The sequence below is a fragment of the Ruegeria sp. CDSC068 genome, from assembly GCF_059610545.1.
Genome location: NZ_JBXWNV010000002.1, coordinates 115343 through 173013 on the forward strand (window position 1 = coordinate 115343; position 57671 = coordinate 173013).

The 57671-nt window shown below is 56.4% G+C and carries 47 protein-coding genes and 1 tRNA gene (2 of these 48 running past the window's edge); 26 read left to right on the top strand and 22 right to left on the bottom strand.

The annotated features are described in order from the left end of the window. From AC2FID_RS05295 to AC2FID_RS05320, 6 genes are all read right to left on the bottom strand, one after another. Nucleotides 1-1288: the 5' portion of a sulfatase-like hydrolase/transferase gene (locus AC2FID_RS05295; RefSeq protein WP_496835758.1), read on the bottom strand. 380 nt of this gene lie to the left of the window's left edge; the window shows 1288 of its 1668 coding nt (coding positions 1-1288); the start codon lies at nucleotides 1286-1288; its stop codon lies beyond the left edge, outside the window. A gap of 254 nt (nucleotides 1289-1542) precedes the next feature. Then, the gene (locus tag AC2FID_RS05300; RefSeq protein ID WP_496835760.1) at nucleotides 1543-2502 is read right to left on the bottom strand and encodes a glutaminase; all 960 of its coding nucleotides are present in this window, start codon (nucleotides 2500-2502) and stop codon (nucleotides 1543-1545) included. Next, entirely contained in the window at nucleotides 2480-3919 is a 1440-nt protein-coding gene (locus AC2FID_RS05305; protein WP_496757407.1) for an alanine/glycine:cation symporter family protein, read from the bottom strand. The genes AC2FID_RS05300 and AC2FID_RS05305 overlap by 23 nt, the downstream gene beginning before the upstream one ends. Before the next feature lie 304 nt (nucleotides 3920-4223). Further along, nucleotides 4224-5300, bottom strand: a complete 1077-nt coding sequence (locus tag AC2FID_RS05310; protein WP_496725528.1) for a PLP-dependent cysteine synthase family protein — start codon at nucleotides 5298-5300, stop codon at nucleotides 4224-4226. A 66-nt stretch (nucleotides 5301-5366) separates the two neighbouring features. After that, the gene (locus tag AC2FID_RS05315; RefSeq protein WP_496835762.1) at nucleotides 5367-6428 is read right to left on the bottom strand and encodes a glutathione S-transferase C-terminal domain-containing protein; all 1062 of its coding nucleotides are present in this window, start codon (nucleotides 6426-6428) and stop codon (nucleotides 5367-5369) included. Between the two features lie 8 nt (nucleotides 6429-6436). Further along, nucleotides 6437-7003 (bottom strand): hemerythrin domain-containing protein, encoded by a 567-nt coding sequence (locus AC2FID_RS05320; protein ID WP_282118908.1) that lies wholly within the window; start codon nucleotides 7001-7003, stop codon nucleotides 6437-6439. A 352-nt stretch (nucleotides 7004-7355) separates the two neighbouring features. Here AC2FID_RS05320 and AC2FID_RS05325 point away from each other — a divergent pair, with 352 nt between their 5' ends. Then, entirely contained in the window at nucleotides 7356-8390 is a 1035-nt protein-coding gene (locus tag AC2FID_RS05325; RefSeq protein ID WP_496835765.1) for an AraC family transcriptional regulator, read from the top strand. Between the two features lie 729 nt (nucleotides 8391-9119). Here AC2FID_RS05325 and AC2FID_RS05330 read toward each other — a convergent pair. Then, the gene (locus tag AC2FID_RS05330) at nucleotides 9120-12320 is read right to left on the bottom strand and encodes a DUF8508 domain-containing protein (protein ID WP_496835766.1); all 3201 of its coding nucleotides are present in this window, start codon (nucleotides 12318-12320) and stop codon (nucleotides 9120-9122) included. Nucleotides 12321-12882: 562 nt separating this feature from the next. Next, nucleotides 12883-13896 (bottom strand): helix-turn-helix transcriptional regulator, encoded by a 1014-nt coding sequence (locus AC2FID_RS05335; RefSeq protein WP_496761212.1) that lies wholly within the window; start codon nucleotides 13894-13896, stop codon nucleotides 12883-12885. A 112-nt stretch (nucleotides 13897-14008) separates the two neighbouring features. On the opposite strand from AC2FID_RS05335, the gene AC2FID_RS05340 reads away from it, so the two are divergent. From AC2FID_RS05340 to AC2FID_RS05355, 4 genes are all read left to right on the top strand, one after another. Beyond that, nucleotides 14009-15082, top strand: coding sequence for an alpha/beta hydrolase (locus AC2FID_RS05340; RefSeq protein ID WP_496835768.1), 1074 nt, complete (start codon nucleotides 14009-14011; stop codon nucleotides 15080-15082). Between the two features lie 6 nt (nucleotides 15083-15088). Then, nucleotides 15089-15934, top strand: coding sequence for an efflux RND transporter periplasmic adaptor subunit (locus tag AC2FID_RS05345; protein ID WP_496835770.1), 846 nt, complete (start codon nucleotides 15089-15091; stop codon nucleotides 15932-15934). Nucleotides 15935-15989: 55 nt separating this feature from the next. Continuing rightward, entirely contained in the window at nucleotides 15990-17252 is a 1263-nt protein-coding gene (locus AC2FID_RS05350; protein WP_496835771.1) for an MFS transporter, read from the top strand. 125 nt (nucleotides 17253-17377) lie between these two features. After that, complete coding sequence (locus AC2FID_RS05355) at nucleotides 17378-18379, top strand: calcium:cation antiporter (protein WP_496835773.1); 1002 nt, start codon at nucleotides 17378-17380, stop codon at nucleotides 18377-18379. A gap of 221 nt (nucleotides 18380-18600) precedes the next feature. Here AC2FID_RS05355 and AC2FID_RS05360 read toward each other — a convergent pair whose 3' ends face one another. After that, entirely contained in the window at nucleotides 18601-19254 is a 654-nt protein-coding gene (locus AC2FID_RS05360) for a GntR family transcriptional regulator (protein ID WP_170385853.1), read from the bottom strand. Between AC2FID_RS05360 and AC2FID_RS05365 the strand changes: the two genes are divergently transcribed. From AC2FID_RS05365 to AC2FID_RS05425, 13 genes are all read left to right on the top strand, one after another. Continuing rightward, entirely contained in the window at nucleotides 19253-20554 is a 1302-nt protein-coding gene (locus tag AC2FID_RS05365) for a Gfo/Idh/MocA family protein (protein WP_496835774.1), read from the top strand. The genes AC2FID_RS05360 and AC2FID_RS05365 overlap by 2 nt on opposite strands. Before the next feature lie 91 nt (nucleotides 20555-20645). Further along, nucleotides 20646-21656, top strand: a complete 1011-nt coding sequence (gene dctP / locus AC2FID_RS05370) for a TRAP transporter substrate-binding protein DctP (RefSeq protein WP_282169022.1) — start codon at nucleotides 20646-20648, stop codon at nucleotides 21654-21656. A gap of 30 nt (nucleotides 21657-21686) precedes the next feature. Continuing rightward, nucleotides 21687-22262: a TRAP transporter small permease gene (locus tag AC2FID_RS05375; protein WP_170429693.1), complete on the top strand. Its 576-nt coding sequence runs from the start codon at nucleotides 21687-21689 to the stop codon at nucleotides 22260-22262. Further along, complete coding sequence (locus tag AC2FID_RS05380; RefSeq protein WP_496835777.1) at nucleotides 22259-23554, top strand: TRAP transporter large permease; 1296 nt, start codon at nucleotides 22259-22261, stop codon at nucleotides 23552-23554. Before AC2FID_RS05375 ends, AC2FID_RS05380 begins: the two co-directional genes overlap by 4 nt. Then, entirely contained in the window at nucleotides 23554-25440 is a 1887-nt protein-coding gene (locus AC2FID_RS05385) for a bifunctional sugar phosphate isomerase/epimerase/4-hydroxyphenylpyruvate dioxygenase family protein (protein ID WP_496835778.1), read from the top strand. Before AC2FID_RS05380 ends, AC2FID_RS05385 begins: the two co-directional genes overlap by 1 nt. A 1-nt stretch (nucleotide 25441) precedes the next feature. Then, nucleotides 25442-26314: a shikimate dehydrogenase gene (locus AC2FID_RS05390; protein ID WP_496835780.1), complete on the top strand. Its 873-nt coding sequence runs from the start codon at nucleotides 25442-25444 to the stop codon at nucleotides 26312-26314. Continuing rightward, nucleotides 26311-27126 (top strand): citryl-CoA lyase, encoded by an 816-nt coding sequence (locus tag AC2FID_RS05395; protein WP_496835781.1) that lies wholly within the window; start codon nucleotides 26311-26313, stop codon nucleotides 27124-27126. Before AC2FID_RS05390 ends, AC2FID_RS05395 begins: the two co-directional genes overlap by 4 nt. Beyond that, nucleotides 27116-28303, top strand: a complete 1188-nt coding sequence (locus tag AC2FID_RS05400; RefSeq protein WP_496835783.1) for a Gfo/Idh/MocA family protein — start codon at nucleotides 27116-27118, stop codon at nucleotides 28301-28303. The genes AC2FID_RS05395 and AC2FID_RS05400 overlap by 11 nt, the downstream gene beginning before the upstream one ends. Then, complete coding sequence (locus AC2FID_RS05405; protein WP_496835655.1) at nucleotides 28293-28967, top strand: hypothetical protein; 675 nt, start codon at nucleotides 28293-28295, stop codon at nucleotides 28965-28967. The genes AC2FID_RS05400 and AC2FID_RS05405 overlap by 11 nt, the downstream gene beginning before the upstream one ends. Then, a complete protein-coding gene (locus AC2FID_RS05410) occupies nucleotides 28960-30150 on the top strand; it encodes a Gfo/Idh/MocA family protein (RefSeq protein WP_496835785.1) in 1191 nt (396 codons plus the stop codon). The genes AC2FID_RS05405 and AC2FID_RS05410 overlap by 8 nt, the downstream gene beginning before the upstream one ends. A gap of 154 nt (nucleotides 30151-30304) precedes the next feature. Next, nucleotides 30305-31219: a sugar phosphate isomerase/epimerase family protein gene (locus AC2FID_RS05415; RefSeq protein WP_496835787.1), complete on the top strand. Its 915-nt coding sequence runs from the start codon at nucleotides 30305-30307 to the stop codon at nucleotides 31217-31219. Further along, nucleotides 31200-32609 (top strand): aldehyde dehydrogenase family protein, encoded by a 1410-nt coding sequence (locus tag AC2FID_RS05420; RefSeq protein ID WP_496835789.1) that lies wholly within the window; start codon nucleotides 31200-31202, stop codon nucleotides 32607-32609. The genes AC2FID_RS05415 and AC2FID_RS05420 overlap by 20 nt, the downstream gene beginning before the upstream one ends. Continuing rightward, complete coding sequence (locus AC2FID_RS05425; protein ID WP_496835790.1) at nucleotides 32609-34390, top strand: thiamine pyrophosphate-binding protein; 1782 nt, start codon at nucleotides 32609-32611, stop codon at nucleotides 34388-34390. Before AC2FID_RS05420 ends, AC2FID_RS05425 begins: the two co-directional genes overlap by 1 nt. Nucleotides 34391-34497: 107 nt before the next feature. Here the strand turns inward: AC2FID_RS05425 and AC2FID_RS05430 are convergent, their stop codons facing one another. Further along, nucleotides 34498-35214, bottom strand: coding sequence for a hypothetical protein (locus AC2FID_RS05430; protein WP_496757461.1), 717 nt, complete (start codon nucleotides 35212-35214; stop codon nucleotides 34498-34500). Between the two features lie 128 nt (nucleotides 35215-35342). Continuing rightward, a tRNA-Gln gene (locus AC2FID_RS05435) sits at nucleotides 35343-35417 on the bottom strand. A 305-nt stretch (nucleotides 35418-35722) separates the two neighbouring features. On the opposite strand from AC2FID_RS05435, the gene AC2FID_RS05440 reads away from it, so the two are divergent. Continuing rightward, nucleotides 35723-36640 (top strand): haloalkane dehalogenase, encoded by a 918-nt coding sequence (locus AC2FID_RS05440; RefSeq protein ID WP_472723092.1) that lies wholly within the window; start codon nucleotides 35723-35725, stop codon nucleotides 36638-36640. 1 nt (nucleotide 36641) lies between these two features. Here AC2FID_RS05440 and AC2FID_RS05445 read toward each other — a convergent pair whose 3' ends face one another. Next, nucleotides 36642-37103: an SH3 domain-containing protein gene (locus tag AC2FID_RS05445; protein WP_234416571.1), complete on the bottom strand. Its 462-nt coding sequence runs from the start codon at nucleotides 37101-37103 to the stop codon at nucleotides 36642-36644. Nucleotides 37104-37301: 198 nt separating this feature from the next. On the opposite strand from AC2FID_RS05445, the gene AC2FID_RS05450 reads away from it, so the two are divergent. The 5 genes from AC2FID_RS05450 to AC2FID_RS05470 all read left to right on the top strand — a co-directional run bounded on the left by AC2FID_RS05450 (nucleotide 37302) and on the right by AC2FID_RS05470 (nucleotide 45573). Continuing rightward, nucleotides 37302-38288 carry a 2-hydroxyacid dehydrogenase gene (locus AC2FID_RS05450; protein ID WP_282169011.1) on the top strand — a complete coding sequence of 329 codons (987 nt, stop codon included), beginning with the start codon at nucleotides 37302-37304 and terminating at the stop codon, nucleotides 38286-38288. A 67-nt stretch (nucleotides 38289-38355) separates the two neighbouring features. Beyond that, entirely contained in the window at nucleotides 38356-40149 is a 1794-nt protein-coding gene (ggt, locus tag AC2FID_RS05455; RefSeq protein ID WP_496835792.1) for a gamma-glutamyltransferase, read from the top strand. A gap of 24 nt (nucleotides 40150-40173) precedes the next feature. After that, a complete protein-coding gene (locus AC2FID_RS05460) occupies nucleotides 40174-41580 on the top strand; it encodes an FAD-binding oxidoreductase (RefSeq protein WP_496835794.1) in 1407 nt (468 codons plus the stop codon). Between the two features lie 100 nt (nucleotides 41581-41680). Further along, nucleotides 41681-42928, top strand: coding sequence for a hypothetical protein (locus AC2FID_RS05465; RefSeq protein WP_496835796.1), 1248 nt, complete (start codon nucleotides 41681-41683; stop codon nucleotides 42926-42928). Nucleotides 42929-43065: 137 nt separating this feature from the next. Beyond that, the gene (locus tag AC2FID_RS05470) at nucleotides 43066-45573 is read left to right on the top strand and encodes a GcvT family protein (RefSeq protein ID WP_496835798.1); all 2508 of its coding nucleotides are present in this window, start codon (nucleotides 43066-43068) and stop codon (nucleotides 45571-45573) included. A 36-nt stretch (nucleotides 45574-45609) separates the two neighbouring features. Here AC2FID_RS05470 and AC2FID_RS05475 read toward each other — a convergent pair whose 3' ends face one another. The 3 genes from AC2FID_RS05475 to AC2FID_RS05485 all read right to left on the bottom strand — a co-directional run bounded on the left by AC2FID_RS05475 (nucleotide 45610) and on the right by AC2FID_RS05485 (nucleotide 47731). Then, nucleotides 45610-45945, bottom strand: a complete 336-nt coding sequence (locus AC2FID_RS05475; protein ID WP_058275472.1) for a carboxymuconolactone decarboxylase family protein — start codon at nucleotides 45943-45945, stop codon at nucleotides 45610-45612. A 68-nt stretch (nucleotides 45946-46013) separates the two neighbouring features. Further along, on the bottom strand, nucleotides 46014-46667 hold the full coding sequence (locus AC2FID_RS05480) for a DUF938 domain-containing protein (RefSeq protein ID WP_496835800.1): 654 nt from the start codon (nucleotides 46665-46667) through the stop codon (nucleotides 46014-46016). Then, nucleotides 46664-47731, bottom strand: a complete 1068-nt coding sequence (locus AC2FID_RS05485; RefSeq protein ID WP_496835802.1) for an NAD(P)/FAD-dependent oxidoreductase — start codon at nucleotides 47729-47731, stop codon at nucleotides 46664-46666. The genes AC2FID_RS05480 and AC2FID_RS05485 overlap by 4 nt, the downstream gene beginning before the upstream one ends. A 180-nt stretch (nucleotides 47732-47911) precedes the next feature. Between AC2FID_RS05485 and AC2FID_RS05490 the strand changes: the two genes are divergently transcribed. Continuing rightward, entirely contained in the window at nucleotides 47912-48316 is a 405-nt protein-coding gene (locus AC2FID_RS05490) for a hypothetical protein (RefSeq protein WP_370246295.1), read from the top strand. A gap of 3 nt (nucleotides 48317-48319) precedes the next feature. Further along, a complete protein-coding gene (locus tag AC2FID_RS05495; RefSeq protein ID WP_282118935.1) occupies nucleotides 48320-49552 on the top strand; it encodes an HlyD family secretion protein in 1233 nt (410 codons plus the stop codon). A gap of 42 nt (nucleotides 49553-49594) precedes the next feature. Here the strand turns inward: AC2FID_RS05495 and AC2FID_RS05500 are convergent, their stop codons facing one another. The 7 genes from AC2FID_RS05500 to xdhB form a co-directional block, all read right to left on the bottom strand. Next, nucleotides 49595-50914: an MFS transporter gene (locus tag AC2FID_RS05500; RefSeq protein WP_496835805.1), complete on the bottom strand. Its 1320-nt coding sequence runs from the start codon at nucleotides 50912-50914 to the stop codon at nucleotides 49595-49597. A 214-nt stretch (nucleotides 50915-51128) separates the two neighbouring features. Then, nucleotides 51129-52202, bottom strand: a complete 1074-nt coding sequence (locus tag AC2FID_RS05505) for a BMP family ABC transporter substrate-binding protein (RefSeq protein ID WP_496835671.1) — start codon at nucleotides 52200-52202, stop codon at nucleotides 51129-51131. A gap of 35 nt (nucleotides 52203-52237) precedes the next feature. Further along, nucleotides 52238-53158: an ABC transporter permease gene (locus AC2FID_RS05510; protein ID WP_108859238.1), complete on the bottom strand. Its 921-nt coding sequence runs from the start codon at nucleotides 53156-53158 to the stop codon at nucleotides 52238-52240. Between the two features lie 3 nt (nucleotides 53159-53161). Further along, a complete protein-coding gene (locus AC2FID_RS05515; RefSeq protein WP_496835806.1) occupies nucleotides 53162-54244 on the bottom strand; it encodes an ABC transporter permease in 1083 nt (360 codons plus the stop codon). A 63-nt stretch (nucleotides 54245-54307) separates the two neighbouring features. Beyond that, complete coding sequence (locus AC2FID_RS05520; protein ID WP_058275481.1) at nucleotides 54308-55825, bottom strand: ABC transporter ATP-binding protein; 1518 nt, start codon at nucleotides 55823-55825, stop codon at nucleotides 54308-54310. Next, on the bottom strand, nucleotides 55822-56757 hold the full coding sequence (xdhC, locus tag AC2FID_RS05525) for a xanthine dehydrogenase accessory protein XdhC (protein ID WP_496835808.1): 936 nt from the start codon (nucleotides 56755-56757) through the stop codon (nucleotides 55822-55824). The genes AC2FID_RS05520 and xdhC overlap by 4 nt, the downstream gene beginning before the upstream one ends. Then, nucleotides 56757-57671, bottom strand: the 3' portion of a protein-coding gene (gene xdhB / locus AC2FID_RS05530; protein ID WP_496835810.1) for a xanthine dehydrogenase molybdopterin binding subunit. It continues 1488 nt past the right edge of the window; 915 of the gene's 2403 nt are visible here — the last part of the coding sequence; its start codon lies off the right edge, out of view; it ends in the stop codon at nucleotides 56757-56759. Before xdhB ends, xdhC begins: the two co-directional genes overlap by 1 nt.

Sequence of the window (57671 nt, forward strand, 5' to 3'; positions counted from 1 at the left end):
GATCCACTCCGTCAATCAGGCGGTCGCGCGGTATGAACTCATCAGCACCGGCAAAGCGCGACAAGGTGGTATAAAGGTCCGAGACGTGGATGATACTGTTGAGCAGCCCGTCCGCTTCGATCATGCCGGGCCATCGGATAAAGGCGTCAACTCGTACGCCACCTTCAGTGGTGTCGGCCTTGCCGCCACGGAAGATCATCGGTGTGAACCCAGATTGCGGTGAATATTTGGTAAAATGGCCGTTGTCGCCCATTACAATAACGATGGTGTTCTCAGCCAATCCAAGCTCGTCAATCTTGGCAAAGAGATCTCCAAGCCATTGGTCAAGTAGCTGCATTTTGTCGACATAAAGGCCGCCATTTGCGCTTTTTGGTCCGGTCCGGCCGGTCCGTGTGTTGTCCAGTGGGATCATCGGCCAGTATTGCAGGAAGAACTGATCCTCGCCACCAGCCAAGCGCTCTAGTTCTTCCATGGTCTTGTCTTGGAAGGCTTGGTTCATCTCGTCATACTTGGCCGCGTTCCAACGTTCGCCGGGTTTCATCCTAATTTCGCGGATGGGACCCCCGGCCACGCCTTCAATCACGGTCATCATGGCCGAGGCGTCGGGGCGGAACCACTTGTCGACAGTATACTTGTCGTCATAATCGTTGATGGCTACGGAAACCTGCTCCTTAATCGCGTCATCGTGGAATATGGTTAACTGCCCCTGCTGATGAATCGCATGCTGGGCATAGTCAAACCCCTGATTCATTGCCCAGCTTTCTGAAATGTCACCCATATGCCATTTGCCAACATGACTCGTGGAGTAGCCGGCCTGCTTAAGCACTTCAGCGAGTGTAATTTCGCCACCCGGCAGGCCTTCTCCGGCAATATCAACTTGTGTGTTCCCCATACCCATACGGACAGGCAGGCGTCCGGTCATTTGTGCCACGCGCGTCGGCGTGCACGATGGTTCGGTGTACATCCGAACCATCCGCATGGCCTGATCCGAGAAGTCATTAATGTTCGGTGTTTCATACCCGCGTACTGCATTCAGCTCTGGGATGCCCATATCCCCAAAGCCCAAGTCATCGATCAGCACACTGACGATATTTGGAGGGTTTCCACCGTTACCTTCCCGAAACGCAGCTAATGCTTGGTCAACGGCTGCGTCATCTTGGGCCCATTGCGATCCAAGCTGTGCTTGAAGGATATAGAATTCCGCATCGTGTTGAATTGGGTTTTCCTGCGCTTCCGCCGATAAGGCAGCAAAGCCCATCGACAACACAAAAACACACTGCAATTTCATTCCAATCTCCCCTTCAGAATACCGACTCCACGGCGCAGGCTGTTTGTCATATTGAAACATTATTATATTTGCTGTTGAAACGCTACGCTGCAAAAGCCGGATGGAGGTAACCTCTAGATTTCTTGGGAAAGTCAGTCACACGCCGGCCGGATGCCACGTGTCTTAGCGGCTGACAGGAGGAACCCCAGAAGGTTGCGCAAAACCACGCGAAATATTCGAGAGAAGCGGCGTGAGTGAACTGTGTGTTTCGGCAGTCAAACACTTGGCCCGAACACCGACCATCCGGTCGCGCGGACCAGTTCCTGAAATGCAATGCTAGCCAAATGAGAGTTGCCTTTTGCGTCCAGTCCCGGGCTCCATGCTGTGACCGCTGCGATGCCTGGTACGATACACAGGATGCCACCGCCGACACCGCTTTTGGCAGGAAGTCCAACGCGGAATGCAAACTCGCCCGAGGCGTCATAAGATCCGCACATCATCATCAGCGCAGTCACTCTGCGGGCGCGTTGCGCGGACAGAACGGTTGAAGCATCTGCCGGGTTCTGCCCCGCGGCGGCCAGATATCGGCCCGCAACCGCCAATTGACGGCACGACATGGCGATGCTGCATTGGCGGAAATACAGCGACAGAACATCTTCGACTGGCGCTTTTAGGTTTCCCTCGGCTTTCATGAAATGCGCAAGTGCCCTGTTTCTGGACCCTGTCCGCATCTCGGAGTCTGCAACGGCTTTATCCACTTGAATGGACGCATCCTCTGCGAGCGTCCGGCAAAGGTTCAGTACATCATTGACCGCCTCATCAGAGCTTCGGTCTTCTAGCAGAACGTCGGCCACGACGATGGCGCCGGGGTTAATAAACGGGTTTCTGGGAATTCCACGTTCATGTTCGAGCTGGACGATTGAATTAAACGGATCGCCGGAAGGTTCGCGCCCCACACGTTGCCAAAGGGTCGCGCCCACATGTTGCAGGGCCTCTGTCAGCGAAAAAACCTTGGAAATGCTTTGAATGGAAAACAGCGTGTCCGCATTTCCGGCCGAAACAGGCGCGCCGTCAATGGGTGCGACAGCGATGCCGAACTGGTTCAGGTCAACACTGGCAAGTTCGGGAATATATTGGGCGACCTTCCCGCGTTCCGACATGCCGGCAACGCGATCGGCGATGTCATCCAGAATGACCTGCAATTCACCGGTTTCAATCACGCTGGGGCTCGGCATATGCCTCCTCCGTCCAGACCGAGTGATCTACACCTTTGTCAAATTCAGGGAATTTGCTTGCCACAAAGCGGGGCTCAAGATTCTGTCTGCGCTGTGTGAAATAGTCCACGGTCAGTTTGTACACCGTGCCCGACAGCAGCACGATGGCGACCAGGTTGATGGTTGCCATTACGCCCATGGCTGCATCTGCAAAATTGAACACTGTGCTGACCGCCTGCACCGCGCCCCAGACGACCATGGCAAGACAACCCAGGCGCAAGATGTAGATAGGCACTTTGCCTTCCAGCTTCAGAAACGTCATGGCGTTTTCTGCGTATGAGTAATTGCCCAATATCGACGTAAAGCCAAAAAACACGATTGCGATTGCGATAAAATGGCGGCCGATCTCACCCAGATGGACCGCTGCCGCATCCTGAGTTAACCGCATACCGGTGGCTCCGTCCGGTTCGATGGCTCCAGACAGCAGGATCAGCAATGCGGTCGCGGTGGCGACCAGTATCGTATCCACGAAACAGCCAAACGCCTGCACCAAACCCTGGCTCGACGGGTGGTGCGGAGCCGGTGTGGCAACAGCCGCGATATTGGGGGCCGAGCCCATGCCAGCTTCGTTTGAAAACAACCCGCGCTTGATACCATTGAGCGCTGCTGCCATCACGCCACCTGTGACGCCGCCTGCGGCTTCCTGAAGGCCAAAGGCCCCTGCAACGATAGACCACAGCATTGCAGGCACCTGTGGCAGGTTCAGGACAACGACAACACAGGCCAGCAACAGGTAAAGCCCGGCCATGAGCGGCACGACGATTTCGGCAAATCGCGCAATGGTTCGGATGCCGCCAAAGATGACCACAGCAGCGGCAGCCGCCAGCGCCAGACCAGCAATCAATTTGTTCAACCCGAACGCGCCTTCGAACGCCTCAGCGATTGAGTTGGATTGGACGGCGACAAAAACCAGGCCGAAACTGACGATCAGGCAGATCGAAAAGATCACCCCGGCCCAGGGCGCGTTCAAGGCATTGGCCATGTAAAAAGCAGGACCGCCACGGAACCGCCCGTTCGAAGACGTGACCTTGTAAAGTTGCGCCAGTGTGCTTTCAGAATAGGCCGTGGCCATCCCGACCAAGGCTACGATCCACATCCAGAAAATTGCGCCGGGGCCACCCAGGGTCAAAGCCACGGCGACACCGGCCAGGTTTCCGGTGCCAACGCGTGACGCCAGACTAACGGTCAGTGCCTGAAACGGTGTAATTCCGCGTTTGTCAGTGGATTTGGACGAGGTAAGGACGCGGATCATCTCGCCGAAATGTAGAAACTGCAGCGCACCCAGACGAATGGTGAAAAATATGCCGACGCCGAGCAACCCGTAGATCAGGACGTAGTTCCAAAGAATAGAGTTAATGCCGTTAACAATTGCTTCCATCGTCCGCCTCCTGAGAACTTAGACCGTTCGAAAAAGCAGCTAAAATACGATGCTTATTCGTCCATCATGCACGAAGGGAGGGTTGTCGAGTCAAGCTTCAAACCCGAAAATCGGCGAAACGTCCCGACATATACAATTGATTTAACGATGAGAATTCATTCGGATGACGTCTTTTTGCGCGGCTTCAACTACAGACTGACCTGCGTGTTCCGAAGGTTGTGAGCGCGCTGCGAAAAGCGCATTCGGGGCGCAGACCGTCCCGAATGCCATAGTCATAGAAGCGTCCAGATGAAGTGTGCTTTGCCTATTCAGCGGCCATCTGTGCCGAAGGTGTCGACATCGAAATCACGCGCTCGTCTTCGGTCATATCTTCTTCGATCCCGTCGAAAAGTGGTGTGGAGAGATAGCGCTCGCCCGTGTCTGGCAACATCACCAGAAAAACGGATCCCTGTGGCGCTTGCTCGGCCACTTTCATAGCAACAGCAAGCGTCGAGCCACCAGATATTCCCGTAAAAATCCCTTCTTCCGACGCCAGCCGTCTGGACCATTCAATCCCCTCGGCACCGGGGACAGGGATCAATTCATCATAGTAATCCTTGTCGATCGCCTCTTGCAGAACCCATGGGATAAAGTCTGGGGTCCAGCCTTGGATGGGGTGAGGTTCAAAATTCGGATGGCTTTCCGTGGGTTGGTGGCCCTCGTTGCGGGTGTTTGTATAACCCGATGACACAATCGCCGCGTTGGCGGGTTCTGTCAGGATGATTTTCGTGCCGGGGCGCTCTGCGCGAAGAACGCGTGCGACACCGGAAACGGTCCCGCCGGTGCCATAGCCGGTGACCCAGTAGTCCAGCCGCTCACCTTCGAAATCTGCCATGATTTCTCGGGCAGTGGTGTTCTCGTGAATATCGGCATTTGCCGACGTCTCGAACTGGCTGGCCAGAAACCATCCATTTTGTTCGGCTAGTTCCTTGGCTTTGACATACATGCCAAAGCCCTTTTGCGCGCGCGGCGTCAGCACGACCTTTGCCCCCAGAAAGCGCATCAGCTTGCGGCGCTCGACCGAAAAGCTGTCGGCCATGGTCAACACCAGGGGATACCCTTTGGCAGCACACACCATCGCAAGGCCGATCCCGGTGTTGCCGGATGTGGCCTCGACCACAGTCTGGCCGGGCTTCAGCCGCCCGTCACGTTCCGCCGCCTCGATAATGTTCAGCGCTAAACGATCCTTGACCGAAGCTGCAGGATTGAAAGCCTCGAATTTCACATAGACCGTCACATGCGACGGCGCGATCTTGTTGATCCGAATGCAGGGCGTGTCACCTACGGTATCGAGAACACTGTCATAAAGCCGTTTGCGTCCCTCAGTCTGCCGAATTCCCATGGCAATATCCCTCTCTTGGTTGGAAAAATTCGTGCCAGTTTATACCAAGTTCGCTGCTTTGGCGCTTTAAACATTTGTCTTGGGAATGACCGACGAAGTCCCGTGCTGAACCGCCAGTTCAGGATGCCCATAAGCTTTTGGGTACATCATCGGCACGAATGGGCCTGCGGGAATGACACCATTCCAGCTTCGACCAAAGTACCCTTGCCGACAGTGATCCAGCGAACTGCTGTTTGCCACACCGGGCAAATCATGGACGCGACAAAGCCAACGCCATAGGTGCGGGTAATCAAGGATCTTGGCGCCGTTCAGCTTCATGCGCAGGTAGTAAACCGGGTCGTGGCGGTAGAGCGTCGGAAAAAGGCGCAGATCGGCTTCTGTAAATCGGTCTCCGGTCAGAAAAGGTCTGCCATCGCTGGCCAAGCGGCCTTCCAACTGCGCCAATGTTTTGAAGTATGTCCCGAAACTGGCGACATAGACGTTTTGATCAGACGAGAACCCGGCCTTGTATGCCCCGTTGTTGATGGCGACGTAGATTTGCATGTTCAGTTCGTCAATTTCAGCTCGGATCGCAGGATCATCCGGGTATAGGTTGGGCCGGTTGGCTTCATTGCAGGAGCTACCCAGCAGCGCCGCATTGCCATTCAGCATTCGAATGATCTCGGCGCTTTCATTGTTGACGATACGGCCGGCTATTTTGTCATACAGGATCGGAACTGAACGTTCTTCTGAGCCTTCAGCCCGGTAGATTTCGCGAACCAACCTGAAACCTTGTCCCGTTGCGGTTTCCAAGGTGCATTCAGGCAACGTCGCCCCAGTTGCCGAAGCAACAAGCTCGGGCGCGAACTGCCAGTTGTTCGGACCCTCTGGGTCGTCTTCTGTGGTGCGATTGGGAAAGGCCACATCCATCGAAATGCTGTCCTGCAAACCCAACACATTGCGCGCCAGCGTCACCCGATGACACCATGGGCAATTCAGCGCAACAAACAGGTGATAGCGCCCAGGTTCAGCCGGGAACTCTGGATCGCCGATAGCATGTCGAAATCTACTGACGCCGCGCACGAACTCTCCTCGTGCGCGGCGTTCTGAGGCATGGGCCTGATCTTCCTGTTTGGAATGGTCGGTCATGCGTGGCCTTATCCTCTTAGGCGGTGGTGCAGGATGATTGGAACCGCAAGGTCTTCCTCATCGCTCAGGTGGCGTTTCAGAAAGGCCTCGATGGCCTCTGAGGTGTCGCGCAGAGATCCGACTTCGGATCGGGCCTGAGCCTCATCCAATTGAATGAGCTTGATCACACGATTGGCCGTCCGTGTGTATTGGTCAAGGACCAGATCGAGGTCGGCATGGTCCTTTTCCAAAACCTTCAGTCCGGCGTCAAAGCGGGAATCCGCGGCAGAAAGCTCGGGGAAGTAGCTATGATCTTCCCAACCGTGATGGCCGTGCAAGTTTCCAACAAGCGCGTTTCCATAATAGGACAGGCGCGCGGCGTACTCTTCGGGGGACAGGTCCTTTTCAAGATAGCTTTCTGCATCAGAGCGAACCAGCCGGGCAAGGCGCCGAAACATCAGATGGGCACCCAGCCAATGGCGGGTTTTCTCGGTGAAGCCGGGGTGTGCTTCCCAGCTGTCGCGTGGATATTGTTCGAGCAAGATCTGCATCTCGCCCGGCATATCGGCGGTGCGAATGTCGTATGTATCAAGCATGCGCTTACTCCTTTCCGCAGACATGTGTGTGCTGAAAACTCGCACCGTTAGGCTCAAAGATGCACAGTTGGTGTCTATCTCTGCACATCGTCAAAAGTTGTGTCGATCAAATCGGCTATCTTGCATGGCGCGTTCAATCTTAAGATTGTCACGTCGGCGGGTGCCAATGGAGCGAAGGTGACCCCGGTGGCGCAAGGCCGCAAGATTATGCGGCAGTAGACATTTGTTTGCCTGCCCTTCTAGCGGCAACCAAACGATTGCTTGGCATAGCTTTTGCAGCCTGTCTATTATCGCCCAAAACACAAAGCGCCTAGGTTAAATGGGGCGTTTCAGTCTCGGGCGGTATGGCAACATGAGTGAGAACAAATTGAATTCTGATAGCGAAACTTGGAATGTTCCAGGTTTTGGCGTGCATCACATTGCCAAGCTTCTGGAAAACCGTGGTTCGGATATTGTTACGCTTCTGAGATCGGCCAACCTACCCGTTGATCTCCACGAAACACCACCGGATTTTGTTGATGTCCGGAATGAGCTTCGCCTCCTAGAGCTTGCCATTGAAGAGACCGGGGACCCCCTATTTGCAATCTCAGCAGGAAGAACATTTAACCCCCGAAAAACGACACTTCTCAGCTACGTCGTTTTGAACTCTCCGACCGCTGGCGACGCAATTGAGAAGGCAGTGACCTACGCGCGCCTGGCGCGGGGTTTCGCCAAATTGTCGTTTTATGAAGAAGAGCGTGGCATGTTCTTGGAGATAGATTCCATCGCTGAACTAATGCGTTCTGACGGAGCTCATAATGAGTTTCGAATATCCGCTTTCTTGACCAGTATTCAGATTGCAGCTGAAGCGCCCTTACCAGTCCTTGAGATACGTTTTCCGCATGAATTGACCGAAGAAAGGCAATCCGAAATCTCCGGTGCTTTAGCGGTCAATATCAAACAGAGTCAAAGGGTTCCGGGTATCCTGTTTGACCAGACAGTGATGGATATTCCGATCAAAGATACAGACCCCGCATTGCTTCTGCATCTTGAAAAACATGTGCAAACTTTGATGAAGGATTTGCCGCCCGCAATCGGCGAAACAAGTTCTTTGGTGCAAAGCGAGATTACGTCGCGACTGTCTTTTAACGCTCCTACACAAGATGAAATCGCGAAGACGCTGGGGATGAGCATCAGTACACTCGGACGCAAACTTGCCAAAGAAGGCACAACCTACAAACAACTGCTCAAAGACATTCGCGCAAGGCTGGCAGAACAGTATCTTGATGACCCCAAGCTAAGTCTTTCCGATATTGCTTTTGCGCTCGGTTACTCTGATCAGGCTGCGTTTACCAATGCCTACAAGACCTGGACGGGCCAATCTCCGGGTAGTGTTCGAACAGTTTAGGTTGATCTCAGGGCATGCAACTCGGTTGTTACAGTGATCTCGGGCAAGAAAGCGGATGCTGATCTACTGAAACGTAGCCTCAGGCATCCGCTTTTTATGTGTCAGCGCGTTTATGAGAAGGCATCACTGCATGAATCACAAGAGTCGGAATTCGAAAGCTCTGGTGTCAACTGGAAGCCGGGGCCGGACAGATTTACGGTTTGTTGGTCGATGTCACCCAACGGGTGCGCCGAAGACATTCCAGCACTTACGATCAGTGCGAACACGGTAGCAGATGCAATTATTACTTTTTTCATTTCTTGGTCCCTTTCGGTTGAGCGTGCTTGAAACGCTTTGTGTGCATTCAATTTGGCATTCTGCGGCTCAGGTTTATTGCGATTGCACGTCAAGGTTTTGAGAAAAGACATCAAGCTAGCGTCGGTTCGCGTCGTCGCCTTGAGAACATTGATCAACACGGCATGGGGTCGCTTTGAGCCCATTTTGATCAATGCTGTGCAAGGCGTGAATGGCCGGTAGCCATAACAAAGCTGCGGATGGAGTTCTTACAGGTCGTCAGATGGGATCAAACCTGCACGGTTCAGCAGCCAGGCTTTTTTTCGCAACCCACCACGTTCACTAAATCACTTAGGCTAAAATTCTCTGTTCGAGTTCTTTGGTGTTCGCGATGCGGTTGGATCCGGCAGTGGTATGCCACACGGTGGTACAGGGGTGACCCCGTGTGGCATTGTCTTACGCAATCAAGTTTTGGTCGATCACCTCGAACGAGAATTCGTCGACTGTAAACATGGTGTCGTCGATCGCTGACAGCTCTACCGCATCAAAGGTTTTGCGCCCGAGTGAGCCCGAGAAATCACCGTCGTCGGCATCCGCCACCATGGTGCCGACAAGAACACCGTCATCGTAGAAGGCAACCTCGACGTCACCGCTGCCGTGACTGTCGCCAAAGCTAAAGATGAATTCCACCGCTTCTAGGTCCGTGTCTTCCAGCGCAATTCTGAGGCTTTCGTCACCGTCAACCGATGCAGCATCGCGGCTAAACAACGAGTCGTCGAATGAGAACACGCCAATCGCCCCATGCTTGATCGCGACCAGTTCAAAATCGGTCGGATCGACCGCATCTACCTTGATACCCACATCCGAAAACGTCAGGCTGTTCCGAACCGGACCTAGCTTGTCGACATCCACGACTTCGCCATCGATGCTCTCAAAGGCTTTGGTTTTGAACCAGCGACCGGTCTCGAACTCAACCGCCAAACTCTGGGTTTCTGGAATGAACAGGCTTGCCACCATGGGATCGTGATCCGAGGCGCGCCCGCTGGTTGCGGCGAACTCTGAATTGACGTGGACGATGTCAACCTGTGCGCCGGAATGCAGATCCTCGGACACCAGAATATGATCCAACGACTGGCTGTTGCCCTGAAACTCAAAGCTATAGCGTTCGTCTTCCGGGATGTCGTTTGTCAGGTTGACGAGGTCGGTATTGGCCTCAAGGTCGGCTACGGGTGAGACAAATTCAAACTCGTTGAAGTCACCCAACACAACCGTATTAGCACCATCACCCAGTCCGTTAACAAAATCCTGAACAGCCTGGCTCTGGGCCTGGCGCTCATCCAGACTGCCGTTCACATCAACGTCTTCTTGGCGAGCGGCAAAGTCCTGTTCGGTTCCCAAGATAGGCGCAGAACCACCTTTGGATGAAAAGTGATTGTTGACCACTGTGACGGTTTCACCGTTGAAAACAAAATCTGCGACCAATGGCAAACGTGCGCCCTCAAACGCCTCGCCTTCACCTTGCCCACTGATGGTCTGCACGGATCCTTCCACTAACGAGACACGATCAGGATTGTAGAGAAAGGCGGTGCGGATGTTGCCGCCGGGCTGACCCCCGGATGTTCCGTCCCCGATAAAGGTGTTGTCGATCACCTCATAAGCCGGACCACCCGCCGCCAGGATAGCCGCGGCCAGTTCCGCCAGGGTTTCGGACGCCGAGACTGTCCCGTCATCGTCCGAGCCCGAATTGTCCTGCACCTCTTGCAGACCAATGATGTCCGGGCTGTTGAGGTTATTGGTGATCTGCTCGGCAATGGCTGCAAACCGACCGTCGGCCACATCTTGGTCGCCGTCGCCTTCATTGGGGTCGAGGTTAAGAACATTGTATGTCGCAATCGTCAGCTCGTTGCCTGAACTGGCGAGGGTGGTCGTTTCCTGTTCCAACCCTGCTGACTGGATATTCGGTGTAAAATCCTCGGTCGGCAGGATTTCGTAATTTCCGAAACTATAGCCCACCACACCCGTGACGTCGCCAAGGTGATCGCCGACATTCACCGTGGGAAAGTCGAAATCGAAAATTCCACTGTCTTCGTCGATCTGGATTTTCTCAGGATTGAAGTCGTCTGGTGAGATATTGAGCGTGCCACGCTCAGAAAGACCGGTTGCGCCACTGCCCTGATCGGCCACTGCAAAGATTTCGCCGAACCGGCTGGTTCCGCTGACGGCTTGCAAATCCGTTGCAGTCACGCGCATCCCTTCCAGGCTTTCGAAGAAGTCGATGCCATCCTGGGTTGGATCGAATGAGGCAAACGCATCGTCGTCGATGCTTTGGTTGGGCACCGCTCGCTCACCCGGATCATTGCCAATCAGCACTGCTTCGGGCAACGCATTGCCCGATGACTGCACCTCAAGGTCAAAAACATTGGTCAGTTGGGTGGTCGGCAGGTTGCCACTGCCTGTGCCGCCGGGAAAGAACTCGGCAACGGTTCCGCCCACGGAAATGGCGTCACCTACTGACACTATAGGGCTTGATCCGGTGAACACGAAAATCGCGTCCGAGGTCGCATCGATTCCGTCGCCTTCCGGATCCTGAAGATAGAATCCGTTGGAATCTACCGCAGTGACGATGCCGCTGGTTGAAACCATGTCGCCCAGAACGTTTGATGGGCCGGCAGGCAAGTCCTCGAAGAATTCGGCAACCGTTTGGCCATCTGCCAAAACAAACTCCGACACATGGCCTGAGCCCTGTATTTCATAGATTGACACTATTTCGATGTCGCTGGCCGAGATGGATACCTCGACAACAGGGGCCAGAATTCCGTCAAAGGCGGGATCGCCCGAGGTTACCGTGTGCTGAATGTCCGCGACCTCGGCTGCTTCGGGCAGATCGTCGTCAACGGCCGTGACTATGACCTGTTGTGGCTGATCAAAATTGGTCGCGTCAAAAACCAATTCGGTTGGTGCAACGTCAAGATCAGCTCCTGCGGCTATGGTGATCGTGACGGGTTGCTCGGGCGCGACAGACAACGTGACTTCATAACTATCCGCCATGCCCCCTTCATCGGCCGCCAGGTCCAGATCATTTATGATGACCGATGGTGAAGGCGCGGCATCCGTGACCTTAAAGCTTGCAGGCTCAACATCTTCAATTCTGGAATTGTCGGTCGTCCAGTTGGCGGGATCGTTAATGGCGGCCTGCAATTCAGCTTTGGTACCGGTAAGCGGGCCGGAATAAACACCGTTATCGGTTTCGGTGAGGGCGATTGCGCTGGTGCCGACTGTCAGCCCCGAGGGCAGTGCAGACGTATTCGACGATGTTGCGTCAGCCTCATATCCGTCTTCATTGAAATGAACCGATGCGACAAAACTGGGCGTGTCGTCATCACCCTGATACGCGTGGATCTGATCGCCGCTGGCCGAAAAGTTTGGCCCGGTAAATGCGGGGTTTATCACTGTACCCGCAGCGATGTTCGCAGGTGCCGTCCAGACGAATATACCCTCACTGCTGCGGAACCCGCCGGCTGCAAACCAACCGTTATCAGTGAATTTGATCTCGGTTCCTGCCTCGATGTCGGTCAAAGCAACAAATGTGAACTCGTCGGGGTTGTCGGAATTGAACCCAGTAAACGCAATATCACCCGCAGCCAATGTAGTAACCATGTGAGCCTCGCTTTTTGATCTGGTGAATGGATGGCGGGTCGATATGCGACTCGCCTCAATACAACCTAAGGTAGCTTAACCTGACGATGTTAGTTAATTGGTTGTACGGAGCAGGCCTAATACGGCGGAGCTTTGCCGCCTGAAAACGCGGCATCCTTTTCATCCCTGCTCGGCTGTCCAACCATCTGTCACCTGAGGTCAGGGTTTTCCGCCGTAACTGGCGGCACAAAACGGCCTGTGACGAACGAAATCGTGATCCCACCTGACAAGCGATGGATTTCTAGCCGGACGAGCTGCGATTTATATCAGACGGTAAAAGGAAATTTATGGCTGGGGTGGTAGGATTTTTTGCCAACATGTTGAAAATTAACAAAATAAAGGAAATGTGGTCAATGGGTAGTGTTCGGAAATTGGTTTGAGTCCAGTATTGTGCCTCACTGTTCTGCTTTTGACATTTTGGACGTTAGCGAGTTCGCCGGTCATACGACTTGCGCGGGATCGGACGGAAACTGAACCTTCGCTGTGCATTGCGCCAGTGTCCGCTCCATTGAGGCCTTGCTACCTACGTACCGCTCAATTTGCGAAACTTAGATGGTGAAATTCCAAACCAGCTGGCAAATGTGCGGCGGAAGCTGTTGACCTCGCTGAACCCAAGATTGAAGGCAACCTCCGCGACAGAAAGGTCAGTGCCCGACAGCAGCGACCTGGCTCGATCTGTCTGTTCAGTCACACGGATCTCTTTGAAATTGGTGTTCTCCGCAGTGAGTTGCCGTTGCAGCTTGCGTACGCTGACACCCAATGTGGCCGCCACCGTTTCGATGTCGGCGTGCCCCATGGCGAGTTGCGCGCGCAAGGCGTTCCCAACCACCTCTTTGGTGGTTGAGGGCGTTTGCCGCGACCGCACATCGCGGATGCCTGCCAACGTCATCGCCAGCCTCTCATCGGTTGTCCGCGGATTAGGGGTTTCGATTTCTGACAGAGGGATCGCAATGCTGGCGGCGGATCCCCCAACACGCACCTCTGCGTTATAGATGTACTGCAGCGCGGTTTCGGTGCCTCGGTGCAACTCTGGCATCTCAACCCAGCTCGGCCGCCAGCGGCGTCCACAGAACTCGCGCACCACAGACTGCAGCACAAACGGCAGGTCTTGATCGATCAAATTTGCCCCGGCGATTCCGCCGAGCATGGCATCAAACCCAAGCACAAAATGATCGCCAACCACGCGGGTGCGCATAACTGACCCCCGTTGCAGGAACGGCAGGATTTTTTCGGCCCGCACCAGGGCCACATCCAGTTTCGGCGCACCGAGCACATAGTCTGCGTAGGCCCCAAAGGAGGCGTAATGGAAGTCTTGCGTGATATAGGCACCGATGTGTTTTTCGGAGATCTTCAGGCTGGCGGCTTGCATGAACCGCGCCTGAAGTCGATAGGGGAGGAACACCGTCGGGTCTTCCATTACTGCTCGCGTCAGCCCGGCTTCCTTCAGCGCATGTTCGGACACCCGCGGCGATGCAATTTGGTCAAGCCCTTGTAGCGCGGGGCGAAACGCCAAGGTGCTTTGCAAAACCGTGTCCATGACGGATAGTTTGTCGTGAAATGATCACTTTTGGAAGTGGCGTGGCCTCCCCCCGCAAATTACCTTCATTTTAGCGAAACGAACAACCCAAACTGAAAGTTGGAGACCAAATATGAAACGCCGTTCCGTCCTGAAAGTTGTTCTGACAAGCGCACTGATTGCGGCTCTTTCGGTGCCTGCGGCCGCCACTGCAGACAGCGCAAAACCCGTGATTGAAGGTCTGCCAATGGCGGCGCGGACCGCACCGGTTCCTGCGGGCGTGTCCCCGGAATTGGCTGGGCTCATCGAAAGCCGTCAAGTTGGTACGCATGCCGATACCCCATCCTCCACTGAGCAATGGCTTGCGTTGCAAGCTGAGTTTGACGCTGCCTCCCTGCAAGGGGTCGCACGTTTGCTTGAGATGACCGGCGCTCAATTCGCCATCGAGAACGTGGCGGGGGTGACCACCTACCGTGTCACGCCAACCACCATTGATCCCCGGTGGGCGGACACCGTTTTTGTGCATGTGCATGGCGGAGCCTTTGTCTTTAATGGTGGTGAGGCCGCCATGGCCGAAGCGATCTGGATGGCGCATGGTTTGGGTGTTGAGGTGGTGTCTGTCGACTATCGCCGCCCACCGCTGCATCCGTTTCCTGCCGCAACAGATGATGTGATCGCCGTGTGGCAGCAAGTTATCAAGGACCATGATCCAGCCAAAGCTGCGATGTTTGGCACCTCTGCGGGGGGCAACCTGGTGTTGTCGACGGTTTTACAACTGCGCGACATGGGTACCCCATTGCCTGGAGCCATTATGGCAGGCACGCCCGCTGTGGATCTGGCGCAGACGTCGGACAGCTGGATCACGTTGCAGGGTCTTGATCCGCTTGGCGCCCGCGAGGGTGTGATTGAAGGCACGTTTGACATTTATGCAGACGGTACCGACCGCACCGATCCGCGACTGTCCCCGATCTATGCCAATCTGGACAACCTACCGCCGACGGTTCTTCTGACCGGCACACGCGACCTGTTGCTAAGCGATACGGTGCGCATGCACCGCGCCCTGCGCGCCGCCGGGGTTGCCGCCGATCTGCATGTCTACGACGGCCAGTCACACGGCGACTACATGGCAGGTTTCTTCGTGAACGCGCCGGAGACTCATGACGCTTGGCGTGAGCTCAACACCTTCTTTGACCTGCATCTGGAGTGACTAACCATGACTGGTTTTGCAAAACTCCCACTTCTGCTGTTGGGTCTTCTGATGACACACAGTGCCCACGCAGTGCCTGTGAAAGACTTCACCAACATGCTCGCCGCAGAGACATTTGCCGGACGGATAGAGGCCAGTGAGAGCGCCCTTGTGGCCAATTCGGTGCGCGGCATCCTCGCGGCGGTGCATTTCAAGCCGGGCGATACGGTGGAGAAAGGCCAATTGCTGTTTGAAATTGCGGCCCCGGCATACGAACAAAAGCTCGCCGCAAGCCGTGCGGTCGAAAACCGTCGTGAGGCCGAATTGGCAACAGCGGAGGCCGAGGCGCAACGGCAGGCGAAACTTGGCGCGCGCGATGCGGTTTCCGAACTGGCCGTTCAAAACGCTACGGACCGGCTGATACTGGCCAAGGTGGCGTTGCAAGAGGCGCAGGCGCACCGTGCATTGGCAGAGCTTGAGCTGGCTTCGACACAGATCAGGGCGCCGATTTCGGGGCAAATTGGGCTCGCCCGCAAACAGGTGGGCACCTATCTGGACACAGAAAACGGTCAAGCGCTGGCGCAGATTGTGCACACAGACACGGTCCGAGTTGTGTACGGAATGCCGTACAAATCCCTGATCGCGCTGGACCAGTCGACGCCAGAGGGCCTGAGTGCTCTGATGGAGCGCTTTCAGGTCGACTTGCATTTGCCAGGTGACGTTCAGCCACTGGCACAGGGTGGCCGCGTGCTTTTTGCTGAAAGCGTGCTGGCCGCGAACGAAACCCTGCGCATCTGGGCGGAAATCCCAAATCTTGAGCGCGGCCTTATTCCCGGCTTGAACGTCGAAGTCAAAGTTAGCTTTCCAAACTAAAGCAGGTCGCGCGTCAGGCGCGCCTCACTTTTCCTCTCTTTCCTGGAGCAGTTCCATGGCCCGGTTCAGCGATCAAATCCACACCCTGAAATACCTGTTTATCGCGGTCGCGGCGATACAGCTGGTGACTGCGGCATCGGGCACCATCGTCGCGCTCTATTTTGCCCAAACCGGCGCGTCTCAGGAAATCGCTGCGCTGGCGCCCGCTGCTTACTCGTTGGGATTCCTGATCGGCTGTTTCTACATTGCAGGCTGGATCACCAGCATTGGACATATTCGTGCATTTTCTGCGGGGGCGGCCATATGCACCGCTGCCGCCCTGCTTTTTTCCGTGACTGAAAACGAGCCCACGCTGCTAATCGTGCGCCTGATGACCGGCGTTGCAACCGCGGGCCTTTTTGCCATCGGTGACGCCTGGATCAGCGAAACCGTCGACGAAAAATCGCGGGGCCGATTGCTTGCCGTGTTTGCCATTGTCCTCGGGTTGATGTCGGTTCTCAGTCAGGTTCTCGTAATCGTTACACCCGACGACCTGAACCAGTCTTTTGTGCTGATGTCCTTGCTCTACTGTCTGGCAATTGTGGTGATCGCCGCGACGCCCAGCACGCCGCCCGAGGGCAAAGAACGGGCGAATGTACGCTTCAAGGCGCTGTTTCAAGACGCGCCCACTGCCGCTCTCGGCGCGCTCACCGTTGGTATCGTGTCCACAGTGTTCATGAATGTTGTGCCGTATCGGGCGGCTGTCATTGGCATTGATGCCACGGATGTGGCTATTGGCATCGCTGCTATTTACGTCGGGCGTATCCTGTTTCTCTATCCGCTTGGATTTGTGTCAGACCGCATGGATCGGCGCCGCGTCATTGTAGTGACGGCGACAGTCGCAACCGGCGCCCTTGCGGCCTTCGCCACTTTCGCCACTGGCGACGGTGCGCGCTACTCAGCCATCGTGGGCACACCACTTTACATTGCAATGCTCGCCGGATTGATCCTCCTGGGCGGATCGATGCTCACCCTCTACTCGCTGCTTTTGGCTCACGCGATGGACCGCACTGTGCCCGTCTATGTCGCGTCCAGTGCTGTCACAATGCTGTTTGTCTTCACTATCGGCGGCATTGCAGGCCCTCTCATGACCAGCGCGCTTTCGGCGGTATTTGGCGATGCGGTCATGGGCTGGATGCTTGTACTTGCGATGGCCGTCTTCGCGGGCTTCTCCGCTTTCAGGATCAAAACAGTGGCCCCGGCTGCCAGAGCGGAACAAACCCACTTTAAGGCGACCGAAACCACCAGCCTCAAATCCGTCCCCACCCAGAAACGGTAAGGTAGGAGACCACCACCTCCACAAACCTCTTTCGCGCAGAAAAAGCCACTCTACTCATCTGGCTCGTATTTGTTGCCATGACCTTCGCCGGCGACCTCATCAAGCCAACGGCCACTGGCTCCATCATGTCCTGGCTCCTGCTGGGCGGCATTTTCGGCGTGATGCTGTCCGTGGTCTTCCGCGTGGTGCACCACGCCGAGTGCTTGGCCGTCATCTTTGGCGAGCCTTATGGCACATTGATCCTGACATTGTCGGTGATCGGCATCGAAGTGGCTCTGATCACAGCTGTTATGCTGACCGGGGACAACAACCCGACACTGGCTCGGGACACTATGTTTTCCGTGTTGATAATTGTCATGAACGGATTGGTTGGTCTCAGCCTGCTGATTGGGGGGCTGCGGCACGGGCTGCAGGTGTTCAACCTCTCGGGTGCTAATGCCTACCTTGTGGTGCTGTTGCCAGTGGCCATCGTCAGCCTCGTCTTGCCAAGCTTCACCACATCCGCCCCGGGCGGTGGTCTGTCGGCTCTGCAAATTGTCTTCATGATCGCCATGTCCGTGGTGCTCTATGGGATTTACCTCGTCTACCAAACCGCCGGCAAACCCGAGATTTTTCGACAGCCTGGGGAAGACCTGCCAACAACCGGTGGCTCGGATGCGCATCATCTGGAAACCAAAAGCATCGGTTTCCATGTTCTTTGGTTGGTGCTGGCGATGTTGCCCCTGGTTTTGATGTCCAAAAAACTGGCGCTGTTTGTCGATTTCAAATTGCTGGAATTTGGCGCACCTGTCGCGTTGGGTGGCTTTCTGGTTGCCGCCATGATCCTGACACCCGAAGCCCTCGCCGCGCTGGACGCTGCGCGGGCCAACAAACTGCAACGGGCCGTGAACATCTGTCTGGGGTCGGCTTTGGCAACCATTGGCCTAACAGTGCCCGCTGTGCTGATCGCGGCACATTTTGTTGCGCTTCCCATCGAACTTGGGCTCGGCGGCGCGGAAATCGTCCTTCTGGCCCTGACAATAGGGATCAGCATCCTGACCTTTGTCGGAACCCGCACCAACGCGCTTCAGGGTGTCGTGCATCTGGCCGCCTTTATGACCTATGTGTTCCTGATATTTGACTCATGACCGTAGGTTTAAGTTGCGTTGGGTGAGCTCAAAAGGCAGCCCCTCACTGGCGGCTTCTTGCACCAGACCGAGTTTAATATTGCTAATTCGGACCTTCACTGCCCGACGCGTGAAGGTCCGCTTTGGGCCGTTCACAAACTTCTCGATTTAGATGTAGAATTATGAGTTATTCCCTGCCAAATCGACCTGAAGACGTCGAAGCACTCAATCAGCATGCCGCCTTACATAGCCTCCAACGTGTGGGTGAGGCCGTTTCGGATGTGATCTTCCAACAGTTTCTTGGCCATATTCGCGTCTCTGGCCAATGCGGCATCGAACATGTGTTTGTGTTCTTTGGCTGCTACCTCACCGCGATAGGTCAGTACGAGCATCTGGTAGCGAAGATATTTGTCATAGATGATTGAGTGAAGGGATAGAAGATTCTTGGAGTTGCAGGCTGCTATCATTGCTTGATGAAACTCCGAGTCGTACCTCTTCCAGGTTTCTTTCTCAGAGTCATCTCCTTTGAGAAGCCGCTGCTCCATCAAATGCAGCTTATGATGCGCGGCGACGAGGTTCCCCTCCCAATCCGTGTCACCATTCTCGATGGATAACTCCAACGCGTGGCATTCCAACAGGACACGCAGCTCTGATATCTCGATCAGGTCTTCACGGGAGACCGGTGTAACCAGGAACCCCCGTTGCTCAGGAGCTTCGACAAATCCGTCGCTGGCGAGCCTGTTCAGCGTTTCACGAAGTGTCGAAAGGCTTGCCGAGTAGCGTTCCTTCAAGGCGTCCAGCTTCAGTTTGGAGCCAGGCTGCAACTCCCCGAAGATGATGTCCCGCTTGATGCGCTGATAGGTACTTGCACCTATCGTAGACGGCTGTTTCGCCATGCGTTTCACCCGATATTATCAGTTTCCTCGTTCAATTAGCATTTTTCAGAGACATCAGCAATCCAAACTGATGTATGGTAAAAATAAAAATATCATACATTATTGCGGAATCGCGAAAACCCCAATACGGTCGTGGCCAAGTTGGGCAAAGCAGCCCGATCGCAATCATCGGTTTCGGGATTTTCCGGACCCTCCGGAAGGAAGCAAAGTGTCTAAGAATTTTCGCATTGCCATTGTCGGCATTGGTCTTGTTGGACGCCGCCACGCAGACGCTATCCGAGCGTTGCGCCATGTTGATCTCGTCGCGGTGGTCGACCCCGGCGATGAAGGTCGTGCCTACGCCGTTGAGCACGGGGTCGCATGTTACGCGACCCTCGAGGAAATGTTTGCAAATCAAACTCCGGACGGAGCTGTTCTTGCGACCCCGACCACACTTCATGTCGAACAAGGCCTCACGTGTGTTCGAAATGGGTGTCCCGTACTTGTCGAAAAACCGATCGCCGTAGAAGCCACCGCTGCACTTGAGCTTGTTCAAGCAGCGGAGAAGGCCAATGTGCCACTGATGGTCGGACATCATCGTCGACACAATCCTCTGATCCGGTCGGCTAAGGAAGCCATTGCCGATGGGAAGATTGGAGATGTGCGCGCTGTCCATGCGAATTGCTGGTTCTATAAACCAGACGAGTATTTTGATGCTGCGCCTTGGAGAAAGAAACCCGGTGCAGGGCCCATCTCGGTAAATCTTGTCCACGATGTGGATCTGCTGCGGTACCTGGCCGGAGAAGTCATGACCGTACAGGCTCAGTCGGCTGCATCGCAGCGGGGTTACGACAACGAAGATGTTGCCGGTGCTCTATTGACGTTCGAAAGCGGAGCGATAGGGACCATAAGTGTGTCCGACAGCATCGTTGCTCCATGGAGCTGGGAAATGACGTCTCAAGAATATCCAATCTATCCTTCAATCACTGAGAGTAGCTATATGATAGGTGGCTCTCATGGTTCGTTGTCTGTTCCCGATCTTCGATTGTGGAGTTACCAGAGTGAGCAAAGGGACTGGTGGACACCTATTTCATCGACCGCGCTGAAGAAGGGTGCGTCTGACCCTCTGGTCAATCAGCTCAGGCACTTTGTTGAAGTAGCTCGGCACGAAGCAGTGCCGATTGTGTCTGGATGGGAAGGGTTCAGAACGCTTCAAGTTATTGAAGCTATTCAGAATTCTTGCAGAACTGGCGAGACTGTCAGGATAAGAAACCTTCAGGAAACGCAGCAACAGAGATTGCAGGTAATGAAAAATATCTGATATTTTGCAAAACATCTTGCAAAATGTCCAAAATAGGTCAAAACTCTGAATCGCAAAAAAGAAGCATCATGATGTCTCAGGGAGGAGCAAAGTGATTACCAAACTTACCCGCCGGGCTGCTGTATCAGCCCTGGTCGCAACCGGTGTTCTGTTTAGCGCAACAAGTGGTGCGCTGGCGGAAGACAAAGTACAACTACGCCTCGCAACATCAGGATCGGAGACCGATCAGCGTTCGGTCGCAATGGCCGAGGTTTTCGCGCCCATGGTCGCCGATTTCGCAAGCTATGAACCCAGCTATAACGGTACCATCTTCGCTCAGGGCACCGAGTTGGACGCCCTCAGCCGAGGCAACTTGGAAATGTCGATCACTTCGGCGCAGGAACTGGCACAGTTCTTCCCCGAGTTTTCGATCTTTACCGCAGGCTACGTGCATCAGGACGCGGCGCATCAGGTGGCCGTTTTCAACGACCCCTTGATGGATGCCTTTAAGCAAAAGGCCGAAGAAGAACTGGGCGTCAAACTGCTGTCGGTCATGTATCTGGGCCGTCGTCAGGTGAACCTGCGCCAACCCAAGGATGAACTGACCGTCAGCACTCCGGCTGATCTGGAGGGTGTGAACCTGCGGATGCCGGGCACCGATGCGTGGCAGTTCCTTGGCAAAGCGCTGGGTGCCGCCCCGACACCAATGGCGTTCTCAGAGGTTTACACAGCTCTGTCGACTGGTGCCGTTGACGGTCAGGACAACCCGTTGCCGACCGTGGTTGATGCCAAATTCTACGAAGTGACCAATCAGATCATCCTAACATCGCACTTGGTCGACTTGAACTATATCGCCATCGGCAAAGAGGTTTGGGACGGGCTGACACCGGAACAGCAGGCTAAGGTTCAGGAAGCTGCGGATGCTGCAGCTGAATCAGGCCGTCAGAAGCAACTTCAGAAAGAAGAGGATCTTGTCAGCTTCCTGAAAGAGCAAGGCATGGCGATCTACGAACCCGATCTCGCGGCGTTCCGCGATCAGGTACAGTCTATGTATCTGGACAGCGAGTTCGCTGGCTCGTGGCCTGAGGGCGTTCTGGATCAGATCAACGCTCTGGGCAACTGAGCCCAGTAAGACAAGGGAGGGAGAACCATAATGAAAGCCTTTATGAAGGGGTTCTCCCGACTGACCGAAGCGATTGCCGGCGGGATGCTGGCGGCAATCTTCTTGATCTTTCTATTGCAAATACTCTTGCGCTACTTCTTTACCCCCGCCGGATGGACGCTTGAACTTATCGGCATTCTGTGGGTCTGGGTGATCTTCTTCAGTTGCGCTTTCATAGTGCGTGAACGTGATCACGTGAAGTTCGACATCATCTACCTTTCCGTGCCGATGCGCGTGCGGCAGGTCTTTGCGATGCTGGCGGCCGCAGCGATCGTGGTCGGTATGCTCTACAGCTTCCTTCCGACGTGGGACTACATCGATTGGATGAAAATTCGCAAGACATCGACTGTCCGCAATCCGTTTTCCGGCGAGAAGATACCTTTGCGCACAGTATTCTCGATTTATGCGGTATTCATGTTGGTCGTCGCAGCGCGCTACGCGTGGCTATTCTTCGACGTCATGCGCAATGGCCCCCCAAAGACAGAGTTGGAACTGGTTGTTGGGTACAACGTGGTTGACGACCATCCCCGTGTCGACGTCGAAGAGGACGAGGAAGTTAAGAAATGAGTTTTGAACTTCTTTCCTGCCTGCTCGCTCTCTTTCTTCTGGCAGGCATCGGGACACCTATCGGCTATTCCATCCTTTTGGCCTCATTGGTGTATCTGGGCACAGCCGGACTGGACGTCGCACTCGCAGGCGAGAAGATCCTGCAAGGCTTCTACAAAAGCACGATCCTGCTTGCCGTGCCTTTGTTCATCGTCGCAGCGAATATAATGAACGCGGGGTCGATCACCGACCGCTTGCTGAACTTCTGCGTCGCGGCAGTCGGGCGGTTCAAGGGCGGCCTCGGGCACGTAAACGTAGTGGCGTCTCTGATCTTTTCGGGCATGTCTGGTTCGGCTGTCGCGGATGCCGCGGGGATCGGCAAAATCATCATTGAGATGATGACTAAGGATGGCCGCTACAGCCGGGGCTATGCTGCTGCGATCACCGCGGCGTCGGCAACGATCGGCCCGATCATTCCGCCCTCAATCCCGATGGTTCTTTATGCGCTGGTCTCCAAGGCATCTATCGGGTCGCTGTTCCTAGCTGGCATTCTGCCGGGCCTGATCATGGGCGTCGTCCTCATGGCGATGAACTACTATTTGGCCGGAAAGCGGAAATTTGCTTTGGAAGAACCTGTTCCATTGCGTGAATTGCCTGCTAAAACCGCCAACGCGTTTCCGGCACTGCTGATGCCCGCCATCTTGCTGTACGGCATATATGGCGGCGTCACCACTCCGACCGAGGCTGCAGCCGTAGCTGCATTCTACGCCTTGGTGCTGGCAGCATTGTTCTATCGGGCACTAACCTTCCGTGGCCTTTATCAGGTGTTCGTCGACAGCGCACGCTCTTCCGCCGCCGTTGGGGTGGTCATTGGCGGCGCGTTCATTCTGAACTTCATCGTTATTCAGGAACAGATTCCACAGTCGATCTCGGCCCTGCTGGAGGGTTCGGATGTCAGCCCGATTGTGTTTCTGATCCTGGTTAACCTGCTGATCCTCGCGCTGGGATGCGTGTTGGACGCAACAACGATCATCCTGGTGATTGTGCCCCTGTTCATTCCAACCTGCGAAGCGCTTGGGATTGATCTGGTGCATTTCGGAGTGCTGGTCGTCGTGAACTCGATGATCGGCCTGATCACGCCGCCCTATGGCATTCTACTCTTTGTGATCAACGCCGTGACGGACATTCCGCTGCGCGAAATCATCTCCGAAATCTGGGCCTTCCTCGCGGTTCTCATCTTCGCCCTGGTGATAATGATGCTGATGCCGGATCTGGTCCTGTGGTTGCCGCGTATGTTTGGATATCAGGGATAATGTGCCTCTCGGTTTCGACAACGTCGATCCCCGGTGATCTGGCCGAAAAACTGAGTGCTATCGCTGACGCGGGATTCGGAGGTGTCGAATTACACGAACCGGATTTGACCGCTTTTGACGGGCCGCCATCGCAAATTCGGAACATTGCATCAGATCTCGGCCTGAAGATTTGCCTGCTACAACCCTTCCATAACCTTGAAGGCCAGGCCGACGCCGGACGGGAGCGCGCCTTTGATCGGCTGAAGCGTAAACTCGACCTGATGAGCGATTTGGGAACGGAATTACTGCTTATCGGGTCTGCCTTCGAGGTCGATGCCGCTGCGGCCGAAGAACAGGTAGTCGCAGATCTTAGCGAAGCGGCCCAGATCGCGAAAGAGATGGGATTGCGTCTGGCCTATATGGGCTTGCCGTGGTCAGATCTTATTCACTCGGATGAACAGGCGTTAGGCGTCGTTGAAGCTGTCGACAGCCCTCATCTGGGGTTGGCTTTGAACTCATTCTTCTCGCTCGCTGACGGGTCTAAACCCGCCCGCCTTCGAGACATTCCCGGAGAGCGGTTGTTCCATGTGCAACTGTCCGATGCACCCCGGCTTGAGATGGATATCCGCAGGCTCAAGCGGCACTTCGGGCTTTTGCCCGGTCTGGGATCGCTGAACCTTGCGGGCTTCGTGCGGGTGCTGTCCCGCGCCGGGTACAAGGGGCCGTGGTCCATCGCGCGCGTCAACGAAGCGGCCCCGCAACCGGGTGGTCGAACACTGGCCCGAGACAGCTACAGATCGCTGGTCAATCTGCTGGACGAGGTGTCGCGGACCGAGCCGGGAACCGATTTCGGCATCCCGAACCTGCCGGAACGCGTTTACGCGTCAGGCTTTGAGTTCGTCGAATTTACAGCCGACGAAACAAGCGGCGCGCAGCTGGCAGATATGCTGTCAGCAATGTGTTTTCGAATGGAGCGAAAACACGTCGCCAAGTCCGTCGAGCTGTGGCGGCAAGGCGCGATCAACATCGTTGTGAATACCGAAAAGGAAGGTTTTGCCCATTCGGCCTTCCTGGGTCACGGCCCTTCCGTTTGTGATATGGGGTTGCGTGTCAAAGATGCGGATCAGACGGTTCAGCGCGCCAACGCGTTGGGCGCGCCGAATTTCTCACAGCCGGTGGGAACAGGGGAACTGGATATCCCGGCCATTCGGGGCGTTGGTGGCAATGTTGTCCATTTCATCGATGAGAAATCCGATCTGCATCGGGTGTGGGATATCGAGTTCGAGCCAGTCGCCAAGACTAAAGCGATCCAGCCCGCCGGTCTGCGCCGCATCGACCATCTGGCACAGACGATGCGTAACGATGAGATGCAAAGCTGGCTGCTCTATTACATCTCGACTTTTGAGATGGCAAAATCCCCGATCGTGAACGTTGCCGACCCGTTGGGTGTTGTGCAAAGCCAAGCCATCGAAAGCCCCGAAGGCGAAGTGCGTTTAAACCTGAATGGTGCAGTTGGGCGTCGAACACTGGCGGCTTCATTCCTTGAAGACGGTTTTGGTGCCGGTGTTCAGCACATCGCCTTCCAGTCGGACGACATATTTGAAACCTCAGCCCAATTGCGGAAGTCCGGTTTTCCCAGCCTGTCCATCCCAGAAAACTACTACGCTGATCTGCAAGCGACATTCGGGTTAAGTGAAGACCTGATCGCCCAAATGCGCAGGGATAACATACTCTACGATCAGGCGGCGGGTGCCGAGTACTTTCAGATCTACAGTCGCCCCATTTTTAACGGCTTTTTCTTTGAAATTGTTGAGCGCCGAACTGCTTACGCCGGCTATGGCGCGCGTAACGCTGCGTTTCGATTAGCGGCGCAAACGCGACACCACGTGGCGGAAGGAACAACCTAATATGAAGGCCGCACTAATCGGACAAGGGATTTCTGGCTCCATGACGCCTGAGATGCACGAGGCGGAGGGCCGGGCGCAGGGTATCGATCTGAGCTACGGTAGGATCGACACGGCAAAAGAGCCATTTCGTGGAATGTCGGTCGCTGATTTACTACATTATTCCGTTGAATTAGGCTGTGCGGCGGTCAACGTAACACACCCCTACAAAGCGTCGGTCATTGATCATCTCGATGAGCTTTCCAAGACTGCTGAGGAGCTTCAAGCTGTCAACGCGGTGGTTTTTTGTGACGACCGAATGGTTGGCCACAACACCGATTACATAGGTTTCCACAGTGCCTTTGGAGATTTTTTGGGATCATCGAAGACTGAAACGGTTCTCATGTTTGGTGCTGGTGGCGCGGGCAGTGCAGTCTCTTTGGCTTTGCTTGATTCAGGTGTTCGAGATCTGGAGATCATCGATCCTGACTTCCACCGAGCGCAGGCGCTGGTCAGTCGACTAAAGGTCTTGCGCCCTTGTGCGAAGCTTCAGGGTTCCCCCTCGATTTCGTTGGAACAGGTCAAATTTGTGGACGGAGTGGTCAATGCAACACCGCTCGGGATGGATAAGTACCCCGGGTCGGTAATTGATCCATCATTTTTGCGGCCGGATGCTTGGGTGGCAGATATAGTATATTTCCCGCTCGAGACACATCTTCTGAGCAGCGCCCGCACAACTGGGTTAAAAGTGATGAATGGTGCTGGAATGGCCGTTCATCAGGCTGCAGCGTCTTTTGAAATCTTCACCGGCTGCACCGCCTCAATCAGTCGTCTTCAAAACGTTTTCGATTCACTTCGTCAGCAGCGCATGCGCGAGTTTAGAGGTGCAACGGTATGACAAACGACGAGCAAGCTATCCGCCAATGGTGGCGTACCTCCATCATCGACATGAAGCCCGGTCAGATCGCTTTTCGTGGCAACGCCATAGAGGACCTGATCGGGAACGTATCTTTCCCGCAGATGATCTGGCTGATGGTGCGGGGTGATCTGCCCAGCGACGCACAAGCGCGCTTGTTCGAAGCTGCTTTGGTCGCAGGCGTGGATCACGGCCCACAGGCTCCCTCAATCGCGGCTGCGCGTATGGCCGCCACCTGCGGGGTAGGTCTCAATAATGCGATGGCGACTGCGGTGAACATGCTGGGCGACGTGCACGGCGGGGCAGGAGAGCAGTGTGCAGAGCTGTACTATGATATCGCAGTCCGCATGGATGCGGGAGCTTCGCTGAATGACGCTGTTCGGGATGGCTTGGACAGTTGGCGCGAGACCTACGGCAAGATCGTATCGGGCTTTGGTCACAGGTTTCACAAGCCTGTCGACCCACGCGCACCACGATTGATGAAACTTGTTCGTGATGCGACGGCAGTAGGCGCAGTATCTGGCCGGTTTGCCGATATCGGAGAAGAGGTTCAAGCCGAACTCGGTCGTCAACGCGGCGGTCGGCCAATTGCCATGAATATCGACGGCGCGACAGCTGTGATCTTCTGCGAACTTGGCTTTCCTGCGCCCTTGTCACGAGGGCTGTTCTGCCTGTCCCGCTCGGTCGGAATACTCGCCCATGCTTGGGAGCAAATGGGGCAGGGCGGTCGGAACAAAGGGCCGATGCCCCCGAATTACTTACCCCTCTACGAAGACAGGAATGATGACACGTGAGACATCGAAATCCTTCCGGGTCGGCCTTATTGGCTGTGGTCGTATCAGCGATATTTATCTAAAGACACTATCCAATTTTTCGAGCGTCGAGGTCGTGGCTTGTACAAGTCTTGATCCTTCTGAAAGCCGCGCCAAAGCGGATCAATACGGCATCGCCAAGGCCTGCACGCCAGACGAAGTGTTTGACGATCCGACGATCGACTGCGTTTTGAATCTGACAATTCCGGCGGCGCATGCCGAAATCAGCCTGCGCGCGTTGGAGGCGGGCAAGCACGTCTATTCCGAAAAGCCGCTGGTTATGAATCGAACGGATGGTAAAGCGATCCTGCACATGGCCTCTGAAAAGGGGTTACTGGTCGGTTGCGCACCCGACACGTTTCTGGGCGGTCGCTGGCAGACCGTTCGGCGCTTGATCGACGAGGGTGCCATTGGCAAACCGACAGGGGTTTTTGCCCATGTCGGTACCCACGGGACAGAACGCCACCATCCCAACCCGGATTTCTACTATAAGGCGGGTGGTGGGCCATTGCTGGACCTTGGGCCGTACTACCTGACCGCCATGATCTGCTGCCTTGGTCCCGTTGACCGGGTTGCCGGAATGGCTCGGCGCACGTTCGACAATAGGATGATCGAAAACGGCCCTCGCAACGGCGAATGGATAAATGTCGAAGTCGACACGCACTCCCTAAGCCTACTTCAGTTCTCATCCGGAGCTATAGGGTCGATGACCATGAGCTTCGACGTCTGGGACAGCGAAACTCCGCGGTTCGAGATATACGGTGAAAACGGCACCATCAGCATTCCTGATCCTGACCCGGTTCATGGTGCCAATATCTTTCAAGGGGATGTCTGGCTGAAAACGCGGGAGACCTCGCGCTGGTCTCATCAGCCTCGTCCAACCGGTCGCGAAGACTGGCAGGTGGTCGAAAACAAACACGGGTTCAATGAAGACAGCCGTGGGCTCGGCCTTTTGGATCTGGCCCTGGCGGCGCAAGAAGGACGCCAACCCCGTGCAAGTGGAGCGCTTGCCTACCACGTTTTCGAGGTCATGGACGCGATCGAACGGGCACCGAAATTTGGCGCCTATCAGACGATAGAAAGCCGTTGCGCGGCTCCGGAGCTTTTGCCGGTCGATTTCCTTAACGATGAAAGGAAGGAATTGGTTCATGCCGATTGAGACACTCGACTTTGTTCAGCCATTCTTTCGCGTCCAGCACATAACTGACGAGCGCAGAATTTCTATCGAGGGTCGCGCCATCGTCCTTAACCTTGGGGGGCGAAATCTCTCTGTCGAGGATCAGACCATTGGACCGCTTTCCTCTGTGATCGTGCAAGACAGCACGCTTAGCGGCGTGGAACGTGCAGTCATTGTCCACGATTTCGACGCCCATGCGGATGACAACGAGTTGTTCGCATGGGTGAAAGATACATGGCCATCTGCTTTTGATGTTCGCCAAGAGGAGCGTCTGCTTGGTGTCAGCCACTACATGTCGCCGAAGGTCTTTGTGGGTAACGTTGGACTGACCATGTACCATTCCGGTTCGGTCCCATTGAATGTCGGGTTGCATAAGGATCATCCGTTCTGCCCGGTACCGGGGTTTCGCGAAGTGCATACGCAAATCGTTGGCTTTGGCAAAATGCAGCAATGCCGCGAACGGGACGTTGAAACCCTTTACCTTGAAGAATTCATGGCTCCGGGCACGACGCACAAGCCGATGTATGACGCCGAAGGCAACTATCCCTGGCATCAATACGAGACAATTACCCCCAGTATTTTCATGGCGGTGGAAATGCTGCCGGAAGGCGTACAGGTCCCGGAAATGGAGGTTCAGAATGGCTGAGAGACTTTTACTCGAAGACCTGAACTTTGACGGACCTTTCCCCCGGTTGTCTCGCCGTTTGCGGCTGGGCGTTGTTGGCGGAGGACGGATCTCTGTTACGCAAGCAACGGCCGCGCGGATGACCGACCGGTGGGAGGTCACCGCAGGCGCGCTCAGTTCAGATGGCGCGCGCAGCAAGGCGCGCGGAGCTGAGTGGTTCTTGCCAGTAGATAGGTGCTATGCGTCCTTCGACGAGATGGCAAAGGCCGAGGCGGCGCGCCCGGATGGCGTAGATGCCGTCATGATCACTACCCCGAACCACGTTCATTTTGAAGCCGCCAAAACGTTTCTGGAGGCGGGTATTGACGTGCTGTGCGACAAGCCCCTGACCAACGAAGTCGACGAGGCCGAGGGGCTTGAGGACATTACCGCGCGCACGGGACACATCTTTGCTGTCGGCTATGCGATGTCATGTTTTCCAGTAATCCGTCAGGCCAAACAAATCGTGGCGGAAGGCGGCATCGGTAAAATCAACCAAATCCACGTCGAGTTCATGCAAGACTGGATGACGCCCGATGATGTGGCTGATGCGCCCCACGTCAAATGGCGGCTGGACCCAAAGATTTCTGGTCCGACCAGCTGTGTCGGCGATATCGGCACCCATGCCGCGCATCTCGCCAGTTTTGTCTCGGGCCTGCCCTTGACCGACCTACGGGCTGAGTTTCATGTCTGCGGCGCGCCAAAGCCTTTGGAAGACACGGTGTTCATGTTCACCCGCTACCAAAATGAAATTCCGGGAACCTTGATGGCAACACGCCTTGCCCCGGGAAATCGGGGTGGGTTGAGGTTGCGGATATTTGGGAGCGAAGGCGGCCTCGAGTGGGATTTAGAGAATTCGGAGCAGCTGAAGTTCAATCGGTTTGGTGAACCGGATAATATCATAAGCCGAGGTCACGGGCATGGCATCGGCCCCGGCGCAGAACGTCTGATCCGTACCGCGCGCGGCTTCCCCGAAGGGATTATCGAAGCTTGGGCCAACCTTTACACGGAATTTGCCATGGCCGTAGCCGCGCGTCGGGATGGCGTTACCGTTCCGGCCGATTGGCTTGCTTACCCCAGTGTCGAACAAGGCGCAGACGGTGTCCGATTCATTGATGCCTCTGTGCGCTCTCACCAGTCCCGAGGTGACTGGGTCACCATCTAATGCTCTGCCAGCACAAAGGTTAAACACGCCCGGGCTATTGCTCGGGCGTTTCTATTTTCTGCTCAGCATTAAAAGTTGATATTTTAAAAAATATCAGATATTTTTTACTACGTGTGATGAAAATAAGATTCGCAGACACCCGGAGCTGTCATTCATGGCGAAACCCGAAGAGGCTGGCACACGCCCCTCTCTCTATTCCTTGGCGCATCTGACGCTGATTGGCTGTACGCCGCCCGAGCTGGTCTATATCGCCGCACGGGCCGGTTACGATGCCGTCAGCCCCCGGTTCATTCCGATGCATGTGCCTGGAGAGTTCACCCAGTCCCCGATCGACAAGGCTCAGGTGCAGGCTACCAAAACTGCGCTTTCAACAACCGGTCTGAAAGTCCTCGATGTCGAGCTTGCGCGCATTACCGAAGATGTTGATCCGCGCAGTTTCGAGCCGTCGCTGGAGATCGGCGGGGAACTGGGCGCCAAGCGTATGATCATGAGCGCGTGGACCAACACCCGCGATGATCGTGACTTCCTGATCGACGTCTATTCCGAGACCTGCGAACTGGCGGCTCCGTATGGGCTAACAGTGGACCTTGAGTTTCCAAGCTTCTCCCGCTTGCGCACTCTGGATGAGGCGCTTGATATCGTGCGTGCCTCCGATCAGCCCAACGGCGGTATTCTGGTCGATACGCTTTACCTGCACCTCAGCCGCGTGGATTTGGGAGAGTTGCTACACGTCCCCTCGGATCTGTTTCATTTCCTGCATATCTCTGATTGCCTGCCTGGCATCGCCGATACGCGTGAGGGCATGATCCAGTTGGCCCGCGATGCGCGGCTCTATCCCGGCGAAGGCTGGATTGACTTCACCGGCATCATCGAACGGATGCCGCCCGTCGACTACTCCATTGAATTACCCAACCAAAGCCGCGTTGCTGAGTTGGGATGTGAAGAACACGCGCGTCGCTGTCTCAGCCACGCCAAGCGAACATTCGGCGAGGCGCGGTCACAGCGTCGGGTGCCCAATGCTGCAATTCTAAAACACCAAGAGGATCATCATGGGCAAAGAGCTCACTGAAAACGACCGCAACATGGCGGCCGATATGCTGGCACGCGCCCGCGCTGCTATGGCCGAGATCGAGGATTGGGATCAGGACAGGCTGGACCGCCTGTCTCAGGCAATTGCGTGGTTTGCTGGGAACGAGAAGACCTTCACGCGTCTGGCCCAGCAAGGCGTGGACGAAAGCGGTATCGGAGATCGCGAAGGGCGTCCTGCGAAGCGATTTAAGATTCACATGGTGCTGCGTGATGTCCTGCGCACGCCCTCGACGGGAATTGTCGAAGTCGATGAAGAAAAGGGGCTCTCGAAATACGCCAAACCTGCTGGTGTGATCGCATCCTTGATTCCCATGACCAACCCTGCGATGACGCCACCGGTGACCGGCGTGTCCGCCGCGAACGCCCGGAATGCGGTCATCTTCAGCCCGCACCCGCGAACCGCCCATACCACCTTTGAGATGGTCGAGGTCATGCGCGCAGCCTGCCGTGCCGCCGGTGCCCCCGAAGACCTATTCCAGTCGATCCGCAAACCATCGATCCCGTTAACACAGCACCTCATGGAGATTTGTGACCTGACTCTGGCAACGGGTGGCAAGCCGATGGTCAAAGCGGCCTACAGTTCTGGGCGCCCGGCCTATGGCGTCGGCGCGGGCAATTCGTCCATCGTCATCGATGAAACCGCCGATCTGGACATCGCTGCGCAGAACACTCGCATTTCAAAGACCTCCGACTTTGGGTCGGGCTGCTCGGCCGACGGCAACATCATCATCCAGCGCTCAGTTTACGACGATATGGTCCAGGCGCTTCAAGCTGAGGGTGGCTACCTGTGTTCGGATGAAGAGAAGGCCATGCTAGAAGCGGCCATGTGGGACGAGAAGGGAAACCGTACGTTCCCGACCATCGCCTGTCCGCCGCAGCAAACGGCCAAGGTCTCCGGTTTTAGCATCCCCGAAGATCGCAAGTTTCTGATGGTTGAAAATCAGGGGCAAATCGGGCCGCAGCACAAGTTCTCGAAGGAAAAACTGACTACGCTGATGGCGCTTTATCACTTCAATACATTTGATGACGCGCTGGAGACGGTCAGTCAGATCTATAACACTGGCGGCAAAGGCCATTCCTGCGGCATCTACAGCCACAATGACGATCACATCGACCGGTTGGCGCGTCTGGCTCCGGTCAGCCGCATGATGGTTCGACAGCCGCAATCCAAGGCCAATGCGGGTGCCTGGACCAATGGCATGCCTATGACCAGCAGCCTGGGCTGCGGCATCTGGGGCGGCAACATCACCAACGAAAACGTCACTATGAAACACATGATGAACTACACTTGGGTCAGCCGTCCGATCCCCGAGGATCGCCCCTCGGAGCCGGACCTGTTCGGTGAGTTCTACGGACAGGAGGTCGCGTGATGGACGGAGCTAAATTGGAAGGCAAAACCGTTGCTGAGCACATCGTCGATTTCCTTGAACGTCGTGAGGTCAAACATGTGTTCGGCCTGTGCGGCCACACGAACATCGCGGTTCTGGCTGCTTTGGCCGAAAGTCCAATTGATTTCGTCACAGTACGGCACGAACAAATAGCCAGCCACGCGGCGGACGCATATGCCCGCGTGACGGGCAAGGCCTCGGTGGTGCTGTCCCACCTCTCCCCGGGACTGACCAATTGCGCCACCGGGGTCGCCAACGCGGCCTTGGACTGTATCCCTATGGTCGTGATCGCGGGCGATATTCCTACGCACTACTATGGTAAACACCCGCATCAGGAGGTGAACCTGCACGCAGACGCTGCCCAATGGGAGATTTATCGCCCCTTCGTCAAACGTGCTTGGCGGGTGGATCGCGCCGACCTGATGGCCGAAATCTTGGAAAAGGCGTTCCATCTGGCTGAAAGCGGTCAGCCCGGGCCGGTGCTGGTCAATGTGCCGATGGACATCTTCTCCGAGGTGATCCCCTCGGACAGCTTCGACCGTATCCACGATAACACGCGCGCGCTCAAGAAACCGTCGATTGACGATGAAACAGCGCGAGAGATTGTCGAAGCGCTGGCGAAGGCCGAAAACCCGGTTGCCTATGTCGGCGGCGGTATCCTGTTGGCGCAGGCCAGTGAGGAGTTGCGCGAGTTTGTTGAACATATGGGTCTGCCCGTCGCGCATTCCCTGATGGGCAAGGGCGCGCTGCGGGACGACCATCCGCTCGTGCTGGGAATGACCGGGTTTTGGGGCACCGAGCTGGTCAACCAGTCTTGCCTGAACGCGGACTACATCTTTGCCGTGGGCACACGGTTCAAAGAGGCCGATTGCTCCAGCTGGTATCCTGACTACACGTTCAACATTCCCGGCTCAAAAGTCATTCATATCGACATCGAACCGCAGGAGATCGGCCGGAATTATCCCACCGAGATCGGTGTGGTCGCGGACGCCAAGGCCGCCTTGCGCGTTCTGACCCGCGTTGCCCGCGAGATGTATCCCGACGGCTTCAAACGTCCCGCTCTGGAACAAAAGATCGCCGACTTCCGGACGGATTTCAAAGCGCGCAACGTGGAAATGGCGACCTCAGCAGCCTTTCCGATGATGCCCGAGCGTATTCTGGCAGATACCCGCAAGGCACTGCCTGAGGATGCCATCATCACCACTGACGTTGGGTGGAACAAGAACGGTGTTGGACAACAGTTCGATATCCTGACACCCGGGTCGATACTGACTCCGGGCGGTTTTGCGACGATGGGTTTTGGCCCTCCCGGAGCGATTGGGGCGAAACTGGCGGCGCCGGATCGCGTTGTCCTCAGTTTGGTCGGCGATGGTGGTTTTGGTCAAAATCCCTCGATGCTGGCAACGGCGGTTGAGCTTGATCTGGGGATCATCTGGCTGGTGATGAACAACAACGCCTTCGGCACCATCGCGGGCCTTCAAAAGGCGCATTACGGCCTGACCTATGGAACAACGTTCCCCGGATCAGCCGCAGCTCCCGCAAACGGGCCGGGTTATGCAGACATTGCAAGAGCTTATGGCGCGGAAGGGCACAGGCTCAGCACTGCTGACGAGTTGTTGCCCGCATTAGAAGCTGCAATTGCCAGCGGCAAACCTACTGTCCTTGATGTCCCAATGATCAATAACCCAACACCAACGACCGGACATTGGAACATCTTGGACATATACTCGCCGGACAAAGAGGTATCTCACGTCGCGACTTGACGAAACTGGGCGCGTTCAGGCGCGCCCAGTTTCTTGTGCCAATGCACATCCGTGCTCGAGCAAATACCCGTCTTAGTGTTGCAAAGATTGCTATGGCAAACCGAAGATTAGTCGCGGCCTGACATCAAGCGGCGTAGGCTGAAAGAAAGACAGAAAGAAAAACGGAAGCTGTTATTTCCTTCATGGCCTTGGTGGGATAGTTTTTGTGGTTCCTGTGCGTGCCCGGGAAAGCTGAACCGGTGCCTGAACGAACTTGTCGAAGTCATCCAGCCGTGTTCAGCCAAGAGTTCCGAGCCGGCATAGTGCACGTCGTCGCCTTCTTGCGCGGCAACTTCCGCGTCATTGAGCCGACGTTGCAAAGCTGTCGCACGTTTGCCCAGATCGTTTGAAATCGGCGTTGGAAGATTTAGGGCAACGCGGTCTCCAGCGGCGCGCAGCAAAGGCTCGACGTCGGTCCATTGTCTGTTCCTTGCGGCCTGCCGGAGACGTCGGTTTTCTTCCTGCAGCGCTTCGATCCTCTGGTCGACCTCGCCAGCGCTCAAGGCACTGTCTTGGTTTTGCTCTTGCAACATGACCTCAAGTGCTGAGCGTAGCATCTCGGTCAAGACGGCTTTGGCGGTCTCGGGGGTCCGCGAATCTTTAATCAGTGCTTCTACGTGTATTTTCTCCATCTGCTCGAGGACGGTGAGCAACGCGGCTGCGCGCTTCACGGCGTCGAGCGGGAGGTCGGTTTGCAGCGGCAGGCAAAGAAACTGGTTTGGGACCTGGTTTGATATTTTTTTTGGCAGGCGTTTTCGGAAATAGAAAATACGGTCGCGGCGCATTAGTTAGGGGCCTGCATAGTCACCGGGTTTGCGCTACAGACCGCCGTATCGATTTCTGGCAGTCTGTGTTACATCGGATTTTTCGGGGGCTCTGTCGCCCCTTATTTTCCTGACTTTTCTTGAAAAGGTGGCTGGGGTGGTAGGATTCGAACCTACGGTACACTGTACCAAAAACAGTTGCCTTACCACTTGGCTACACCCCAACGGTGAGGCGCTGTCTACGATTGTTGATCGGTGGGTTCAAGACCTTTCAGACAAAAAAATGAGTGCGGATTGAAAAAAATCTAAAGGCGCTAACCGAAGACCTGAGAGTGGCTTGTTTTCCTGGGAAAGGTGTTCAATCCTGCTGTGATCTGGTCGTTTGCCAGGGCCGCGGCGTTTATGCGGAATGGGTCGCTCATAGAGCCTGATCTTGCGGTGCGGTTTTTGAAATCTAATGTTTCGCGATGGGCTGGATGCGCGCATTGGTGGCAGGGCGTTCGGGTTGGAAACTCTGAAAGGGAAGAGAATGAAGTTTCTACGTACGCCAGATACCTGGTTTGACGGGCTCTCAGATTATCCGTTTGCACCGAATTACGCGCAGGTGGATGACACCGAAGGCGGCCAGTTGCGGATGCATTATGTGGATGAAGGGCCAGCCGAGGCCGATCCGATACTGATGATGCATGGCGAGCCAAGCTGGTCCTACCTTTACCGTCACATGATTGCGGGATTCGTCGCGCAGGGACATCGCGCGGTTGCGCCAGACCTGATTGGGTTCGGGCGATCCGACAAGCCAACTGAACGAAGCGACTACACTTATGAGCGGCACGTGGCTTGGATGGGTGAGTGGCTGCGCAAGGTAAACCTGCGCAACATCACTCTGGTTTGCCAGGACTGGGGCGGGCTAATCGGGCTGCGGTTATGGGCAGAGATGCCGGAGAGGTTCGCGCGCATAGTGATTGCCAACACGGCGCTGCCAACTGGCGATCAGCCAATGGGCGCAGCGTTTGAGAACTGGCGCAGGTTCAGCCAGGAGGTTCCGGTATTTCCGGCCGGTGGAATTCTGAAAGGCGGAACTGTATCGTCACTGTCCGAAGACGTTATCGCGGCCTATGATGCGCCTTTTCCAGATGAAAGTTACAAGGCCGGGGCGCGGCAGTTTCCTATGCTAGTGCCAGCGACGCCTGATGATCCGTCCTCGGGTCCGAACCGGCGGGCTTGGGAGGTGATCCGAGGGCTTCAGACACCTGTCCTCACTGCTTTCGGGGCCGATGATCTGGTCATGGCGGGGATTGATGCGGTGTTCCAGAAACTGTGCCCGGGGGCCGCAGGGCAGCCTCATGTTATCTTGCCGAATGCGGGGCATTTCTTGCAAGAAGACGTTGGTCCGGAACTGGTCAAGCTGACCTGCGATTTCATCGCGCGCACACCCCTATCCGACTAGGTTATTCTCGGATTTCGGCTGGGTCGACGCCCCAAAGGTTCGTTTTCTGTGCCCAGCCGCGATACCCGCCCGCAGAAATCTGACACCAATCCAACGAACAGCTGCCAAGGCGCGCCACGACGCCGGTTTCAAATTGGGCGCTGACCGGGGCCTTTGGGTCCGGACTGGTGTACACGGGCAGTAGTTCGGCATCGACTAACACCGTTCGAACACCGGACAACAGGGCGTAGTGCACCCATCCCCCGGCGCCGTCGCGGTCCTGAACCCTGCGCCAGTTTCCGTATTCTGCCGTTATCTGCAGTGGCATGCCGCGCCGTTTGAAAACCCAATCGATTCGGTGAGTCAGTGATGGGCCTCGGCGCACATTGCCCTCGGCGGCTTTCATCGAGACAAACCGTGGAAGGGGCAGGTTGGTGACTTGGCCACGCTTGTCCTGCGCGCTGGCGGGCAGGGTGCCAAGCACGGTTAGGAAAACAGCGAATGCCGCCGAAACAAGGCGTTTTACGGGTAGAAAACCACTCACTTACTGTCTGCTCTTGTGCCTGTTGATCTTGCTTCGAAAAAAGGTCGACTCAATGCCTATGGGGTTCTTGTGCCCCGCCTTATCCTGCGCCACGATGACATGGCGCGCGAAGGTTTGCAAAGCAGTGGGAGTGCAGAGGTGTCAAGAGAACGTCTGAGTGTTGTCGTTACGCGACGGTTGCCCGAGGCGGTTGAAACCCGGTTAAGCGAATTGTTCGATGTGCAGTTGCGCGACGATGACAGCCCGATGACCCGCGAAGAACTGGTGAAGGCCGTGAAAACCGCCGATGTTCTGGTGCCAACCGTGACCGATACGATCGACGGTGGCCTTTTGGGGCAAGCGGGTGAAAACCTGCGCTTGATCGCGAATTACGGGGCAGGGGTCGACAATATCGATGTCTCGACCGCGCGTCAGAGGGGCATTCTGGTGTCGAACACTCCGGGGGTTCTGACCGACGATACCGCTGATATGACCATGGCGCTGATTCTCGCTGTGACCCGCCGAATTCCCGAGGGTCTGTCTGTCATGCAGAAAGGCGATTGGACCGGGTGGGCGCCGAATGCCTTGTTGGGCGGACGTATCGGCGGGCGGCGTTTGGGCGTTCTTGGCATGGGGCGTATCGGCCAGGCCGTGGCCCGCCGTGCCAGCGCATTTGGAATGCAGGTACATTACCACAACCGTCGCAGGCTTCGCCCCGAGACCGAACAAGAGATGGAAGCGACCTACTGGGAAAGCCTCGACCAGATGGTGGCGCGAATGGATGTGATTTCGGTCCATTGCCCGTCGACACCGTCTACCTTCCATTTGATGAATGCACGACGGCTGAAATTGATGAAGCCGACAGCCGTTATCGTGAATACCTCAAGGGGTGAGGTGATCGACGAAAACGCTCTGACGCGTCGGATACGCTCGGGCGAAATCGCCGGCGCGGGCCTAGATGTCTATGAGCATGGGACGGATGTGAACCCAAGATTGCGACAGTTACCAAACGTTGTTCTGCTGCCCCACATGGGGTCGGCCACGTTAGAGGGTCGGATCGAAATGGGCGAGAAAGTTATTATAAATATCAAGACTTTCGAAGACGGTCACCGCCCACCGGATCAGGTGGTCCCCGCAATGCTTTGATCAGGTGTTTCCCGTGTTTTGATGCGGGCGGTGCCAATTTACACACGCATATTTTCAGGAGGATACGATGAAACGAAGTCTGATTTCGGGAGTGTTGCTGTCGGCGGTGGTGCTGGCAGGACCATTGACTGCTCAGGAAACGGCGGATGCCGTTGCGCCCGAAGGCGCGTCCGAGGGGCAGGTGCAAGGCCTGACCGAAGAGGTGATCGCTGCGCTTGAGGCCAAGATGGCAGGGCAGCCGGTCACATCTGAAAACTGGATGGTCGCTGCTGCGAATCCATTGGCGGTTGAAGCAGGCGCAAAGGTTTTGCGCGCTGGCGGGTCGGCGGCTGATGCAATGGTCGCCGTTCAGGTTGTGCTGGGGTTGGTCGAACCGCAATCGTCGGGCCTTGGTGGCGGTGCATTTTTGGTTTGGTATGACGCTGCATCGGGCAAGCTGACGACATTGGATGGGCGTGAAACGGCCCCGCTTGAGGCGAACCACAGGCTGTTCCATGACGAAAACGGCGAACCGCTGAAGTTCTTTGATGCGGTTGTCGGCGGATTGTCGGTGGGCACACCCGGGACACCGGCCTTGCTGGAAGAGGCACACCGGCGCTGGGGCCGCAGTCCCTGGCCAAGCCTGTTTACCGATGGCATCGCGTTGGCGGACGCCGGTTTTCTGGTATCTCCGCGCCTTGCTGGCCTGGTCGAAAAGGATGCCGAACGCCTGTCGCGCTTTCCTGCAACCGCAGAATATTTCCTGCCCGACGGTAAGCCGCTTGAGCAGGGGCAACGCCTGACCAACCCGGCCTATGCCGAAACTCTGCATATTTTGGCCGAGGAAGGCTCGGCCGGTTTCTACGGTGGTGAGATTGCCGCTGGCATCGTCAGCACCGTACGCAACGCCGAAGGCAACCCGGGCGTTCTGTCGGGAATTGATCTGGCGCTATATCAGGTGATTGAGCGTGAACCAGTGTGCGCAACCTATCGCGCCTATGAGGTCTGCGGAATGGGCCCGCCATCGTCAGGCGCGCTGACCGTTGGTCAGATTCTGGGCATGCTGGACGGCTATGATCTGGCTGCGATGGGCCCCGAAGACACCAATGCATGGCGCCTGATCGGTGATGCCTCGCGTCTGGCTTTTGCCGACCGCGGTCGCTACATGGCCGATCATGATTTTGTTCCCATGCCAACGCAGGGCTTGGTTGATCCATCTTATCTGTCCGACCGTGGCGCTCTGCTAGGCGGAGAAGCCGCCCTGACAGAGGTCGCACCGGGTAACCCCGAGTTTGATCATGCGTCGAATTGGGCCGACGATGTCTCGATCGAGTTACCCTCAACCTCGCATATCTCGATCGTTGATCAGTACGGAAACGTCCTGTCGATGACGACGACGATTGAGAACGGGTTCGGTTCACGACTGATGACAAACGGGTTTCTGCTAAACAACGAATTGACGGACTTCTCGTTTAAAACGCACAGTGACGGTGTTCCAATTGCCAACCGGTTGGAGCCTGGCAAACGCCCACGTTCGTCGATGAGCCCGACAATTGTGATGCGGGACGGCGCGCCTGTTCTGGCCATCGGATCGCCGGGCGGTAGCCGTATCATCGGCTATGTTGCCAAGTCGATCATCGCCTGGGCGGATTGGGACATGGATGTGCAGCAAGCCCTTTCACTGCCGCATCTCGTCAATCGTTTTGGCACTTATGACGTCGAAGTGGGAACCGCCGCCGAAGGGTTTTCGGATCCGCTGATCGAGTTGGGTTTTGAAGTGAACCCGCGCGACCTGACATCGGGCCTGCATGCGATTGAGATCGGGGATGTGCTGGTCGGCGGTGCCGATCCACGTCGTGAGGGAATTGCGCTGGGCGAATAGCCCGGCGTTTCAAAGGGGAAGACCATGGTGCAGGCAGTCGCTTTGCCGCGAAATGAAGTGGGGATCGAGGCAGCTGTCGGCATCCTGAAACAAAAGTTTGGTGACCGGTTGCAAACCGGTCAGGCAATCCGCGAACAACATGGTCACACGACCACCTGGATCAAAAACCAATCCCCGGATGCTGTGGTTTTTCCGCATTCCACGGAAGAGGTCTCCGAGATCGTCAAAACCTGCGCCACGCACAAGGTACCGGTGATTGCATTTGGTACGGGTACATCGTTGGAGGGTCACGTGAACGCCCCTGCTGGTGGTATCTCGGTTGACCTGACCCAGATGAATAAGGTGCTGGCTGTGAACCCGGGTGATCTGGATTGCGTCGTACAGCCGGGTGTGACGCGCGAAGACCTGAATACTCATTTGCGGGATCAGGGCCTGTTCTTTCCGATCGACCCCGGCGCGAATGCCTCGTTGGGTGGAATGGCGGCGACGCGGGCGTCCGGGACCAACGCGGTTCGCTATGGCACGATGAAGGACAATGTCCTTAGTCTTGAGGTGGTCATGCCGGATGGGCAGATCATCCGAACCGGGCACCGGGCCAAGAAATCCTCGGCGGGTTACGACCTGACCCGACTGCTGATCGGGGCCGAAGGGACGCTGGGAATCATCACCGAACTTACCCTGCGCCTGCAGGGCATCCCCGAGGCGATCACCTCGGCCCGTTGTTCATTTCCGTCTGTGGATGCGGCCTGTCAGGCTGTCATGATGACGATCCAATATGGTGTTCCGGTGGCGCGGATTGAGCTGCTGGATGAAATGTCGGTCCAGGCCGCTAATGCCTATTCCGGGCTGAGCCTGCCGGAAACGCCATTGCTCTTGCTCGAGTTCCACGGATCGGAAAACGGTGCGGTCGAACAGTCCGAAACCTTCAACCAGATCGCGGAAGAGTTCGGTGGCACCGATTTTGCGGCGACCTCAACGACTGAGGAACGCAATAAACTCTGGCAGGCCCGGCATGATATGTACTGGGCTTCCTTGCAACTGCGTCCGGGCGCGCGGGGAATTTCCACGGATGTCTGCGTCCCGATCTCGCGTTTGGCAGAGTGCGTCACAGCGACTCAGGACAAAGCGCGTGAGCTAGGACTTATGGCCCCCGTGGTTGGGCATGTCGGGGATGGCAACTTTCATTCCTTGCTGCTGATCGACATGGAAAACGCGGACGAAGTCAGCAAAGCTGACCAATTCGTCGGTTGGCTGAATGATCTGGCTATTTCGATGGAAGGCACGTGCACGGGCGAACATGGGATCGGACAGGGCAAACAACCCTACCTGGTCAAAGAGCTTGGACCAGCGGTCACGTATATGACTGCCATCAAAAAGGCACTGGACCCCGATAACATCATGAACCCCGGAAAGATCCTGTCGAACACGTAGAAACGGCGCATCCTTGGGAATTCCGCCTCAAAGCCACAAGGGTGCCCAATTCTGCTGCTATCAATTGCGAAAATGAGCAGCAATTGATTTTGAGGTCATAATGGGCGCGCTAAGGTTTATTGGGTTTGCGTTGATAGTTGGTCTGGTCGTTGCGGGGCTAGATTACTTCCAGCAGGATAAAAAAACGGACGATACGCTTTCGTTGAGCGGCTATGTTGAAACCATCTCGGCTCGGTTCGATCAAAGCCAAAAAGAGCGGGAAGTGAAACAAGCGGCGAGAGAACGTCAAAAGCTATGGGATGCCGGTGCAAAAGCCTTTCTTCCGAGCCCCCCAGAAGGGTGGACGCAATATGCCCTGATCGAGCCCGACGCCAAGGCAGTCTCCAGAGTTCTTTCAGAATTTGGGCCAGTACCCCTTATCAGTTCAATCAGCGGGCCCGCCGAATTGCTGCAGCTCAACGCTGCCGGTAAAGACGGTGCGCTTCGAAAGCTGGATGAGACAGGCACTGTTTACGCAAAAGAAGGTGAACTGATCTGGCTTGATATCACCCTCAAACCCCAAGCGGCACGAAACACTTTGGCCGGATTGGCACTGAGTGCGCAGGATGCTTTTCTGGATGGGATGAAGGCCGAACAAGGGTATGCGGTGATTGACGGCGTCGCTTTCATCGAAACAACCGGAAATCTGCTGGATGATACCAAAAAGACCAACCATCGCACGTTCACAGGGCGTATCGGTTTTGATCAAGAGGTGGTTATCCGCCTTCACGCAGATGCCAGCGATGCGACGATCCGAGAGTTTCTTGGCCTCGTCGATTACGCAGGCCTGAACGCATTGCTACCGCATCCGGCCCTGGTTGTCGGTAACGGAATCGAAGTTCCCCTGATCCGGCAGCCCGAAATAGCGGATGAAATGCACGATCTCTATGAAACGATGCAAATCGCGCAGCTAAGGTTGGGTCAGGACAAGCTGGAAAATCTGGATGCGGCCGCTTTGGTAGCGAACACGCTAAGCAGTTCGGGCTTTAATTCCGAGGGCGTCATGGACATCACCAACGGCGAAGTCTTCGAAAATCAGGAACTGTCGCAGCTATCTTACATTCGCACGCAGAACCTGCTGCTTGCCTCCGCGTTGAGCGAGGTGGAAACCGAAGTGGCCAGCACAGGTGGTATCGGTGGGTTCATTAAGGGATTGATGGGCAAAGTGGCCCACGCCAACGCGAACGCGGATGAGCCCGAACCTCAGGTTGCCCCATCGGCTGAGGTCAAGGTCAGGAAGGGCGGTTTGGGTAAGTCATCCTGTGCCACGTTGGGCAGCAGCAAACGGTGCTCTGTCGGGGGCAACTGAAACCCTTCGCACGAAAAATCGACGCTCTGCGCCGTGCACGGGTCGTTTTCTTTATATCACTGGTCGGATGAATGTCGCGCCGGGGCATTCAAATGCGCCATATGGTGTCAACTGAATTCAAGGGGAGACGCCCGGTAATGAAAACCCAAGTCAAAGCACTGGTTGTTGGCGGCGGTGCCGTCGGCACTTCGATTGCATATCACCTGGCCAAGGCAGGCTGGGACGATGTGATGCTAGTCGAACGGGATGAGCTGACCTCAGGGTCCACATGGCACGCAGCGGGGCTGTTGCCGCTGTTCAACATGTCCTATGCGACGACACACATCCACAAGTACTCGGTCGACTTCTACAAGCAGCTTGAGGAAGAAACCGGTTTGAACGCGGGCTTTGCCGTAGTTGGCAATCTGCGCATGGCACAGACGCAAGAGCGCATGGATGAATACATGCTCTATGCGTCCACGGCTGAGACTTGTGATGTCGCATATGAATGGCTGACCCCTGATCAAATCAAGGAACGCTGGCCACTGATCGAGACTTCAGATCTGAAGGGCGCGATCTATCACACCGAAGATGGCTACATTAACCCCGCCGACGTAACGCAGGCGATGGCCAAGGGTGCCCGTCAGCGCGGTGTGGAAATTGTCCGTAAGATGCAGGCCGATGCCTTCCACTGGAATGGCACTCATTGGGAAGTCACCTGCACCAAAATGGTCGAGAAGGGCGGTAACCTCATTCCGTCGGATGAGCAGGTGGTTATCACCGCCGAGCATGTCGTGACCGCATCGGGCAACCACGCGCAGCGCACGGCCAAGATGCTGGGCATCAAGATGCCCGCGATCCCGGTCGAGCATACCTTTATCGTCATGGACAAAGACCCTGAGCTGGTCAAATGGCGTGAAGCGGGCAACCCCGAACACCCTGTTGTCCGTGATGCTGACAACGAATCTTATGCACGCGAGGAGCGCGGCGGTTGGATTTTGGGGATCTATGAACATGGTGCGCCGGCGCAGTTCGAACACGGCGTGCCGGACAGCTTCCGTGCTGATCTGTTCCCGCTCGATCTCGACCGGATTGCAGACCAGTATATGGCAATGGCCGAGCGCGTGCCGTCCTGTGCCGAATCCGGCTTGAAAGACGATTTCAACGGCCCGATCTGCTACACGCCCGACGGCAACCCGCTGGTTGGTCCCGCGCCTGGCTTGCGCAACATGTGGCTGGCCGAGGGATTTTCGTTCGGTATCACCGCCGCAGGCGGCACCGGCTATTATCTGGCGCAGATGATGGTCGACGGCGAAGCCGAGATCGACATGGCTTCGCTGGACCCCAAACGTTACTCGTCGAACTGGATGACCACCGAGTTTGCGGCACGCAAGAATGAAGAGTGCTATGAGCACGTCTACATCCTGCACCACCCCGATGAAGAACGCGCTGCCTGCCGCCCGCTGCGGACTGTTCCCGCCTATGACCGTCAAAAAGCGCGCGGTGCACAGTTTGGTTGGGTTAATGGCTGGGAGCGCCCGAACTATTTCGGTCCGCTGGATGCACCCGAAAACTTCGACCATGATGCCCGCTCGTTCCGCCGCGGTGGCTGGTGGCAGCATGCCGTTAACGAAGCAAAGGCGATCCGCGAAGGCGTTGGCCTGATCGACGCATCGGCCTTCACAAAGCATGTCGTCAAAGGCCCCGGTGCGACCCAGTTCCTGGATTGGTTCACCTGCAACAAGCTGCCCAAGGTCGGTCGTATCAACCTGACCTACGCGCTGACCTCGCACGGTACCACCCGCACCGAATACACCATCGTCCGTAACGGCGAGAACAGCTACTACATTGTCTCTGCCGGTGCCTGGACTGAGTACGACGCCGATTACCTGCGCAAGGCGGCCGAGGACAAGATGGAGGAGTTCGGTTACATCGAGATCCAGGACGTGACCACTCAGTGGGGCGTTTTTGCCATCGCCGGACCCAAATCGCGGGACGTTCTGAAAGAGGTCATCAAAGACGCCGATCCGGAAACCGCACTGTCCAACAAGCGCTTCCCATGGCTGTCGGCCCGTCAGATCGAACTGGGCATGTGCCCGGTCAACGCGATCCGCGTGGCCTATACCGGTGAGCTTGGCTGGGAACTGCACCACCCGATTGAGATGCAGAACTACCTGTTCGACCTGCTGGAAAAAGCTGGTGAGAAACACGGTATGAAGCTGGTCGGTGCCCGCGCCCAGAACTGGCTGCGTCAGGAGAAATCCTATCGCGCCTTCGGCACCGAGCTGGGCCGCGACGCGACCCCGCTGGAAGCCGACCTGCCGCGCTTTGTCGACCTGTCCAAAGACTTCTATGGCAAGGCCAAGCTGGAAGAGACTGGCGTTCGCGTGAAATGCTGCACCTTGCTGATCGATGGACCGGAGGATGCCGATCCGTGGGGCAGTGAAGTGCTGTATACGCCGGAAGGTGAACGCGTCGGTCGTCTGACCTCGGGCGGTTATTCGGTGGCCTTCGAGAAATCCATCGGCATGGGCTATGTGAAGCCCGATCTGGCGGTCGAAGGCACCAAGCTGAAGGTCAAGCTTCAGGACAAACTGTGGGATGCGGTTGTCACCTGCGACAGCCCCTATGATCCGAAAAACGAAACCATCCGCAAGGACGACTGACTAAGCAAAGGTCCCGGAGATCTCCGGGGCCTTTCTTCATACTGATAGCTCGTCAAAGCATTCCAACGCCTTGGCCGCATACATCATCGACGGTCCTCCGCCCATTTGAATGGCCATGGCCAGAACGTCTGACACTTCTTCGCGGCTTGCTCCGGCATTGATCAGAGCTTCGGTGTGTAGCGTTATACAAGGTTCGCAGCGGGCAGCGATGGACATACCCAAAGCGATCAGCTCTTTGGTTTTGTAGTCCAGCGAACCGCCTTCTTTGACGGTTTTTCCCAGCGCACCGAAGGCACGGGCGGTATCAGGGATTGCAGCGTTGAGGTTGCGCAGATTGTTGCGCGTATCCGAGAGCTTGTCTTGCCAGTTCATTAGTGGGCTTCCTTTAAACATATCACCTTGTGAATATGTTCGTGGAAGCCGCCTGACTTTGATCTTGATCAGACTTCAGGTCTTTCAGCGATAAATGCCAGGTTGTTTGCCGGCATTTTAACAGCACCGATTAAATTCAGTTGAACTCGACGCAGCAGGTCCAGAATGTCGGCGTCATCCTTGTATCCGATGTCCGGGTCTTGTTGGCTCAACGCAGCATGAAAGTTCTGGTCTCCGGTACTGGTCAACTGGCCGGAGCGCATGAATGGCCCGTAGAGGATTAGCCGACCGCCCGGGTTCAGCGCCAGCGCGGCCTCGGTCACCAAGGCTTCCACCTCCGACCAGCTGATCAGATGCAGCAAGTTGATCAAGAGGATCAGGTCACTTCCCCCGTGAACAGAATGCCAACCGGGTTGGACCGCATCGAGTTCTATCGCCGGGGCTATGTTTTCTACGCCTTCGGCATACGCGTCGATTGAAGCGCGTCGTTCAGTGTCAATCTCGCTGGGTTGCCAATTCAGGCCGGGCAGTCGATTTGCAAAAGCCACGACGTGCTGCCCTGTACCACTGGCCAGTTCCAGCGCGCGACCGGACACAGGGGCGAACTGAGCCAGCAGATCACACAGCGCGTCGGCATTCCTGCTGGCCGCCGGAGCGACCAATTTTTGCCCATCGGATACCGTCGCCACGCTGGCATTTACGGGAAGTTTGCGTTTCGTCATCCACGTAACCTTTCTGGCCTTAGGGCGGAAACGCTCGCCGCCTCCAATTCTGAACGAGCACCAGTCGTCAAATCTGCCACCAGCTGTGAGGCCGCCGGTGCCGTTTGAAAGCCATAACCACCTTGCGCAGCCGCCCAGATAAACGTGGGTTCGGCGGGGTCGGGGCCTAAGACCAGCGTACCATCCGGCGCAAAGCTGCGAAGCCCAGCCCAGTTCGCCTCGACCCTTGTGACCGGCTCGGTCACCATCGCTTCGTACCTCGCCAGACCCTCGGCCAACACCATGTCGTCCGCATAGGCATCATGGGGAAAGGTCGGGTCAGCCTCGCAAGGGGAAACGATCAGCTTTCCGGCATCCGGTTTCGCATACCAACCTTCGCCAGCGCCCAACATCAAAGGCCAACCCGTCACGTCATGACCAGCAGGGGCGCGAATACGGGCCACTGATCGTCGGCGCGGTTCTATGCCGATCGGTGTAACGCCGACCATCATGGCGATCTCATCCACCCACGCGCCTGCGGCATTAACAAGGGCTCGGGCCTCGAAGGTTTCTGCCGCTTCGACAAGCCAGTGTCGGGCTTTGATGATGCCGTTGACCTTCTGACGGGTCAGAACCAAGCCGTCGTTGGCCCGGATTACACGTGCGAAATCTTGCATCATCCGGTCGGTATCAATGTCAAAAGCAACGCTGCTGGCGGCGGCAAACCCAACAGTCTGTGGGTTCAGTATCGGAACCCGCGAAATGGCCTCGTCAACCGAGATTTCTGACAGACGAAGGTCAGCCTGATCCTGAAGAAACGCGTCCCGTTGATCATGCCCGGCAATCAGCATCAACCCGCGTGGCGACAGATAGCCGTTCGATCTGAGGTAAGCTTCGCTCGCTGCATTCAGGGTCTTGACGGAAGGTGGTCCATACCCCTTTTCAAACAATGCCGCTGACCGGCCAGAGGTGTGATATCCCAGCGCGTCTTCGCCTTCGAGCACGACGACATGACCATGTTCGGACAAACGCGCGCCCGCGCTTAATCCGGCGATGCCGCCACCGATGACCAGGAAATCGATCATGTTAGAAACTCCGCCCTAGGATCACCCCAAAACGGGTGGATTTGAGATCTGCTTTTATTCATGCGCAAAGCTTCGCATGCGTAACACTATTGGAAAAGAGGCGTAATTTCCGCAATGTAAACTTGAACCAAAGAGACCGGCCTGTTTTTAGTGCAGCTATCATCGGAATCGGAGAAAGACGTGACACCGGCAGAATTACATCCAATGGCCACGGGGCATATCCCCTCATACGTCACGCAGGCAGATGGCAGCGACTTTTTGCTGACCTTCATGTTTGTTTTTACCGTTTTGGTGATCGTTCTGATCGGAGTTGGCTACTTTACGCTGCACTCCATCCCGGAAAAAATCGCGCATGAATCCAACCACCCTCAGTTTCAGCTTGTGGGGATATTGGCGCTGTTGGCTCTGTTTACCCACAATGGTCTGTTCTGGGTGGCGGCCATTCTTGTAGCCGGATTCCAGTTCCCGGATGTCGCCGCCCCCTTGCGCGCCATTGCCGACGCAATCCGATCCTTGGGCAATCAAGGCAACGATGTTCCTGCCCCAGCGACCCCATCGCAACCGACCGCGCAGCAGGAGCAGTAAGAGATGCTTGAAACACTGATGTGCGCGCTGGTCACCGTGTTGCCGGATTACTTATTTCGCCGTTACGTACAGGGCAAACGTATAGGCCATGAAATCACACTGTTCACCATGTGGTATGAACTGCGTTGGGGCCTGACCACCTGCGCCATTCTTGCGCTGACCGTGATCACCACGCTGTTTTACTTCCACCCTGCCAGTAAAACGGCGGCGTCCTATTTCCGAACGGTGACAATTCTGCCTCAACTCGGCGGTCGCGTGTCCGAAATTTACGTCACCAACAATCAGCAGGTCACTGCCGGCCAGCCGATTTTCCGGATCGAGGATTTCACCCAAACCGCACAGGTCGAGGCCGCGCACGCGCAGATCGCGCAGGTTCAGGCCTCGCTGAAAGTGGCGGAAACCGATCTGGCCGAGGCCGACGCAGGCATCGCAGGCGCGCGCGCTGCATTGGATCAATCGCTTGAGGATTTGGAGCGTAACACCACCCTGCGGGACGAAGGCTCCAGCGCCGTGCGATTGGCCGAAATCGACCGGTTGGAAAACCTTGTTGCCGAGCGTGAAGCGCAGCTGACCGCATCGCGATCCCGCCGTGCCGCCGTGGTGCAGCAGATCGAAGAACTGATCCCGGCCCAACTGGCCAGCGCCAACGCCCAGTTGGACGCCGCGCTGACCGAGCTGGACAAAACACTCGTAAGCGCAGGTGTGACCGGTCGGGTTGAACAATTTGGCCTTCAGGTGGGCGACTATGTCAGTCCTTTGCTGCGGCCTGCGGGCATTCTGGTTCCGTCAAGCTCGGGCCATAACCGGTTTCAGGCTGCATTCAACCAGATGGCCGCTCAGGTCATCAAGCCGGGCATGATCGGAGAGTTGGGCTGCATGACCAAGCCCTTCACCGTGATCCCGATGGTTGTGGTTGAGGTGCAGGATGTCATCCCGTCAGGTCAGATACGTCCCACAGATGAGCTGCGCGATGTTCAGACCAACAAGGTGCCCGGCTCGATTTTGGTCTATATGGAGCCGCTGTACAAAAACATGGCCGATGACATACCGCCCGGCAGCAACTGTCTGGCCAATGTCTACACCGATAACCATGAACGGCTTGAGCATGAGGATTTGGGATTCTGGCACGCCGCCGCCTTGCATGTGATCGACACGATCGGTGTTGTTCATGCTGCAGGTCTGCGCCTGCGTCTGATCCTGATGCCGGTGAATACGCTGGTGCTGACCGGGCATTGATCCATTCAAGCGTTTTGATTTCAGATCCGGCCTGTGTGAGGTTTAAACCGCTGGGCGGCCGGGTTTGTTATCTAAGGCGAGGGACGCGTAAGCAAACGCGAGAACGCAGACAGCGAACGCCGCAACAAAACAGAAAACCAGAGTGAACGAGCCAGTTATGGCAAAAACCGAACTGCCCAGGGCCATCCCGACCGTACCGCCCAGCAGCTGAAATGTCATCGAGATGCCACTTGCCTGTCCGTGCAGAGCTTGTGGTACCATTGACATGATGGCCCGCCTTGGGGGGACAAACAGAAACGGCACGCAACAACCCCAAAGGAAGTAGCCAGCATAGATCAGCGCGGCGACGTCCAAATGCATTCCCAGTGCGACAATAAGTATGGCAATCGTACCCAGCGCTGTACCTGTCAGAGAAGGGCCGCGAGAGCCAAATTTATCAGCAATTTTCCCCGCCATCGGGGCAATGAAAATCTGCGGAAAAGCAATCGGCAACAGGGCGACACCAGCAGTCAGCGGTGAAAACCCGAGCTTTGATTGAAAGTAGGATGCGCCGAACACGAACAGAGTAATCTTGCCGAATTGTGCGGTGAACAGGATCATGTTTGAAGCAGCAAACCCGGGGCCGGCAAAAAGGGAGATGGCAATCAGAGGCGATGTTGCCCTCTGTTCGACGCGGACAAATAACACCAAAAAAATAAGACCCGCTGACAGGGCCATAAGAACTTCGGGCTGTGCCCAGCCTCTGTCCGGGCCCTCCATGACACCAAACACAATAGCCGCCAACCCCGTCACCAGTAGAATTAGGCCTTTCAGGTCGAACTCGCGCTCCCGTTGGTGTGGCGGGTCCCGCCAGAAAGCCCTTGCGACCAGAGCGACCACAAGCACGATTGGGGGGTTGACCCAGAAGATCCAGCGCCAAGACAGATATTCGGTCAGAACGCCTCCAACCAGCGGACCCATTGACAGGAATACTGTCCCGATCCCGCCATATAAACCCAGTGCCAGCCCGCGTTCCTTTTCGTCAAAAGACTGGATCAGAACCACTAGCGACAGCGGGAAAATCAGTGCTGCACCGATGCCCTGTGCGGCGCGCGCTGTTAGCAGTTCAAATCCGCTTTCGGCAAACCCTCCCAGCGCAGAGGATAAGCCGAAAATCAATAAACCCGCACTGAGCAAAACACGAATGCCCAGAACATCGCCCAATCGTCCTGCTGCGCCCGCAAAACAAGCCAACACCAGCAGATAGATATTCACCACCCAATGCGCTTCCAGCAGAGACAGGCCAAGCTCATCGCGGATGGTCGGAAGCGCGACGCTGACGACCGTTTCGTCCAGCAGAATAACACCCAAGATGGCGCCCATTGCGCAGAGTACCCACCAGCGGCTGTGGTCTTGCGCTTTGATCTCCATGGGATTTTTACGTTTCGTGTTGAGACAGGTAAAACATTAACCCCATCAGGTCCGTCGTGCCGGCACTCGTCAAGACAGTATTTAGTTAAGGTTAGGCGAGGTGCTCGCATAGAAACGAAAAAGGGCCAGCCAAATGGCTAGCCCTTCAGCGTGTTCGTGCAAAGATTTACTGCGGAATTTCGCCTTCCAGACCTTCAACGTAGAAGTTCATGCCTGCCAGTGTACCGTCATCGGCGGTTTCGCCTTCAGCCAGCCAGTCGCTGCCGTCCTGCTTTTTGATCGGGCCTGTGAAGGGATGGTATTCACCCGCTGCCATGGCCGCTTTCATCGCCAGTGCTTCTTCTTTGATGTCGGCCGGAACGGCGTCCGAGATCTCACCGATCTCAACCATGCCTTCCTTGATGCCGTCCCAAGTGTTCACGGTTTCCCACGACCCATCCATGACAGCTTGGGTACGTGCGATGTAGTAAGGCGCCCAGTTGTCGATGATCGAAGAGACGCGCGGCTTGGGAGCATATTCGCTCATGTCCGAGGCCTGACCGAAAGTGATCACGTTGCCTGCCTCTTGCGCAGCCGCCTGCGGCGCGGTCGAGTCGGTGTGCTGCAGGATCACGTCCGCACCTTGTTCGATCAGAACGGTTGCGGCATCAGCCTCTTTCGCCGGGTCGAACCAAGTGTAGGCCCAGATGATCTTGAACTCGACATCCGGGTTTACCTTTTTGGCATGGATGTAGGCCGAGTTGATGCCGCGGATCACTTCGGGGATTGGGTAGGAGCCAATGTATCCGATGATGTTCGACTCGGTCATTTTACCCGCGATGTGGCCCTGAACGGCACGACCTTCGTAGAAACGGGCCGAATAGACGGACACGTTCGGGGCGGTCTTATAGCCGGTCGCGTGCTCGAACTTCACGTTCGGGAATTTCTTGGCCACGTTGATCGTTGGGTCCATGTACCCGAACGAGGTGGTAAAGATCAGGTCAGCGCCTTCAAGCGCCATCTGCGTCATCACACGTTCCGCGTCCGGGCCTTCGGGAACGGATTCAACAAACACAGTCTCGACTTTGTCGCCGAATTCTTTCTCGACCGCCAGACGGCCTTTGTCATGTTCATAGGTCCAGCCGCCGTCGCCCACCGGGCCGACATAGACAAAGCCTACTTTTGTTTTGTCCTGTGCGACCGAGCCGGTCGCCAGACCCAGCACCATCGCAGCACTGGCAAGAAGTGAAGTGAATTTCATGTGGTTACTCCCCAAGTTGGTTCAATTGGCCCCGTCTAGTGCGAGGCGTGGAAGGTCCGGCCCAGTGAGGCAGGTGCGCTGCTCTTGTCGGCCGAAAGGATCACAAGCACAAGGATCGTGATGATGTAGGGCGACATTGCCAGATACTCGACTGGGATGGCAACGCCTGCTGCCTGCAGATTAAGCTGCAACACCGTGATTCCGCCAAACAAATAAGCACCCAGCAATGCACGCCATGGTTTCCAGCTGGCAAAGACCACCAGCGCAAGAGCGATCCAGCCAACACCGGCGGTCATGCCCTCGGTCCACTGCGGGACGCGGATCAGGCTGATATAGGCTCCACCGAGGCCCGCGCAGGCGCCACCAAACAGGATCGCCAGGATGCGGATTTTGATGACCTTGTAGCCCAGGGCGTGTGCGGCGTCGTGGTTTTCACCCACTGCGCGCAGGATCAGACCGACGCGGGTGTATTTCAGCGTGGCCCAGACGGCTGCAACCAGCGCGATGCCCAGATACAGGATCGGATCATGCTGGAACAGGATGGGGCCGATCACCGGAATATCGCTGAGCAACGGGATATGGATATCTCCCATGCTGGGCGGTTTGACACCTACATAGCTTTGACCCATCAGTGCGCTGAAGCCTAGGCCGAACAGGGTAAGTGCAAGACCACTGGCCACCTGGTTCGCCAGCGCAAACTGCGTCAGCAGGACGAACAGCAGGGACAGAACCGCGCCACCAATGGCTGCTGCAATGAACCCCAGCCAGGGTGATCCTGTTTCGACAGATATCGCAAATCCGCTGATTGCGCCGACGATCATCATGCCCTCTACGCCAAGGTTCAGAACACCTGCTTTTTCGACGACAAGCTCTCCGATCGCCGCCAGCAGCAGGGGGGTTGCGGCCACCATAAGCGAGGCGACCAGAAGTACGGGATTGATTTCACCTAGGTCCATGGGTCACGCCACCTCATTACGGGCCGCACGGATGCGGTAGTTGGTCAAAAGATCGAAAGCCAGCAGGAAGAACAGGAGCATGCCCTGAAAGACCTGAATGGCAGCAGCAGGCAGGCCCAACTGGGATTGCGCGATTTCGCCGCCAATATAGGTCAACGCCATCAAGCCACCTGCCAGCAGGATACCCACCGGATGCAAACGGCCCAGAAAGGCCACGATGATCGCTGTAAAGCCGTAGCCCACGTTAAAGTCGATGCTGACCTGACCTGATGGGCCTGCGACCTCGAACATCCCCGCCAACCCGGCCAGGGCACCGGACATGCCCAGACAGAACAGGATCAGACGTGCCGGGTTTACACCCGCGAACTTCGCCGCCCGAGGCGCTTCACCCGTCAGGCGAATGTGGAAGCCCAGCATGTGACGGTTCAGCAGGACATAGGCAAAGATCACTGCGATCAGCGCGGTCACCACACCCCAGTGCATGCCCGATCCGACGATCAACTCAGCGTTATGCGCGCTTTCATAGGATTGCAGGTTGCGCGATCCGGGAAAGCCGAACCCTTCGGGGTTCTTCAGCAGACCAAGCGAAACCGAAGCCAGCATCTGCTCGGCCACGTAGACCAGCATCAGTGACACGAGGATTTCGTTGGTGCCAAAACGCACCTTTAGGAAGGCCGGGATTGCCGCCCAAAGCCAACCGCCAAATGCGCCGGCGATCACCATGATCGGGAAAACGTAGAACGCATCCAGCGGGTAAAAGGCCAGACCTGCACCTGCGCCAAAGATAGCGCCCATGATGTATTGCCCCTCGGCCCCGATATTCCAGATACCGGCTCGGAAACCCAAGGACAGGCCAATGGCGATCAGAACCAGCGGCGCGCCTTTGACCAGCAATTGTGGACGATAGTAGAAAGCGAACTCGCCAAACAGCGGCTCCCAGAAAATGGTGCCAATGGCTTGGATCGGGTTCTTGCCCAGAATGGCGAACAGGATGCCGCCGAAAACCATGGTTGCCAGCACGGCCACCAAAGGGGTCGCGTAAGACCACGCTTTGGACGGCTGCGGCCGTTTCTCCAACACAATCATCTGCTCATTCCCCCAGTTTCTTCATCTTTTTGTAAATTTTCCCGCCGAAGGCGGTCCGACGGATTAAACATGGGCCACCTCCATGCCATGCGCGCCGCCCATCATCAGGCCGATTTCGTCGACCGTCAGACCCGTGGTCGTACGCGGAGCGCTGAGCCGCCCTTCATTGAGCGCTGCAAAGCTGTCCGATATCTCCATCAGCTCATCCAGATCTTGCGATATGCAGATGACTGCGGTGCCTTTGGCGGCCAAATCCAGAATGGCCTGACGGATCGAGGCCGCGGCGGCCGCATCCACGCCCCATGTCGGTTGGTTCACAACCAGAACGTCCGGGTTTTGCAGGACTTCGCGCCCAATGACGAATTTCTGTAGGTTGCCCCCTGACAGAGATCGTGCTGCGTTTTCTGGCCCCGGTGTGCGGACGTCAAAGGCACTAATGATCTTTTCAGCAAAGCTCTTGGTTTCTGCCCATTTGAGGAACCCGTTGTTCTCAAGTCCTTCCCGGACCGATCCAGTCAGCAAAGCGTTTTCGGTTAGGCTCATGTCAGGGGCGGCCGCATGTCCCAACCGCTCTTCCGGAGCGGTCAGAACGCCCAGCTTGCGGCGCGCGGTCGGCCCCAGTTTTCCGATCGGCTGGCCGTTGAACTTAATCGCGTCGGGTGCTGTGGTGATCTCGCCCGACAGAACGCCCAACAATTCGTCCTGGCCGTTGCCCGCGACACCGCCGACGCCCAGAACTTCGCCCTTACGGACGGTCATGTGGACATTCTTCAATGCGGTACCGAACTCGGATGGTGATGGAACTGACAAACCGCTGACATCCAGGGCGACCTCACCGAACTCACGCCCCGAACGCTCGGGTGTTTGCAGGGTCGAACCCACCATCATCTCGGCCATATCCCGCGCTGAGGTCTCAGCTGGAACGCATTCGCCGACATTCTTACCCAAACGCAGGATTGTGGCGTGGTCGCACAGTGTGCGGATTTCTTCCAGCTTGTGCGAGATATACAGGATCGAAGTACCTTCGGACCGCAATTTGTTCAGCGTTTCAAACAGAATGTCGACTTCCTGAGGTGTCAGAACCGATGTCGGCTCATCCATGATCAGCAGCTTCGGATCCTGTAACAGGCAGCGGATGATTTCGACCCGCTGACGCTCACCCGCGGACAGATCGCCGACGGTGCGATAGGGATCCAGTGGCAGACCGTAAGTTTCCGAAACTTCGCGAATACGCGCCGCCAGATCGCCCATGGCTGGTGGGTTTTCCATCCCCAAGGCGATGTTTTCGGCCACGTTCAATGCGTCGAACAACGAGAAGTGCTGGAACACCATCGCGATCCCGTCCGCCCGTGCGGCGCGGGGTTCGGGTGGTGCGAAGGCTTGTCCGCGCAGCAGCATGGTGCCGCTGTCGGGCTTCACCAGCCCATAGATCATCTTTACGAGAGTGGATTTTCCGGCACCATTTTCGCCCAGTAAGGCGTGAACCTCACCCTCACCGATGTCAAAGGACACCTGATCATTGGCCACGACGCCGGGATAGGCTTTAGTCAGCCCTTGTAAGCTTAGAAGTGGAGTGGTCACGCGCTCAGGTCCTTCTTTATTTCGTTTTGCCGGGCAGGGCGCAGGATCTGCGCCGCGACACCAACTGCGATCATCTGCGGGTGTTTGCCCAAGGCTGGATCTCCGATTGGGCAGGTAATCCGGCCAATCCGCTCGGGCGCATGTCCCAAAGCGGCCAGCCGGGATCGGAACCGCGCCCATTTCGTAGCCGAGCCAATCAGGCCCGCAAAGCGGAAATCATGCAAAAGCAACCTGTTGCATAGCTCCAGGTCCAGATTGTGTGAATAAGTAAGCACAAGGTGCTCGGCATCACGCGGCGCATGGCGAACCAGCTCGGCCGGTTTGCTTGCCGGAACGACGGTTACGCCTGCGGGCACCGTTTCGGGAAAACGCTCAGGCCCGGTATCGACCCATGTGATCGACAGATCGGGCAACGGTGACAGGACATCGACCAGAGCCCGGCCAACGTGACCAGCACCCCATATCCACAGATTGCGCGCCGGTTCGTGAACGGGTTCGACCATCCAGCCGTCAATCAGCTGCGGTTCGGGCGCAACACCTTGACCGCGGGCCTGCGACAACAGTCGCTTGACCGAAAGCGGCATCTCACCGCCCGAAGCCGAGCGCGCAATGACTGCATCATCCAGCCGGTCGACGGCCGCAAGATCGTAGATTTCACTCAGCAGAGTTACTGCACCGCCACAACACTGGCCCATATCCGGGCCGAGGGCATGGTGCGTTTGGCGCATGGGCGCTGCTTGGGATCGAGCTGCTTCAGCCGCCTGATACTCCAACGTGCCACCGCCGATGGTGCCCGACTGCCCGTTCTCCCAAACAAGCATTGCAGCGCCAACTTCACGGGGGGATGACCCCTTGATCCCGGCGATAACCACCCGGGTCACCTTGCCGTGGGTTTTGACCGCCTCCCTCAAAGCCTCTCGATCAAATCCCATCAGGTCTCTCCCTTTACCCGCTGGACACCCTTCCAAACTTCTTCAGCCGTGGCGGGTGCATCCAGTGCCGGATAGCTGTCCCCGCAGGAAGCCACCGCATTCGACAGGGCAAGCCACGCGGAAATACCCAGCATGAACGGCGGCTCTCCGACCGCTTTTGAGCGATAGATCGTGTCCTCGCGGTTTTCACCGCTCCAGAGCGCGACATTGAAAACATCAGGCCGGTCCGAGCAAGCGGGGATCTTGTAGGTCGACGGCGCATGCGTGCGCAGATTGCCCTTGCCGTCCCAGACAAGTTCTTCCGTGGTCAGCCATCCCGCACCCTGTACGTATGCGCCTTCGACCTGCCCAATATCCAGCGCCGGGTTCAGCGACGCGCCTGCATCATGCAGGATATCCGTCCGCAAAATGCGGTTCTCGCCTGTCAGTGTATCGATCGCGACTTCGGTAATCGACGCGCCGTAGGCGAAATAAAAGAACGGACGCCCCCGGCCTTTGATCCGGTCCCACTCGATCTTGGGTGTCTTATAAAACCCGGTCGCAGACAGGCTGACCCGGCCCTGATAAACCAGCGCAGCTGCTTCTGAGAATGTGTAGCGCTCTACGCCGACCGAGACGTGGCCATCAGAGAACGTCACCGTTGAGGGATCGGCCTGATGTCGATGCGCCAGATAGTCAGCCATCCGGTCGCGGATCGTGTCGCAGGCCGCTTTGACCGCCATACCGTTCAGGTCACTGCCCGAGGACGCGGCCGTAGCCGAGGTATTCGGCACCTTGGCGGTGTCGGTCGCGGTGATTTTCACCATCTCCAACGGAATACCAAAGCGGGACGCGGCCACTTGCGCGACCTTTTGGAAAAGACCTTGCCCCATCTCGGTGCCGCCGTGGTTCAGGTGGACCGAGCCGTCCTGATA

Bases quoted from the DNA above. Each gene is read 5' to 3' on its own strand.
- AC2FID_RS05340 (WP_496835768.1), top strand. From the start codon at position 14,009: ATGAAACGCCGTTCCGTCCTGAAAGTTGTTCTGACAAGCGCACTGATT.
- xdhC (WP_496835808.1), bottom strand. From the start codon at position 56,757: ATGGGATTTGATCGAGAGGCTTTGAGGGAGGCGGTCAAAACCCACGGC.
- AC2FID_RS05300 (WP_496835760.1), bottom strand. From the start codon at position 2,502: ATGCCGAGCCCCAGCGTGATTGAAACCGGTGAATTGCAGGTCATTCTG.
- AC2FID_RS05475 (WP_058275472.1), bottom strand. From the start codon at position 45,945: ATGAACTGGCAAGACAAGCTCTCGGATACGCGCAACAATCTGCGCAAC.
- AC2FID_RS05365 (WP_496835774.1), top strand. From the start codon at position 19,253: ATGCGTTTCACCCGATATTATCAGTTTCCTCGTTCAATTAGCATTTTT.
- AC2FID_RS05305 (WP_496757407.1), bottom strand. From the start codon at position 3,919: ATGGAAGCAATTGTTAACGGCATTAACTCTATTCTTTGGAACTACGTC.
- AC2FID_RS05505 (WP_496835671.1), bottom strand. From the start codon at position 52,202: ATGAAATTCACTTCACTTCTTGCCAGTGCTGCGATGGTGCTGGGTCTG.
- AC2FID_RS05515 (WP_496835806.1), bottom strand. From the start codon at position 54,244: ATGATTGTGTTGGAGAAACGGCCGCAGCCGTCCAAAGCGTGGTCTTAC.
- AC2FID_RS05415 (WP_496835787.1), top strand. From the start codon at position 30,305: ATGGCGAAACCCGAAGAGGCTGGCACACGCCCCTCTCTCTATTCCTTG.
- AC2FID_RS05400 (WP_496835783.1), top strand. From the start codon at position 27,116: ATGACACGTGAGACATCGAAATCCTTCCGGGTCGGCCTTATTGGCTGT.
- AC2FID_RS05480 (WP_496835800.1), bottom strand. From the start codon at position 46,667: ATGACGAAACGCAAACTTCCCGTAAATGCCAGCGTGGCGACGGTATCC.
- AC2FID_RS05460 (WP_496835794.1), top strand. From the start codon at position 40,174: ATGGTGCAGGCAGTCGCTTTGCCGCGAAATGAAGTGGGGATCGAGGCA.
- AC2FID_RS05350 (WP_496835771.1), top strand. From the start codon at position 15,990: ATGGCCCGGTTCAGCGATCAAATCCACACCCTGAAATACCTGTTTATC.
- AC2FID_RS05440 (WP_472723092.1), top strand. From the start codon at position 35,723: ATGAAGTTTCTACGTACGCCAGATACCTGGTTTGACGGGCTCTCAGAT.
- AC2FID_RS05355 (WP_496835773.1), top strand. From the start codon at position 17,378: ATGTCCTGGCTCCTGCTGGGCGGCATTTTCGGCGTGATGCTGTCCGTG.
- AC2FID_RS05500 (WP_496835805.1), bottom strand. From the start codon at position 50,914: ATGGGCGCCATCTTGGGTGTTATTCTGCTGGACGAAACGGTCGTCAGC.
- AC2FID_RS05405 (WP_496835655.1), top strand. From the start codon at position 28,293: ATGCCGATTGAGACACTCGACTTTGTTCAGCCATTCTTTCGCGTCCAG.
- AC2FID_RS05395 (WP_496835781.1), top strand. From the start codon at position 26,311: ATGACAAACGACGAGCAAGCTATCCGCCAATGGTGGCGTACCTCCATC.
- AC2FID_RS05315 (WP_496835762.1), bottom strand. From the start codon at position 6,428: ATGACCGACCATTCCAAACAGGAAGATCAGGCCCATGCCTCAGAACGC.
- AC2FID_RS05430 (WP_496757461.1), bottom strand. From the start codon at position 35,214: ATGCGCCGCGACCGTATTTTCTATTTCCGAAAACGCCTGCCAAAAAAA.
- AC2FID_RS05485 (WP_496835802.1), bottom strand. From the start codon at position 47,731: ATGATCGATTTCCTGGTCATCGGTGGCGGCATCGCCGGATTAAGCGCG.
- AC2FID_RS05310 (WP_496725528.1), bottom strand. From the start codon at position 5,300: ATGGGAATTCGGCAGACTGAGGGACGCAAACGGCTTTATGACAGTGTT.
- AC2FID_RS05425 (WP_496835790.1), top strand. From the start codon at position 32,609: ATGGACGGAGCTAAATTGGAAGGCAAAACCGTTGCTGAGCACATCGTC.
- AC2FID_RS05320 (WP_282118908.1), bottom strand. From the start codon at position 7,003: ATGCTTGATACATACGACATTCGCACCGCCGATATGCCGGGCGAGATG.
- AC2FID_RS05420 (WP_496835789.1), top strand. From the start codon at position 31,200: ATGGGCAAAGAGCTCACTGAAAACGACCGCAACATGGCGGCCGATATG.
- AC2FID_RS05390 (WP_496835780.1), top strand. From the start codon at position 25,442: ATGAAGGCCGCACTAATCGGACAAGGGATTTCTGGCTCCATGACGCCT.
- AC2FID_RS05495 (WP_282118935.1), top strand. From the start codon at position 48,320: ATGCTTGAAACACTGATGTGCGCGCTGGTCACCGTGTTGCCGGATTAC.
- AC2FID_RS05385 (WP_496835778.1), top strand. From the start codon at position 23,554: ATGTGCCTCTCGGTTTCGACAACGTCGATCCCCGGTGATCTGGCCGAA.
- AC2FID_RS05410 (WP_496835785.1), top strand. From the start codon at position 28,960: ATGGCTGAGAGACTTTTACTCGAAGACCTGAACTTTGACGGACCTTTC.
- AC2FID_RS05360 (WP_170385853.1), bottom strand. From the start codon at position 19,254: ATGGCGAAACAGCCGTCTACGATAGGTGCAAGTACCTATCAGCGCATC.
- AC2FID_RS05330 (WP_496835766.1), bottom strand. From the start codon at position 12,320: ATGGTTACTACATTGGCTGCGGGTGATATTGCGTTTACTGGGTTCAAT.
- AC2FID_RS05335 (WP_496761212.1), bottom strand. From the start codon at position 13,896: ATGGACACGGTTTTGCAAAGCACCTTGGCGTTTCGCCCCGCGCTACAA.
- ggt (WP_496835792.1), top strand. From the start codon at position 38,356: ATGAAACGAAGTCTGATTTCGGGAGTGTTGCTGTCGGCGGTGGTGCTG.
- AC2FID_RS05380 (WP_496835777.1), top strand. From the start codon at position 22,259: ATGAGTTTTGAACTTCTTTCCTGCCTGCTCGCTCTCTTTCTTCTGGCA.
- AC2FID_RS05465 (WP_496835796.1), top strand. From the start codon at position 41,681: ATGGGCGCGCTAAGGTTTATTGGGTTTGCGTTGATAGTTGGTCTGGTC.
- AC2FID_RS05510 (WP_108859238.1), bottom strand. From the start codon at position 53,158: ATGGACCTAGGTGAAATCAATCCCGTACTTCTGGTCGCCTCGCTTATG.
- AC2FID_RS05325 (WP_496835765.1), top strand. From the start codon at position 7,356: ATGAGTGAGAACAAATTGAATTCTGATAGCGAAACTTGGAATGTTCCA.
- AC2FID_RS05375 (WP_170429693.1), top strand. From the start codon at position 21,687: ATGAAAGCCTTTATGAAGGGGTTCTCCCGACTGACCGAAGCGATTGCC.
- AC2FID_RS05470 (WP_496835798.1), top strand. From the start codon at position 43,066: ATGAAAACCCAAGTCAAAGCACTGGTTGTTGGCGGCGGTGCCGTCGGC.
- AC2FID_RS05345 (WP_496835770.1), top strand. From the start codon at position 15,089: ATGACTGGTTTTGCAAAACTCCCACTTCTGCTGTTGGGTCTTCTGATG.